The sequence below is a fragment of the Puia sp. genome (genome assembly GCF_035546395.1).
In the GTDB taxonomy this organism is placed as follows: Bacteria; Bacteroidota; Bacteroidia; order Chitinophagales; family Chitinophagaceae; genus Puia.
Genome location: NZ_DASZXR010000019.1, coordinates 573,300 through 630,970, shown reverse-complemented (window position 1 = coordinate 630,970; position 57,671 = coordinate 573,300). Strand labels below are relative to the sequence as shown.

Below are 57,671 nucleotides of genomic sequence, written 5' to 3'. Positions count from 1 at the left end.
GACATGCAACAAACTCTTCAATTGAAATTACTTCCGGCGGAAGCGGCCGACGACAGCGTGCTCCGGGAGTATATCGCCCGGGTTACTGCAAGACGGGTGGAAGAGATCAACGGATATCAATTGATCAAGCGATCGATCGATGCGAGAGGCCGCCAGCCGCATATTCTCCTAGCGGTGAAGGTATTCATCAATGAACCGTTCCACGAGGAGCCGTTGGAGACCATCGCTTTTCCCGACGTGTCGAAGGCGGACCGGCAGGTGGTGATCGTCGGCGCGGGTCCGGCGGGGCTTTTTGCGGCGCTGCGCCTCATCGGGAAAGGCATCCGGCCCGTGTTGCTCGAGAGAGGAAAGGACGTCCGGGCACGGCGCCGGGATCTCGCCGCGCTGAACAAGGAGGGAGTGATCAACCCGGAAAGCAATTATTGTTTTGGCGAAGGCGGAGCGGGAACATACAGCGACGGCAAGCTGTACACCCGAAGCAACAAGCGAGGCGATATCCGGCGTATCCTCCAGCTGCTGGTCCAGTTTGGCGCCGACGCGTCGATCCTGGTGGATGCGCATCCACATATCGGCACCAACAAGCTGCCGCATATCATCCAGGCCATGCGTCAACAGATCATCGATGCCGGCGGTGTTTTTCTCTTTGGAAAAAAGGTTGTAGACTTTCTTCTACATGACGGGCATATCCGTGCGGTACGGACCGCAGACGGCGAAACCTTCGACGGCGAAGCCGTTGTGCTGGCGACGGGTCACTCCGCAAGAGATATCTTCACGCTCCTCCATGATAAGCATATCCTGATCGAGGCGAAGCCTTTTGCGCTTGGTGTACGCATCGAGCATCCACAGGAGCTGATCGATCGCATTCAATACCGGACGCTCTCGCCTCTTCTTCCACCGGCCGCATACAGCCTCGTGGAACAAGTCGACCACAGGGGTGTTTTCTCCTTTTGTATGTGTCCCGGCGGTATTATTGCACCGGCGGCGACGGCCGATGGGGAAGTCGTCGTCAACGGTTGGTCTCCGTCCCGCCGGAACAATCCTTACGCCAACTCCGGCATCGTCGTGAGCGTCGGCGAAAAGGACATGGCGCCGTGGAACAATAAGGGACCGCTGGCGGGACTTGCGTTTCAGCAGAGCGTGGAACAAAAAGCATTCAGGGCAGGGGGTGGTCAATTCGTAGCCCCTGCGCAACGAATGGCCGATTTTGTTACGCGCCGGGTCTCGGCCGATCTGCCTTCCTGTTCGTATCTGCCGGGAATCCACTCCGTGTCATTGGAAAACGTGCTGCCAGGGACTATCTTTGAGGATCTGCGCAGGGGTTTTAAAGCATTTGGAGACAAAATGCGAGGATATCTTACGAATGAAGCCGTTATAGTGGCCACCGAGTCGCGGACCTCTTCCCCCGTGCGCATCCCGAGAGATCCCGTGACCCTGCGTCATCCGCAGATCGGCAATCTTTTCCCATGCGGAGAAGGGGCCGGATATGCGGGGGGAATCGTCAGTGCCGCGATGGATGGGGAACGGGTCGCGGATCAGATAGCAGATATGTAATATTTAATAAGACCCTGCGACAAACTTTCCGACAAGACTAAATGACATCTATGAATATCCTGGAAGTAAAGGACCTCCAAAAGACCTTTGCGACGCAGATCGCGGTCGACAAGATCAGTTTCCAGTTGGAGAAGGGCTCCATCTTCGGTCTGTTGGGACCGAACGGCGCGGGCAAGACGACGCTGATCCGGATGATCACGGGCATTTTCTACCCTGATGCGGGGGAGATACTCTTCGAGGGCAAACCCTTCGACCCGATGAACGACATTCTCCGGATCGGCTACATGCCGGAGGAACGAGGGCTCTATAAAAAGATGAAGATCGGCGAGCAGGCGCTCTATCTTGCCCAGCTGAAAGGCCTGAGCCGGAGCGAGGCCCTGCAAAGAGCAAAGGAATGGTTCGTCAAGTTCGAGATGCAGAGCTGGTGGAACAAAAAGGTGGAAGACCTGAGCAAGGGCATGGGGCAGAAGTTGCAATTCGTCACCACGGTGATGCATGAGCCCCGGCTGATCATCCTCGACGAACCTTTCAGCGGACTCGATCCCGTCAACTCGAATCTTATCAAGGACGAGATCTACTCCCTCGCGCGGAAGGGCGCGACCATTGTCTTCAGCACGCACCGGATGGAGCAGGTAGAGGAGATCTGCGATCATATCATCCTGGTGAACCGCGGACAGAAGATACTCGATGGAACGGTCGGCGGCGTGAAACAACAATTCAAGGAGAACCTTTTCCGGATCGGGCTGGAGCGCCCCCTGACCGGAGAAGACCTTAAGACTGCCGACGCATCGGACGCATTTACCGTAGTGGGCCGGGCAGACGGCCAGCTGGTGGTGAAGATCGCCGAGGGACACCGGCCGAATGACGTGCTTAGCTGGTTCATCCGGAAAGGCGAGGGAATCACCTCCTTTGTCGAGATACTACCATCCCTGAACGATATTTTTATCCGGCTGGTCGAGGGTACCCCCCTTGCCAGGCAATTCCAACGCTTATGAGCAATAACAAGATCTGGCTGATCACGCGGCGGGAATACCTGACCCGCGTTCGTAACAGGACTTTCCTGCTTTCCACTTTCCTTTTCCCGCTGGTGATCATTCTTTTTATCGCGGGCTCGGTCATGATCGCCACGCAGACCCATACCCATCATAAGATCGCGGTCGTGGATGCGAATGGGTATTTTAAGGACTATCTGCGGAGCGACAGCTCCCTGAGCTTCGATTTCTCCCCGGGGATCGACACGCTGAACTATGCCGATCGGGGCAATACGGCGGTGCTGATCATTCCCCCGCTGCCGGAGGACAACGTTACGATCTACCGGCTGAAATTCAAAAAGCAATTGGGGCCGGCGGCGAAAGACGATCTCGAGAACCGTGTCAACAACGCCATCACCGATCATCTGATCTATGAGAAGACCTCGGTCAGCCGCATCCAGCTGGACACGCTGCGAAGCCGGTCGAAGATCGCCGCGTTGAGAACCTTTGACGACAATGACAAGAAGGCAAGGGCTTCGAACCAGAATGCGGCCGGCGCTATCGGCTATGTCTGCGCCATCCTGATCTATATGCTCACCTTTATATATGGAGCGATGGTGATGCGAGGTGTAATGGAAGAAAAGACCAACCGGATCGCGGAGGTGGTGGTCAGCTCGGTGAAGCCTTTTCAGCTGATGATGGGGAAGATCACGGGTATCGGCGCCGTGGGTCTGACGCAGTTCCTTTTATGGATCGTGCTGCTGGTTGGTCTGTCCTTCCTGGCCCAGGCCTTTATCCCGCCCTCCGTCGGAAAGGAGATCATGCAACTGCAGCAGGCCAACGCCATGGGGAACGCCGGCAACGCTATCAAGGTGAGCGAGGGCGCCAACAGGATCTATGAGTTTCAGAGTGCGATGAGTGCCGCTAACCTGGGACTGACGATATTCTGTTTCCTCTTCTATTTTATCGGCGGCTATCTTTTCTACTCTGCCTTGTTCGCCGCCATCGGCAGCGCCGTCAATGAAGACCCCCAGGAGGCGCAGTCGCTGATGATGCCCGTTACCCTGCCGATCGTTTTTTCTTTCTTTGTCGCGACGGTCGCCTTGCAGGATCCGACTGGCCCACTTGCGGTGTGGGCCAGCATCATCCCGTTCAGCAGTCCGATCGTGATGACGGGGCGTATCCCCTTCGGTGTGCCCGGAACCGTTCCCTGGTGGCAGCTGGGACTCTCGATGGTCTCGCTGGTGGCGGGGTTCCTGGTGACGGTATGGCTGGCGGGGAAGATCTATCGCACAGGCATCCTCATGTATGGTAAGAAGCCTACGTGGAAGACGATGTGGAAATGGGCATTCCATAAGTAGATCCAGGTCCCCGGGACGACCGATGGATGAATGGTAAAAAAAGCCGGGAGTTCGGTGCAACATTCCGGTCCCTGCTGCGTACTTTTATACGAAGGATGTCGTAAAGGCATCCGGCAGGCATTATAATCAGATAGATTTTAAGCCTCATGTGTAGTAGAAAAACGGGGTTGTTCTCAACCCCGTTTCCAATTAATGGGCGTCAAGCATTCGTAAGAGGGGAAATTCACCGTTGGCAGAATCGTCATCGGTCGCTTCGGGAGTAAATTCGACATTGACCCTTACCGGGGTCTTTTCGCGGATGGAAATATTCCTCTTTTTGTAAGACTGATATCCTTTCTTATTGAATTCGACGGTGACCTGCAAACCCGGAAGCTCGGGGAAGCGGAAATAGCCGTCGGAATCGGTCAGGACTTCTTTGAGATTGTTGGTGCCGGGAATGAATGCGGAAACGGTGACGCCGGGGAGCGGCTTTTTCGTGACGGCATCGGTAACGTAGCCGTTCAGCACGCCTTCCAGCTTACCGGTGCCTGTACCGGCTCTCGCCATCAAGGCCAGGGGAGCCATCAGCAGTAGGAGTAATATTTTCCTGAAGGTGCCCATAAGTCAGTTTTCCCGATACTAATTTAGCTCAATTTTTGCAGCCGGGCAAATTGGGCTATCGGGGTAAATGGGGATTTTCGGGAGCGCGCGGATCAGGATTCGCCCAGGTCGATCTCGGTGTTGTCCCCGATATTGAGGCTGCGGGATTCGCCTTTTACCTCGGTGTCGCTGCCGATCAGGGAGTGGGTAAGGACGATATCATAGAGGTCGGCGAAGCTGCCGATGATGGAATCTTTCAGGATGGAATAATTGACCCGGGTCTTTTCCCCGATGGCGACATTGGGACCTACGATGGAGTTGCGGATATCGCAGCCGGGGGCGATACTGACGGGCTGGATGATGATGGTGTTCTCGAACTGGTGCTCCGGCGCGATGGTCCCGCCGAACTTCTTTAGCAGCTTGGCATTGGACTCGAGCAGCGTCTCCTTCTTACCGCAGTCGAACCAGTTCTGCACTTTGAAGGCCCGGAACTTTACGTTATTGCGGATCATGCATTCGATGGCGTCGGTGAGATTGTATTCGCCATAGCTGGTGACCTGGTTGCGTATGTTGGTTTCCAGGCAATTGAACAGCACGTCGGTCTCGCGGATGCGATAGATGCCAACCAGGGCCATATTCGACTTGGGGATCTGGGGCTTCTCCACTACCCTTTCGATCTGGCCGTCATCGGCCAGTTCGGCTACCCCGAAATTGCGGGGATCGTCGACCCTTTTTACGCCTAATAACGAATGGGGTTGGTTGAGTATGTCCTTTACATCATATTCGCAAATAGTATCGCCGAGCACGATGAACACTTCGTCGTCGCCGACGATACTGCGGGTGAGTAATACGGCATGGCCGATGCCCTGGCGTTCGTTCTGGTATACGAAATGAGCCGTGAGCTGGGGATATTTTTGCCGGACGAAGTCCTGGATCTTCTCGCCGAGATAGCCTACGATGAAGATGAACTCGGTGATGCCGGCTTCCATCAGCTGGTCGACGATGATGGAGAGGATGGTCTTGCCGGCTAAAGGGATCAAAGCCTTGGGTTGCGTGTACGTATGGGGACGTAATTTTGTTCCAGCGCCTGCTACGGGAATGATCGCTTTCATGTCGTATGATAGAACAGGGCTCCGCCCGGTTCAGAGCGTAAAATAGTGAAAATTATTCTTTTTGACCTATTTTTGCGCCATGCAAAACGATACCTTGGTCTTTGATCTCATCCGGAAAGAATTGGAACGTCAGCGTCATGGAATTGAATTGATCGCTTCCGAGAACTTTACCTCATCGGCCGTTATGCAGGCGATGGGGACCGTGCTTACCAATAAATATGCGGAGGGCTATCCCGGACGCAGATATTATGGTGGGTGTGAGATCGTCGACCAGGTAGAGCAGCTGGCAATCGACCGGCTCAGGCAGATCTTCGGCTGTGAATATGCGAACGTTCAACCGCATAGCGGCGCCCAGGCCAATGCGGCGCTTCTGTTGGCCCTTATTCAGCCCGGCGACACGATCCTGGGTCTGGACCTGAGCATGGGCGGTCACCTTACCCATGGTTCCCCGGTGAACTTTTCCGGGAAGCTCTATCGTCCCGTGTTCTATGGTGTAAAGAAAGAGGACCGCCGGGTAGATTACGACATGATGGAGACCGTGGCCAGGAAGGAAAAACCGAAGGTGATCATCTGCGGGGCCAGTGCCTATAGCCGGGACTGGGACTATGCCCGCATCCGGGCGATCGCGGACAGCGTCGGGGCTTTTGTGATGTGCGATATGGCGCATCCGGCGGGGCTTATCGCCAAGGGCCTGCTCAACTCGCCCTTCGACCATTGTCATTTTGTGACCTCCACGACGCATAAGACGCTTCGCGGTCCGCGCGGCGGCATCATCCTGATGAAGAAGGATTTCGACAACCCGTTCGGGCTGAAAGACGTCAAAGGCAATATCCGCCCGATGAGCAATCTCATCGATATGGCGGTATTCCCGGGAACCCAGGGTGGTCCGCTGGAGCATGTGATCGCAGCCAAGGCCGTTGCATTTGGGGAGATCCTCTCTGACGATTTCACGGTGTATGCGAAACAGGTGATCTCCAATGCCCAGGCGATGGCGAAGGCGTTTCTTTCGAAGGGGTATAATATCGTTTCCGGAGGCACGGACAATCACCTGTTGCTGATCGATCTGCGGAATAAGGATATCAGCGGAAAGAAGGCGGAGATCGCGCTGGGTAAGGCGAAGATCACGGTGAATAAGAATATGGTCCCCTTTGATGATAAGAGTGCTTTTATCACTTCGGGCATTCGCGTCGGCGTGCCGGCGATCACGACCCGGGGGATGAAGGAGGCGCATATGGCGACCGTGGTGGAGATGATCGATGCCGCGCTTGTGAATGCGGAGAAGGACGATGTGCTGGCGTCGATGCGGGGGGATGTGAATGCGTTTATGAAACAGTTCCCATTGTATCCAGAACTTTAAGTGTATGCTACAGCGAAAACAAACTCTTTGGATGTTGCTGGCGGTTATTTGCGCCGTGTTGACTTTTCAATTTGGTTTTTATATCGGCAATGTGCAAGTGGGCACGGCAGGGCACGTACAAATGCAATTGAGAGCCGCGCCGGTACTGGGATTTGGCAAAGACAGCGGTAGTTCGGGCAGTGTTCTCATTTTGATCGTCACTGTGATCATCATTGCAGGCACGCTTTTCAATATTTTCAATTTTAAGGCCAGAAAAAAGCAACTTTGGATGACCATTGGGCTTCTTTTGTTGTCTTTGGTTAATATCTTTCTGTATTGGCACGAAAGTGGGACTCCCAGGTTTGTGGAGGGAGGTTATACACTTGGTGCGCTGCTTACGCTTGTTATTCCTATCTTCTTATTCATGGCCGCGCGCGGCATCCGCAAAGACGAAAAGCTGGTCAAGAGCGCAGACCGGCTGAGGTAATACCGGACAACCGCTGTATCAAATCCGAACAGTCCCTGTGATCATAGCGGCCATAGGATTGATTTCCAATGGCAGGGAATGGGGCACTTTCTTTGTGACCGGAAAGGTCTATGATCAAAAATTATCTCCGGGTCGCTTTCCGCAACCTGTGGCGGCATAAGGGATTTTCCCTCCTCAATATCATCGGGCTAACGGTGGGCATGGCCGCCTTTTTCCTGATCTTCCTGTATGTTTGTTTCGAGCTGAGCTATGACTCTTTTCATTCAAAAGCGGACCGGATCTACCGGATCGTAGCTGATGTGCCCTCCCCGACGGGATTGCAGCACGCCAATAATCCGCCGCTGCCGACGACGGTCGGAATGAAGGAGCAGCTGCCCGAGGTGGAATTGACGACGCGGGTCAGTCTGGGAGATAACTGGATGGTCATCCGGGGCGACCAGGTATTCGAAACGGATGATGTCATGTTGTCCGATACGGGCTTCTTCCGGGTATTCGATTTCCCTTTGGTCAAGGGCGATCCCAGGAAGGCGCTGGCAGGGCCGCAGAGCGTTGTGCTTTCCCAGACCGTCGCGAAGAGATTCTTTGGCAACGTCGATCCGATAGGAAAAGTGCTGACGATGACGCGGGATAAATTCCCCTGCACCGTCACGGGAGTCATGAAAGATCTCCCGGGGAATTCGCATTTGAAAGCCTCGATGATCATCTCGGTGGCTACTTTCGAGCGAATGGATTCCACCCTTAACCGGTCGTGGGACAGTTATGGCTGGAGCGCTTATGTACTGTTGAAACCCGGAGCCGGCGCCGATCGTTTGCAAGCCAAGTTGCCGGGCTACCTGGAGAAGAAGGGCGGTGCGGCGCTATTCCGGAACAAACAGGTTCCTACCCTGCTGCTGGAACCGCTTCGGGATATCTACCTTTATTCGACGCGTGACGAGTCCCGGACGGGGCATATCACGAACGTCTATATCTTTTCGATCATCGGCGCCTTTATCGTGCTGATCGCCGGGATCAATTTCGTCAATCTCACCACGGCAAGGTCGGTCGAGCGGGCGAAGGAAGTGGGCATCCGCAAGGTAGTCGGCGCCGGCAAATGGATGCTCGCCGGACAATTCATCGGGGAGAGCATTATCCTCTGCCTGATGGCGTATGTCCTTGCAATCGGGCTGTCGGTGGTGATGCTGCCCTTGTTCAACCAACTGGCCGGCAAGGAAGTCAGCATGGGTATTTTCACGCAGCCGCGTTACCTGGCAGTCTTGTTCGGGATTGCGCTGCTGATCGGCATTTTTGCGGGTCTGTACCCTGCCCTGGTGTTGTCCTCTTTCCGGCCGGTGGCCGTGCTGAAGGGGAAGTTCAGTACCGGGACGCGGGGTATCCTGCTTCGCAAAGGGCTCGTCATCCTTCAGTTCACGATCGCTATCGGATTGATGATCGCTACGCTGGTAGTGTACTTCCAGTTGAACTATATGCGAAGCCAGGACCTGGGATTCAGTAAGGACCAGAAGTTGATCATGGATACGCGGAACGATTCGGCGAAGCTGGCCTTCCGGCAGGCCCTTGCCTCCATCCCCGGCGTGCTGTCCAACTCACTTGCCGGCAATGTGCCGGGTCTGGGGACTTTTCCAAATGAGTGCCGGATCGAGAACGGACGGGGTGTGATGCAGTCAACCAATGCGGTTGTCTATTTTGTGGACTACGACTACCTGCGCCAGCTCGACATGAAAGTGATCGCGGGCAGGGACTTTTCGCGGGCATACGGGACCGACAGCTCCAGAGCGATGATACTCAATGAAACGGCAGTCAGTCAACTGGGTTATCCTTCGCCGAAGGAGGCGATAGGTAAGCGGTTCGAGCAGTTCGGCACCACGGGCACGATCATCGGGGTAGTGAAAGATTTTCATCTCCGGGCCCTGCAGGATCCCATCCAGGCCATGACGATGCGTGTGGAACCGGGTAATTGCGACCTCATCTGCGCCACGATCGACGGGCGGCGGCTGAAGGAGACGATGAGTGCGGTGGAGGCCAAATGGAAGCTGCTGCTGAAAGACCGGCCTTTCAGCTATTTCTTCCTGGATGAGTTCTTCAACCGGCAATATCGCGGCGAGGAGCATTTCGGCCGGTTATTCCTCAACTTTGCGATCCTCGCCATCTCCATCAGCTGTCTCGGATTGATGGGCCTTGCTGCGTACAGCACTCTCCAGCGGACAAAGGAGATCGGGGTGCGGAAAGTGGTCGGGGCGTCTGTGGGAAACATCGTCTACCTGCTGTCGAAGGATTTTCTAAAGCTGGTCGGCTGGGCCTTCCTGGTGGCGGCGCCGTTGTCCTGGTTCTTTGTCAACGGCTGGTTGCGGGGATTTGCCTACCGGATCGGGTCCTACTGGTGGATATTTTTCATTGCAGGTTTCGGCGCCCTTGCGATTGCGCTTTTAACTGTTAGTTTTCAAGCAATTAAAGCGGCATTGGCAAATCCGGTCAACAGTCTTCGGACGGAATAATCAAAAAAATATTTGGAATTGACCGGGATTTCGTACTAATTTTACAGTGTTAAATAATTTACGCCAGTAAAACCCATCGGGAGGTGGGGAGCCGAAAGGCGGGAAGAAACCACATGGGGAGCAAGGAGAGAATTCATCGACTAAAGGAGCAGACCCGGGTCAACATCCTGGATGCAGCTCACGACATCGTAAAGGACGAGGGATGGCAGGCGCTGAGTATGCGTAAGATCGCGGACAAAATAGAATACACGGCCCCGATCATCTATGAATATTACGCCAATAAAGAAGCCATCCTGCTGGAGCTGACGAAGAAGGGATTCCTGTTGCTTGCCTGCCGGATGAACGAAGCGAAGAGCAAGCACGAGAAGCTGGAGGATCAGATCGAAGCCATGTGGCTGGCCTACTGGAATTTTGCTTTTGAAGAGAAGGAATATTACCAGCTGATGTTTGGCGTAGAAGTGAACTGTTGCATCATGGATGAACTTCTTCCACCGGGATCCACACCCTATGATATTGCCGCCGAGCCGATCGCCAGGCTGATGGGGATCGAAGACATCGAGGATGACCGGGTTTGTACGAAATATTATACGTACTGGTCGATCATTCACGGACTTGTCTCCATCAATATCGTCCGGAAGGGAACTTCCGACGAGATCAACCGGCAGATACTAAAAGATGCCATCACGGGCATCACCCGTAGCCTGAAGAACTAACTAACCCTCCACCGGCCATTGCGCCGCCGTGCCATAAAAAAATATCTCTACGATTGTCCAAAAAGGACCCGGTCGCCTGTCTAGAAGGTAGTCCGCCTGTCTTTGCTGCTGTATGAACGGCTAATTTTTTTTCTTTTTTATTTAACACTGATAGATAAAATGAACAAAAGTCCTTTCCTAGCGTTTGATTTAACACCATTAAACAATTTAATAAGGTTATGAGAAAGTATGTAGTCGTTTCCGTCATTTTAATAGCTGCCGCCGTTTATTTCAGCAGCTGTAACGAGGCTCAGGGTACCCAGACGGCGCCCTCTCCACAGGCATTACCGGTCCTTCCGATCAATAGTTCGCCCGCCACGACCTACCTGACCTATTCGGCTTCGGTAGAAGGCAAGACCAATGTCGAGATCAGGCCGCAGGTCAGCGGTTACCTGGAAAAGATCTATGTGGAAGAAGGTGCGTATGTTACGGCAGGTCAGCCGCTGTTCAAGATCAACGATCGTCCTTACGACGCCCAGCTGCACAACAGCGAGGCGAACATCGAAGCCGCCAAGGCCAATATGGAGAAGGCAGCCATCGAAGTCAACCGCCTGCAGCCCCTGGTGCAGAACAAGGTGATCTCGGATGTTCAACTGAAAGCCGCACAGGCGGCTTATGACGCCGCCAAGGCGCAGGTCAGCCAGGCCGAAGCCGAAAGCAATAATGCCGGTATCAACCTGGGCTATACCCTGGTAAAGGCGCCGGTAAGCGGGTATATCGGCCGTATTCCCTTCAAGGTCGGCGCGCTCGTCGGCAAGGGTGAGGCGCAACCGCTGACGGTAGTCTCCGATGTGAAGGAGGTGTATGCTTATTTTGGAATGAGCGAAAGCGACTTTCTGAAGTTCACCAGCCAGGTCCCGGGCAAATCGATCAACGAAAAGATCAAGGCATTGCCGCCGGTAGAATTGCAACTCGCAGACCGGAGCATATATGCCAGCAAGGGCAGGATCGAACTCATGGAAGGTCAATTCGACCGTAACATCGGGGCGATCACTTTCCGCGCCACGTTCCCGAATACCGAAGGGCTGTTACGCTCCGGCATCACCGGCCAGGTGCGTATCCCGCAGGTGAATTCCGGTCTTTTGTCCGTTCCGCAGACCTCGACGTACGAGATACAGGACAGGATCTTTGTTTTCGCGCTTGGGGATAGCAACAAGGTGACCAGCAAGCAGCTGCATATCGTTGGGAAAACCACCAATTACTATCTCGTCGATAAGGGTGTACAGGCCGGAGACAAGATTGTGTTTGCCGGGATGGACCGGCTGCAGGACGGCGCGGTGATCACTCCGCAGGTGTTGTCCGCAGACAGTGTCCTCAAGGCCATGCCCCAGTAACATCAGAAATTAAAATTTTATGCTAAAGAGATTTATTGAAAGGCCGGTGTTATCAACGGTCGTGTCTATCATTTTGCTTATACTGGGTGGTCTATCCATCTTTACACTTCCCATTTCGCTCTTCCCGGACATCGCACCGCCCAGTGTGCAGGTGCAGGCCACCTATCCCGGTGCGAACTCCGAAGTCGTTGCGCGTAGTGTCGCGACTCCGCTGGAAGAAGCCATCAATGGCGTGGAAGGTATGACCTATATGACCTCCAACTCCAGCAATGACGGGAGTATGCTGCTGACGGTGTTCTTCAAACAAGGAACCAACCCCGATATCGCGGCGGTGAATGTGCAGAACCGGGTGTCCAAGGCCACGAGCCAGATCCCCGCGGAGGTTATCCAGGCGGGTATCTCGACGCAAAAGCAGCAGAACAGCATCATCATGTTCCTCGGGCTTTATTCGACCGACAGCAGCTATGATGAGACTTTCCTGCAAAACTATGCGAAGATCAACCTGATCCCGAGGATCCAGCGTATCCCCGGCGTAGCGGATGCCCAGCCGTTCGGCACTAAAGATTATTCCATGCGTATCTGGCTGAAACCGGACCGGCTGGTTGCCAATAACCTTTCCCCGGTCGAGGTGACCAACGCCATCAAGGATCAGAGCCTGGAAGCGGCTCCCGGCCGGCTGGGTCAGAGCAGCAAGGAAGTGTATGAATACGTGTTAAAATACAAGGGGAAACTGAACAAGAATGAAGATTACGAAAATATCATCGTCAAGTCCAACAGTGATGGATCCGTGGTCCGCCTGGGCGATGTGGCTAGAGTGGAATTCGGGTCTTACACCTACTCCTCGAACAGCACGCTTAACGGGCATCCCACGACGGGTATTGCGATCCAGCAGTTGTCCGGCTCCAATGCCAACGATATCCTGACGAGCGCCCAGCAACTGGTGGACAAGTTCTCCAAGCAGCTGCCGAAAGGTTTGCATGTTACGGTCATGTACAACTCCAAGGAATTCCTGGATGCGTCGATCGAGCAGGTAAAACATACGCTGGTCGAGGCGTTCATCCTCGTATTCATTGTGGTATTCATTTTCTTGCAGGATTTCCGGTCCACGCTGATCCCGGCCATTGCCGTGCCGGTAGCCATCGTGGGTACCTTCTTCTTCCTGCAGGTGTTTGGGTTTACCATCAACCTGCTGACGTTGTTCGCGCTGGTACTGGCGATCGGTATCGTGGTGGATGATGCCATCGTGGTTGTGGAAGCCGTGCATGCGAAGATGGAAAACACGGGATTACCGGTGAAGCAGGCTACGCTGAAAGCCATGAGTGAGATCTCGGGCGCCATCGTGTCCATCACGCTGGTCATGGCGGCGGTGTTCATCCCGGTAGGCTTTATGAAAGGCCCCACGGGCGTATTCTACCGCCAGTTCGGATATACGCTGGCTATCGCCATCTTTATATCGGCCGTCAACGCCCTTACGCTGAGCCCTGCGCTGTGTGCGATCTTCCTGAAAGATCTGCATGCTACCGATGAGCATGGGAAGAGGAAAGGCTTTGGGGCCAGGTTCTTTGCAGGCTTCAACACCGGTTTTAAAACCATGACTAACCGCTATGCGGGCAGCCTGAAGTTCCTGTTCCGCCATAAATGGATCACGATCGCCGCGTTGGTCGTCCTTGCCGGCAGCGCCTACTTTATGATGCAACGGACTCCCAGCGGCTTTATCCCGACGGAAGACCAGGGCTTTATCCTGTATGCGGTGAATACGCCTCCCGGCAGCAGCCTGGACAAGACGCATAAGGCTATTGCGGAGATCGACAGCATCATCAAGGCCTCCCCTGTTACAGACAGAAGGTACAATGTGGAAGGGCTGAACTTCATCACGAACGCCAATGCGTCGCCTTATGGCGCGGGTTTCGTCCGGATGAAGCCGGTAGACGAGCGGGGACCGGTGAAAGACATCAACACCCTCAGCGGGATGTTTACGATGCAGGTCGCGCAGCAGGTGAAGGACGCCCATGCCTTTTTCTTCACCTTCCCGACCATCCAGGGTTTTGGTAACGTGGCCGGGTTCGAGTTCGCGCTGCAGGATCAGACCAATGGATCGATGGACCGCCTTAGCGCTATGTCCGGTCAATTCATCGGTGCGCTGATGCAACGCAAGGAAATAGCCTATGCCCTGACCACGTTCTCCTCGGGCAATCCTCAATATATGATGGATGTCGATAACAACAAGGCCAAACAGATGGGAGTGTCCGTGGCCGACCTGATGCAGACGATGCAGATCTACTATGGCAGCAGCTTCGTCAGTGACTTCAACCGGTTTGGCAAATATTACCGGGTGATGGCGCAGGCCGATGTCCCCTACCGGAATAATGAGGCTTCGCTCACCGGCATCTATGTCAAGAACAACCTGGGCCAGATGGTCCCGGTCAACCAGCTGATCACCCTGAGAAAGGTGTATGGGCCGGAAACCGTGAGCCATAACAACCTGTACAACTCGGCCACCATCAACGGGGTTCCCAAACCGGGGTACAGCACCGGGGATGCGATCAAGGCCGTGGAAGAGACAGCGGCACAGATATTGCCGAAAGGATGGGGGTATGAATTCACCGGAATTACCCGGGAAGAAAAACTGGCGGGATCGCAGATCGTGTTTATCTTTATCCTGAGCCTGGTGTTCATCTACTTCCTGCTGGCGGCACAGTATGAAAGCTATATCCTGCCCTTCGCCATAGTCCTATCCATTCCGGCCGGGGTATTCGGAGTGTTTGCTTTTCTTCAGATCTTTGGAATAGACAATAACATCTATGTCCAGGTGAGCCTCATCATGCTGGTGGGTTTGTTGGCCAAGAATGCGATCCTGATCACGGAATATGCGGTGCAGAGACGACATGCGGGTATGGATCTGTGGGCAGCAGCGACGGAAGCGGCCAAGCTCCGGCTTCGTCCCATCCTGATGACATCGTTCGCCTTTATCGTTGGCCTGATGCCGCTGATGCGCGCCAAAGGGGCTGCGGCACTCGGCAACCGGAGCATCGGCACCGGTGCGGTCGGTGGGATGCTGACGGGGGTGATCCTGGGTGTCTTTATCGTTCCGGTGCTGTTCATCATTTTCCAGTACCTGCAGGAAAAGTTCTTTGGTAAAAAGTATGTGAAATCGCCTGCGCTGGCAGAATAAATCCGAACAGCCAAAATAATCATATCATGACATCATCAATTAATAGATCGAAATCTTTGGTCCTTGCCCTTCTACTGGGGCTGGGGGCTTGCAAAGTATCAAAAGATGTAGCTACCCCGGCGGCTGATGTTCCAGGCCAATTCAGGAATTCGGCGACGACGGATACCTCCAGTATTGCCAGTGTGCCCTGGAAGAGCTTCTTCGGGGACCCTGTCCTGCAACAGCTGATCGACAGCGCCATTGCCCGCAACTACGATATGCAGGTGGCGTTGAAGAATATCCAGTCGGCCAGGCTGGTGCTGGGACAAAGCAAGCTGGGTTACTGGCCGGACCTCAACTTCAATTCGACCTATAGCCGCAACCGGCCGGCGGACAACAGCCTCAATGGTCAGTTCGCCCCGGCGATCGTAGGCCATAAGTACCTGGAAGACTACAATGTCAATGTCGGGCTCAGCTGGGAGTTGCCCATCTGGGGCAAGATCCAGAACCAGCAGTCCAAGGCCCTGGCGCAGTACCTGCAGTCGGCCGAGGCTCAAAAGGCCCTTCAGACCAATATCGTCGAAGGTGTGGCCGATGGCTATTACAACCTGTTGATGCTGGATGCTCAGCTGAAAATCGCCAAGGCCAACCTGGCGTTGAACGACTCGACGCTGGCCATTATCCGGCTGCAATACAATTCCGGGGATGTCACGGCGCTGGGTGTCCAGCAGGCTGAGGCCCAGGAGCAATCGGCAGCCGAGCTGATCCCGCAGTTGGAACAGGGTATTCTCCTGCAGGAAAATGCGCTTAGTATCCTGACGGGCACGCTACCCCGCAGCATTGCGCGGAGTACAACGCTGGAAGAGGTGCCGGTGCGGGACACGTTGTCGGCGGGTGTGCCGGCCGAGCTGGTGAGCCGCCGGCCCGATGTGCGGAGTTCGGAACTGGCGCTGACCGTTGCCAATGCCAATGTCGGCATCACGAAGGCCAGCCTTTATCCTTCGCTGACGATCACCGCACAGGGCGGTCTGAACAGCTTCAGGGCGAGTAACTGGTTCAATATCCCGGGTTCGTTGTTCGGAGTTGTCGGTGGTGGGCTTACCCAGCCGATCTTCCAACGCAAGCAGCTGAAGACGCAATATGATCTGGCCGTGGTGGACCGGGAGAAGACGGTGATCCAGTTCCGTCAGTCGGTGTTGATCGCTGTTGGGGAAGTATCCGATGCGCTGGCGAAGATCCAGAAGCTGAAAGAGCAGCAGGTGGTTGCCGCGCGGCGGGTAGCGACCTTGCGGCAGGCGATCACCAATGCGAATATGCTGTTCCGGAACGGACTGGCGAATTATCTCGAGGTGATCACGGCGCAGAGCAATGTGTTACAAAGTGAATTGGAGTTAGCATCTATAAAGAAAGGACAATTGACAGCAGAAGTGGAGTTATACCGATCGCTAGGCGGTGGATGGAATTAGTATTTAGATTGGCAGTTGTTTTAGATTGGAGTTAGGTTAACAGAAAGCCGGGCGTTGCCCGGCTTTCTGGCTTATGGGAGGCTTATAGGAATTTCCCGGTATTGGTGGTCTTTGGCATTTTTGACGGCACTCCGGCATAGACGAGGTTGCCGCCGGCGTCGCCGGCTTCGGGGCCGAGGTCGATGACCCAGTCGGCGGACTTTATCACGTCGGTGTTGTGTTCGATGACCAGGATCGTGTGTCCTTGCTCGATCAGGGCGTTGAAGGAGGCCAGGAGCTTGCGGATATCATGGAAGTGCAGGCCGGTTGTCGGCTCGTCGAAGATGAACAGAATGTGGCCCTGGGCCCGGCCCTTACCGAGGAAGGAGGCCAGCTTGACACGCTGGGCTTCGCCGCCGGAGAGGGTGTCGGAGGACTGGCCGAGCTTTACATAGCCGAGGCCGACATCGCTAAGGGGTTTTATTTTCGAGTAGATGTCGGACTCGTCCTTAAAGAATTCCAGCGCTTCGTCGACGCTCATCTCGAGCACATCAAAGATGCTTTTCCCGCGATAGCGGACCTCGAGGATCTCTTCCTTGAAGCGACGGCCATGGCAGACCTCGCAGGTGAGATGGACGTCGGCGAGGAATTGCATTTCCACTACCTGTTCGCCTTCGCCTTTGCAGGTGTCGCAGCGGCCACCGTCGACATTAAAAGAGAAATGTTTGGGCTGGAAACCGCGCATCTTGCTCAACGGCTGCTTAGCATAGAGATCGCGGATCTCGTCATAGGCCTTTATATAGGTGACGGGATTGCTGCGGGAGGACTTGCCGATCGGGTTCTGATCGATGAGCTCCACCTGGGAGACAGCGTCGATGTCGCCCTTGAGGGCTTTATGCAGTCCGACCTTTTCGCCGGGTTCGCCTTTTATCTTTTGCAGGGCGGGATAGAGGATCTGCTTGACCAGGGTGGTCTTGCCGCTACCGCTGACGCCACTCACGACGGTGAAGATGCCGAGGGGGAATTCGACGGTAAGATCCTGCAGATTGTTCTGACGAGCGCCTTCGAGGATCAGGGAGCGGGTGAATTTTCGGGTGATCGCCGGGGGAGTGATGGTGAGCTCGCCTTTGAGGTATTTGCCGGTGAGGCTGTCTTCGTCGTTTATCAGCGCCTGGTAGTCACCGGCGGCCACGACTTCACCGCCGAGATGGGAGGCCAGGGGACCCATATCGATGATATAGTCGGCTTCGCGCATCATCATCTCGTCGTGCTCGACGACGACGACGGTATTGCCGAGATCGCGGAGTTCCTTCAGGACCCGGATGAGCTTTTGGGTATCGCGGGAGTGCAGGCCGATGGACGGTTCATCAAGGATATACAGGGAATTGGTCAGGTTGCTGCCCAGGCTGCGCGTCAGCTGGATGCGTTGGCTTTCACCGCCGCTGAGGGTGTTGGCGAGGCGGGCCATGGTGAGATAGCCGAGGCCTACGTCCATCAGGGTCCGCAGCCGGTGGCGGATCTCGATGAGAATGCGTTTCGCGATGGTCTGTTCGTGCGGGGTCAACTGTAGTTGGTCGAACCATTCCACGAGGTATTTGACGGGCATTTCGCAGAGCTCGCCGATGTGCTTGTCGCCGACCTTTACGTACAGTGCTTCCTTGCGCAGCCGGTAGCCTTTGCAGTCGGGGCATTCGGTGCGGCCGCGATAGCGGGACAGGAGAACCCGGTATTGAACCTTATAAAGATTGCGTTCGACCTCGGCGAAGAAGTCGTTAATGCCCTGTACGTGCTCGTTGCCCTCCCAAAGCGCTTTATATTGCTGTTTGTTGAGATCGATCACCGGCTTATGGATGGGAAAATCGAATTTTTTTGCTCCTTTTATAAACTGGTCCTTCCACCCAACCAGCTTTTCCCCTTTCCAGGGCGCCACGGCGCCCTCGTAGATACTGAGCCGTTTGTCAGGGATGACGAGATCGGCATCGATCCCGAGCACCTGGCTGAAGCCTTCGCAGGTCGGGCAGGCGCCAAAGGGATTATTAAAGGAGAAGAGATTGGGGACGGGTTCTTCGAAGCTGATGCCATCCAGCTCGAACCGGTTGGAGAAGCTTAGCGTTTTTGTCCCATTGACCTCGAGCTGCATCTCTCCTTCTCCTTCATAAAAGGCGGTACCGACGGAGTCGGCTATCCGGTGGAGATCGTCTTCGTCGAAGTCCTTGACCACGAGCCGGTCGACGAGGATATGGGTCTTGCCGACGGGCAGCCTGGTTTTGAGCGCTTTATCGGGGGCTTCCAGCAACTCTTCGATACGCAGGGTTTCGCCTGCGGCGCCGGATGCGGGAATATAGAGGCGGGCGAAGCCCTTTTGGAGTAATATGTTCAGCTCTTCTTTTGCGTCGCGGTTCCTGTGTTGGCGAAAGGGTGTCAGAAGCATCACTTTATCGCCGGCGTTCAGGCCTGAGATGGCGGAAACCACATCGGAGACGTCGTCCTTTTTTACGATCCGCCCCGAAACGGGTGAGTACGTCTTCCCGATGCGGGCGAAAAAGAGGCGGAGGTAGTCGTATATTTCGGTCATACTGCCCACCGTGGAACGGGGAGTACGGGTGATGACCTTTTGTTCGATGGCGATGGCGGGGCAGAGTCCTTTTATATAGTCGACATCGGGTTTATCCATCCTGGCCATGAACTGCCGGGCGTAGGCGCTAAGGCTTTCGGCATAGCGGCGCTGGCCTTCGGCGAAGAGGGTGTCGATGGTCAGTGAGGATTTACCCGATCCGGAGACCCCTGTAACGACGACCAGCTTGTTGCGGGGGATGGATACGTCGATATTTTTGAGGTTGTGGACCCTTGCTCCTTTAATATATATAGCATCAGCTTGTTGGACGGCCTTTGCGGAGGGGATCAATTTTTCTTTTTTTGATGACTTTACTTTACCCGATGTGCTTCCCATATTGAGACGCAATTTACCAAAAAAATTAGGAAGAAAGAGTAGGTAGCTGTTTTATAAAAACGAACTACGTAAGAAGACAAATTAGGTGATTACTTTATTGGTTTTATGGGGATTGGTAGAATTAAAAAACAAAAAATTTCCCAAAATGTTGTTTATTCCAAAAATTGTATATCTTTAAACCCTATTAGTGCAAGCATTATTTGTGCACATTTGAATTGGGAGTGTGAATATCATTTTAACGAAATAACAGCTGCCTATTGACTTAGTACTTCTACACAGAAAAACCGAACCATCTTTAAAATCCAAAATATATCCTATCACCTTTAAAACCCGTAGAAGTTTATGACATTGCTACGCAAAAAAACTGATCACGAACTTATTCACCAATTCAGGGACGGCGATCTTTACGCGCTAGAAGCATTGATCGTCCGTCATAAGGATAAGTTGTACACTTCCATCCTTTTCCTCGTTAAGGACAAATATCTTGCCGAGGACATTTTCCAGGACGTTTTGATCAAAATTATCGACACCATCCGCGGTGGCCGTTACACGGAAGAAGGTAAATTCCTTCCCTGGGCTATGCGTATTGCGCACAACCTCTGTGTTGACCATTTCCGGAAGGTAAAGCGTACCCCTGCCATCAAGACCAGCGATGACCGCGACATTTTCGAAGTGATCCACTTCACCGAAGAAGGCGCCGACACGAAGATGATGAAGCGTCAAAGCCATGATCGGGTACGGCAGATGCTCGACCTGTTACCCGAGGATCAGCGCGAAGTGATCATTCTGCGTCACTACGCCGACCTCAGCTTCAAGGAGATTGCGGCCCTGACCAATTGCAGCATCAACACGGCACTTGGCCGGATGCGTTATGGTCTGATCAATCTTCGTAAGATGATGTCTGAAAAAAAGATTGCCTTGTAGTGATTTTTACTCTGAGGAAGGATTTGAAAGATGGTATGTCCCTCGCAGGTACGAAGCAATACGAAGGACGAGTTTTTTAATAATCTTTAACTACCTTTGGGTACGGGGAACGGAAACAACCGCTAACTTCATTGTGTGAAAAGATCCATTAAAAAAATATTGAAGGGTTCCTGTTTGAAAGAACAGGAACCTTTTCATTGTAAGAGCTTGTCATTCTGGCCCCCCATCTGGTGTTAAGCACTTGCCCTTAGTCTTGCCGGAAGGTCGGGACAGAATGACGCCTAATTATGCGAAAAACCCCTCGTTCGAGGGGTTTTTCTATTGTGCTTTTGCGGTGGATTGAAGTTGTTTAAAGGCGTCGAGGCCGCATTGGAGCCATTGTGCGTAAGCTTTGGCGTCCGGTGTATAGCCCACAGGCCGTGTCAACAGTTTTTGGTCAGGGCTAATCAGAACATACAAGGGCTGAGACACACTCTTGAAGTTTTCGGATTGAAGTGTGGCAAACTTGTCGCCGATGGTTCGGATCTCTTTCTTACTGCCATCAGCAGTCGTTACCAACCCCTGCTGGTCATCCGGCAGCAATTTGCGGTCGTCCACATACAGCGACACCAGGATATAATCGTTTGTGATCAGTTCCTGCACACCTGGCTTGGGCCACACGTGTTCCTCCATATTCCGACAGTTAGTACAGGCCCATCCGGTGAAATCAATAAGGACGGGCTTGTGCTGTTCTTTCGCAAGCTGGATCGCCCGTTCGTAATTGTTAATCAGATGTTCATCCCGGTTGCCGTACCAGCTGTAATTCCATGGCGGAACGATCCCGCTGAATAAGGGAAGTTTGGCGCTTTCGGAGTTGGTCAACCCGGGGATCATATAAAGGCCAAAAACAAGGAATACCGCAGCGAGGGCTTTTCTGCCATTTGTTATTTTGGACGGGCCGTCCTTGTGAAATTTGATGAATCCGAACAAATACGCGACACAGGCGAAATCTATAGCAATCCAGATAACAAAGAACGTTTCCCTTTTCAAAAGACCCCAATGCTCGACGAGGTCGGCATTCGAAAGATATTTCAACGCGAGCGCAAGTTCCACAAAGCCAAAGACCACTTTGACGGTGTTCATCCAGTTTCCTGAACGGGGTAGGGAGTGCAGCCAGTTGGGAAAGAGGGCGAACAGGGCAAAGGGCAATCCCAATGCGACACCGAATCCGGCCATGGCAACAGTCAGTTGAAGCGCTCCCCCATTCTGATCCAATGCTCCGACAAGAAGACTTCCCAGGATTGGACCGGTACAGGAAAAAGATACGATGACGAGAGTCAGCGCCATAAAGAAGATACCACCGACACTACTGATATTCGATTTGGCGTCCACAGAATTGGAAATGCTGCTTGGCAAAGTGATCTCAAAGAGTCCGAAGAATGATAGCGCGAATACGATGAATATCGCGGCAAAAGCCATGTTGATCCAGATATTCGTCGAGATAGTATTGAGGATATTCGCATTGTTTCCTTTCAGAAAATAGAAAGGGAGGCTGATGAGAACATAGACCAGGAAAATAAAAAATCCGTATAGGAAAGCGTTGGCGATGCCTTTTGACCTGGAAGCCGATCTTTTCGTAAAAAAAGAAACCGTTAGCGGGATCATCGGGAAGGTACAAGGCATGACCAAGCCGACCAGGCCGCCCAACAGACCTAAAACAAAGATCCCGAGCAGACCGGATGTTCCTTCCGTGCCGGTGCCGCCACAATTGTTGACGGGCTTAGCGAGGTCGATCGTCATCAATTTAAGACTGCTGGCCGACTCCTGCAGACCGGCGGCCTTTGCCACGAGTGCGCCGCCGGCGGTGTGGCCATAGCGAAAGGGCACTTCCAGCGGCCCGATCACCGAGTCTTTATATATAGCCATGAACGTTACGGTCCCTTTCAGATCGTTCGTATCGGCGGCCGAAGACTGGAGGTGGACGAGCCAGCGGGCGTCACCCGTAAATGATCTTGTCGTCGCGTTGTTGAACAGCGGTTCCTGCTGATTTCGCGACTGGCCCTGCTCATCGATGCCGGAGATGGTGGTTTTTGCCGAGCTGTCCAACGCCACGCGGGAGTTGGGCAGGCTGTCCGGCATGGTCGTCGAGTAAAGGCGCCAGCCGTCGAGGATATGGGCGTGGAGCACGAGGACGGGCTTTCCGTCGGCGCCGGGCTGGGCGGTGAAGTCCCAGGTGACGGCTTGCTTTGTCGTATCCGTCTGGGCGGCTGCCTGCTGAAGACCGGCGAGGAGGCAAAAGGCGAGTATGCGGGTTATGCGGTTCATGTGATAAAAAAACAAACGAGTCCTGCAAAGAACCCGTTTTTGAAAGAATTTATTCGTCAGGCAAATGACAGACGGAGACAGGCCCGCGGCCGAAGGCGCAGTATCATCCGCCAATATTAACTTTTATATCCACGGTCGAAGGAGGGAGGCATTGGTGGTCATCGCAAACCATGAATTCCACCTTGCCGGCGAGGCTGGTCTTGACATTGCTCTTCAACTTGACCACCTGGACGAAATCAACCGTTTTTTCATAATAGTTGACGTCGTGCTTCCAGGCTTCCTCGAATTTCTTGATCATCCTGCCTTGTTCCTTTGGAGCACCCTGAAGGTCGAGAAGCGGGCTTTTGGTGAAGGTGAAGCTGGTCGGGATCGGTCCGTCGGCGACGCCTACATTCTGAGCGTACATGTGGTAGTCGCCGCCGATGGCAGCATTCATGTGGACTTCATAGGTCTTGTCGCCAATCTTCTTTGCCGAGAACGTCCAGTTGACCTGCTTTGCGGACTGGGCCATCGCCAGGGTGCCGGTAAGAACGGCGAGCGTGAAGAGTATTGTTTGTTTCATATATGGCTATAAAATTCGGTATCCAAACGTTAAAAATAATCAAATGTTGACCATCCCGGTCTTGCGCGTTATGGAAGGCTTTGCCGCATCGATGAACAGTGTCCGGAGGATGGTCTGGCCGTCGATATTGCCGAGGGCGTCCGAGCAGGCCCGTTCGGGGTGGGGCATCATTCCAAAGACGTTGCGGGTGGCGTTACAGATGCCCGCGATGTCGCGGAGGGAGCCGTTGGGGTTGGCCGTGCCGCCGATGATCCCGTTCTCGTCGCTGTAGCGATAGATCACCTGGCCATTGGTTTCCAGCTCATCCAGGGTTTTCTCGTCGGCATAGTAGCGACCTTCGCCATGGGCGATAGGGATCTTCAGCGCCCGGCCCTTGTCGCCGGCGCCGCGCAGGAAGACGTTCTTCGAAATAAACTGTTGGTTGGCGTTGCGCAGGAGGGCTCCCGGGAGGAGATGGGATTCGCAGAGGACCTGGAAGCCGTTGCAGACCCCCAGCACTTTACCGCCTTCACCCGCGAAGCGCGTGACGCTTTGCATGATCGGGCTAAATCGGGCGATAGCTCCGCAGCGGAGATAGTCGCCGTAGGAGAACCCGCCGGGCAGGACGATACAGTCATCGGTGGTGAACTTCGAGAGGTCGGTGTCTTTGTGCCAAAGCATAACTACTTCTTGGCCAAGGTCTTGTTGAAGGGCATCCTGCATATCACGATCACAGTTGGACCCCGGGAAAACGACTACTCCAAATTTCATGTTTACTCCGCTTTTTGGGCCGTAAAGGTACGAAATTTTGAGGGTAGCCTTATGAAATAAAATAGTTCATCGCCAGGATATAGGCGACTATCATCCAGTGCAGGATATTGGGACCCAGGGTCTTCGAGGGGAAATAATAGGCGGCGGCATGGAAGCAGGCGAGGGGTACGGCCATAATGACCCAATTCTCATAGGAGGTGACCTGGCTGATGAGGATGATCACGATCGCCACCATGAGGAAGAGGAGCAGGAGGCTCCAGCTTTTGCGGATCTGGATGAGGAACTTGCTGAGGTTCTTCTGGACGAAATAGCCGCCGACGATAAAGGGCAGGACCAGCCAGACGATACCCAGGGTGAGCCAGATGGTGGCGGGGAAGGCCGGGACGGCAAACTTGATGGAAGGAACTATATCGGCCCATTTCCAGCTGCCGGTGAGATAGAGCAGCAGGAAAAGGAAATAATAGGGGAAGGTAAAGCCCAGGAGGCCGACGAACCATTCGCGGATGCGGAAGGGGCGCATGGTCAGCAGGGAGGTGAGCATCAGCAGCAGGAAGGCGACGGCGGGGATATAGAGCAGCGAGACGATACCGGTCCAGACGCCGATGTTGAAGATCGCGGTGCCGGGCCGGTGGCTATTGTAGAGCTCCATCATCCGGTACCATACCCAGACCATGACCATGTTGATCAGCAAGGGGGCGGAGAAATGCCCGAAGTCGGGCAGGAGGGAGGTGATCAGGATATAGGACATGCCGGGGAGGAAATTCGGTTTTGGCAGGACCTTGTGATGGTTGGAGATGCGGTTGAGGAGGATCGCCTGAAAGTACAACAGCAGGAAGGTGAGCAGTGAATAGAGGATCGGGACGTTGTGGATCGCCGAGTCGAGTCCGCGCAGGATCACGCGATACAGGTAGTTGTCTTCCGGGTGCAGGACGGGGATGACAGGGTGAATGAAGAGGGGGAACTTCAATACCAGGGCATAGAATAGCAGAATAAGGGCGTTTGCGGAGTTCTTTTGTCTGAAGATGCCGATCACTAGAATTCAACTTTTGCGAAGCAAAGATAGTTCCTATAGAGACAAGGTATGATGGTTTCCCAGCTGCTGACCTGTTTGCCATAACGGGGCATGAACTCGTATCCGCGATCGAGGTTCTTGAGGGTCGGATAACGGGTGACCCGGCCTTCGGGCGAGATGCTTTCGTCGTTGAGCAGCTCGTTGCGGCGTTCGTAGATGTTGAACAGGAAGTGCAGCTCTCCGCCGGTATTGACCAGCTCGTGGGAGATGCTGTTCTCGGTCTCGTCGTTGAACTGGCTCTTGGGGATGACGGCGCTCCATTGCAGATCGCCCACCGCGTCGAAGGAAAGGACGAGGATGTTCTCGGCGTGATAGCGGGTGGCAAAATTGCCGTAGTTGCGGGACCAGGGGTTGTAATAGGGACTGTAATAATAGGGCGAATAGAATCCACCTGGGCCGAAGGCGGGATTGTACATATAGTCCCAGCGATTGAACATATTACCCCGGGAGGTGGTGTACAGGGATTCAGACACCAGCAGGAAGCCGCCGTCGCGTTTGGTGATGACGTGCTTTATGAAGAAATCGTTGAAGGCCATCCGGAGGTTGGCGTCGGTGCTTTTGGCCTGGGCGCGGAGTTCGTCGTTGAAGATGGTGATCTTCTCCCCTACCCGGCTGTCGGTGTTCTTGTCCCAGATGACGGAATAGAGCCCTTCGATATTCCCCCGGCGCTGTTTGTAATAGAAGCCGGAGAGGATATACCGCTTGTTGTTGTTATCCACCTTTATCTTGATCTCATCGAGGATGCGGTCGCCCGAGCCGATGTCCTTTACGGAGAAGCTGTCGGCGAGGGGCCCTTTTGTGACGATGGCGACCCGGGTGATATAGTCGTTGCTACCGCTTCGCTGGTAGCGGCCGAAGACCAGCTGTCCATCGTTGTCAAGCTGGAAGTCCGTGAACAGGTCGTTGCGCTCTTCCATCGGCAAATAGAGCCGGTGCCGGTCGAGCCGGTGAAGATCGGCGTCGAAAAGATAGGTGGTGAAGAGGAAGTTGCGGGGGTTCTTGCTATTGATCTTAAAGATCATGATCCGCTGCTTGTCCTCGCTGAAGACGGTCGTGTAGATCTTATTGTTGGCGGCGAAGCTGATCTGGGTGGTATCGAGGTCCACCGGGTCCCCCATCTTCTGCCCCTGGGCGTTCAGCTTGACGGCGGTGCAGTGAACGATCCCCTTTCGTTGATATTCATAGATCATGTAACAGAAGTCGGCGTAGGGGACGAAATCGATGTTGATATACCGGTCGGGCATGAAGGTCAGGGGTACGCGCTGCTGCAGGCGCATGACGCTGTCGTAGATGCTGACCGCGCAATTAGAATTATTATTCTTGAATACCAGATAGTTATCATTCATCTTCCCGATGATCTCAAAATTGGTACGGCGGCCATCTTCCCGTTCGGGTTCGGAATAGGTGATCTGCTGGACCTGGGCTTTTGTTCCTGCCCCGGCCAGGAGGGTCAGTGTGAGAAGCAGCGATGACAGGGTTCCGCTCATTGTTTTCACTAAGTTTTTACGAAGTCCTAAGATAGGTAAAAGTTTGACTGTTATTACCTACGGTTTACTTAAATGTTAGGTTGCCGCGATGTACGGCGGGGGCAAAATAAGGTTGTCCGATTCATCGTTTTCGCTATAACTTTGCTGCCTGTGAGTAAACAGATCAATAAAGTCTCCTTTGCTAACCTTGTAATAGCATTGGGCATCATTTACGGCGACATCGGGACCTCCCCCCTCTACGTTTTAAACGCCATCATCCACGGAAGAATAATCGACGAAAAGCTGATCCTGGGCTCCTTGTCCTGTATCATCTGGACGCTTACGCTCCAGACTACCGTAAAATACATCTGGCTCACCTTAAAGGCTGATAATAAGGGGGAAGGGGGCATTTTCTCCCTCTATGCCCTTGTCCGGCGCCAAAAGCGCTGGCTGGTGATCCCGGCGATGCTGGGGGGCGCCGCCCTGCTCGCAGACGGCATGATCACGCCGCCGATCTCGGTAACGTCGGCCATCGAGGGTCTGAGACAGATGCCGGCCTTCCGGTATGTGGATCAGTCCACCATCGTTTATATCGTGATCGGCATCCTGGCGATCCTGTTCTTTCTCCAGCAGTTCGGGACCGAGTCTATCGGCAAACTCTTTGGCCCGATCATGTTCATCTGGTTCAGCATGCTGGCGGTGTTGGGCAGCAATCACCTGCTCGACGACCTGGGTATCTTCGCGGCGCTGAGTCCCCATTATGCCATACAGCTGCTGACCACCTATCCCAAGGGATTCTGGATCCTGGGGGCGGTGTTCCTCTGCACCACCGGGGCCGAAGCCCTTTATTCCGACCTGGGGCATTGCGGCCGGGGGAATATCCGGTTCAGCTGGATCTATGTCAAGACCTGCCTGGTGCTCAACTACCTCGGGCAGGGCGCCTGGTTGCTGGCGCATTACCGCGGACGGGTGTTCGATACCAATCTCGGCAACCCTTTTTACAATATCATGCCCGACTGGTTCGTGATCCCGGGCATCATCATCGCTACCGCCGCGGCCATCATTGCCAGCCAGGCCCTGATCACCGGATCGTTTACGTTGATCAGCGAGAGCATGCGGTTGAATCTCTGGCCCAAGCTGCGGATCAGCTATCCTACGGAGGAACGCGGGCAGTCCTATATCCCGGCGATCAATTTCCTGCTGTTCCTCGGCTGTACGGGGGTCACGTTGTATTTCCGCAGCAGCAGCCATATGGATGCGGCGTATGGCCTGGCGATCACTCTTTGTATGCTGGCCACCTCGATCCTGTTCGCCAATTACCTGATCTCGCGACGGACGAATTCGGCGCTAATCTACCTTTACCTGGCCGTGTACCTGAGCATCGAGCTGAGCTTTCTCTTCGCCAACCTCGAAAAGTTCCCCCATGGAGGCTTTGTCGCCATCATCGTCGGCGGGGGGTTGTTCGCGGTGATGTTCGTCTGGTTCCGGGCGAGGAAGATCAAGAACCGGTATGTCGAATTCGTTCGGATGGAGCACTATATCCCGCAGATCCAGGAGCTGAGCAATGACCGGACGGTACCCAAGGCCGCGACCCACCTGGTATACATGACCAGCGCCAACAACCCCAAGGAGATCGAGCATAAGATCATCTACTCCATCCTCAACAAGAAGCCGAAGCGGGCGGATATCTATTGGTTCGTTCATGTGGATACGCTGGACGAACCTTATACGGCCGAATATTCGGTCGAGCATATCATTCCCAACGATATCATCCGGGTGGAGTTCCGGCTTGGGTTCCGGATCGAGCCCAAAATCAACCTGATGTTCCGGAAGGTGGTGGAAGACCTGGTCAACAACCGGGAAGTGAATATCACCAGCCGGTACGAGTCGCTGGAGCGGAACAATGTCGTCGGCGATTTCCAGTTCATCGTGATGGAGAAATACCTGAGCCAGGACAACGAGCTGCCCTTCTTCGAACGGGTGGTCATGAAGCTGTATTTCTGGCTGAAGGAGCTGAGTCTTTCCGAAGAACGCGGTTTTGGCCTCGATCCTTCAAACGTCACGATCGAAAAATTCCCGCTCATCGTGTCGCCTATTCCGAATTTTAACCTGAAACGGATCAGTGTTGAATAAGAAACTGCTTTTTCGCTGGACCAAGGTTGCTGTGCTATTGTATTGCCTGGTTGGGATCGCCTTGTATTACGGCCAGGAGCGGTTGATCTTTGCGCCCATAAAGGCCGAGCGCAACAGCTGGTATCATTTTCCCCTTCCTTCGACGGAATTAAATCTCAATTACGATCAAAACACCAATCTGAACATCGTGGAGTTCAGGGCGACGGACCGGCCGGCGGACAGTGTGGCGAAGGGGGTGGTGCTCTTCTTTCATGGGAAAGGGGGAAACATTTCCAGCTATACGCCCGACGTTCCCAATTTTACGGCTAACGGTTATGAGGTGTGGATGATGGATTATCCTACTTATGGGAAAAGTACCGGATCGCGTGACGAAGCTTCCCTTTATAAATATTCGCTTGTGTTCTACAAGCTGGCCCGAAGCCGTTGGAAGCCCGATCAGATCATCCTTTGCGGTAAGAGTCTTGGGACGGGTATTGCGGCGCAGCTTGCGGCGGTCAGGGATTGCCGCCGGCTGATCCTCGAGAGCCCGTATTATAGCCTTCGGTCCATTGGTCAGCGACGCTTTCCGATCTATCCGATCGGGCTGATGATGCATTGGCATTTTCCCACCTATGCCTTCCTGCCCGGGGTTACGGCGCCTGTTTCGATCTTTCAAGGAGATAGGGATCGCACCATTCCCTATTCCAATGCGGCCCGGCTTCGACCGCTGCTGAAGGCGGGTGATGAGTTTGTCACTATCGAGGGGGCGGGCCATAATGATCTTTATACGTTTCCCCTTTTTCATCAGAAGCTGGATTCCCTGCTTAAATAGGAACGACGTTGAGGTTCTTGTTCTGCCGGACCTTCTCAGGGACCGATCGCATGATCTCCTGTTGAAGGGCCTGGACGAGCCGTTGTTTGACGAAGTCGCGATGGACGACGAGGCTGACCTCCCGCATCGGCGCCGGGCGTTTGAAGTGCCGGATCAGCTGTTGTTGTTTGCCTGTCAGGTCGAGGGCAGCCAGTTCGGGCAGGATGGTGATGCCATCGTTGAGCTCGACCATCCGGCGGAGGGTCTCGAGGCTGCCGGCCTCATAGTCGAAGTGGCTGCCTTCTTTGCTGGCCTTGCGCAATTCACAAAGCCGGACGATCTGGCTGCGAAAGCAGTGGCCTTCTTCGAGCAGCCATAGCTTGGAGGGATCGATGTCCTGGGCGAGCATATACTGTTTTTTATAGGCTGCATTTTTCCGTGAGACATACACCAGCAGCTCTTCATAGAACAGCACTTGCTCGCGGATCCCGTTCTCCTGCAGCGGGGTGACGAGGATGCCTACGTCGATCCGGCCTTCGCGGAGCCGGGTGACCACCATTTCGGTCGTGAGCTCGTTGACGACCAGTTTGATCTGCGGATATTTCGCGGAGAAGTTCTGGACGAAAAGGGGCAGCAGGTAGGGTGCGAGGGTCGGGATGATGCCGATGCGCAGTTCCCCGGTAAGGATGCCTTTTTTCTCCTGTACGATCTCGGTGATCACCTGTTTCTCGCCGAGTATCCGGCGGGCCTGCTCGATGATCGCGCGGCCGGCCTCGGTAGGGATAACGGGTTGTTTGCTGCGATCGAATATTTTCAGGCCCAGCTCTTCTTCCAGCTTCTGCACCTGCATGCTCAGGGTGGGCTGGGTGACGAAGCAATGGCCTGCGGCGGTGGCGAAGTGCCGGTACGTGTCGACTGCCACGATGTATTCCAGTTGGACGAATGTCATATAGATCAGTTCTATGCAAAGATAAAACTAATCAGTTTGATTTATTCGCTTCGCAGGCTGCCCGAAGGATTGGCTTTTGCCGCGGCTGCGGCGCGAAGGCCTACGGTAAGAAAGGACACGAGTGTTGTTGCGGCTCCGACGATGAGAAGCAGGAAGATCGAGACATGAATCCGGTAGGCGAAGTCTTCGAGCCATTTGTTCCCGAAATACCAGGCCATCGGGGCTGCAATGACAAAGGCGAGCAGAACGAGGCGGACGAAATCCTTTGACAGCAGCCGGGTGATGCTCAGGATGTCGGCGCCGAGTACCCGGCGGATGCCGATCTCTTTTAAGCGTTGTTCGATGGACAATGTTGCGAGGCCAAAGAGTCCGAGGCAGGAGAGCGCGATCGCCAGCGCCGCGGCAATAGTGACGATGGTCATCCAGCGTTTATCGCCGTCGTAGCCTTCGGCCAGTATATCCTGCAGGAACCCGGAATCGAAGTAAGAGAGCGGGTAGATGCTTTTAAAGCCGGCCCGGACCGCTTCCACGGCCTCCGCTTTGCGGGTGTTGTCGATCAGTACCGTCATGTTGCCATAGGTCCAGTGAGGGTTCTGGTTGATCATGCAGGGACCGATCTTCCCATGCATGGATTCCATGTGGAAATCGCGTACGATGCCGATGACGGTGAATTCCTGGTTGTCCCATTTGACGCGCCGGCCGATGGGGTCCTTGAGGCCCGAGGCCAGTGCCATCGATTCGTTGATGAGGCAGTTGGCGGAGTCGGCGGGCGTACCGGAGAAGCCACGGCCCGCGACCAGGGGGATCTGCAGCAGCGAAAGGCTTTGTGCATCCATTTTATAGAAGGAGACGCCGGGGATATCGCGGCGATCGATCTCCATGTCGGCGGAGTTGTAATTGTTGAACCCGATGCTTTGGACGGCGGACTGCCGGATCGCCGGGTATTTTGCCAGTTCGGCCTGGAAGGCGTGGATCTTTGTCTCGTCGCCGTCGGGGAGCGAGAGGTTGAGGATACCGGCGACGCGAAAACCGGGATCTTTTCCGAGCATGAACCGGAACTGTTGTTGCATTACCAGGGTGGCCACGATGAGGAAGATAGCGATGGTGAATTGCAGGACGATCAGGCCTTTGCCGAGGCGGTTCTTTCCCGTGAGCCGGAACTTCCCGTACAGGGTTTTAACGGGGTTGAAGCCGGAGAGGACGAGAGCGGGATAGAATCCCGAGAGAAAGCTGTTGATCAGCAGGAGTATGATGAAGAGGGTCAGGGTGCTGCCTGTGAAGAGATAGGAAACGGAGAGTTCTTTGGCGGCCAGCTGACTGAACAGGGGCAGGCAAAGGCGTACGAGGGTAAGGGCGATGAGGAAGGAAAGACCGTTGAGAAAGAGCGATTCGCCGAGGAACTGCGCGATCAGCTGGCGGCGTGTTCCGCCTGCAACCTTCCGGATGCCGATCTCTTTGCCCCGGCGGAGGCTGCGGGCCAGTGTCAGGTTGACGAAGTTGATACAGGCGATGAGGAGGATGAAAAACGCGATGCCGCCGAGGATATAGGAATAGCGGGCGTTGCTCCATTTGTTCAACCCCATGGTGGCGTTGTACCGGTTGTCGAGATGCATTTTTTCGAAGGGCTGGATATTATACCGGAAGTAGACGTTGGGGTGCTTTTTCGCATATTCCTGGAATTGACCCGGGATATGCTCCGCGAAGATACCGTTCATCTTTTTGGCTACCGCGGCCGGGTCGGCGCCGGGTTTGAGCAGGAAAAACGTATTCAGGAAGAAGGTCATCCATCCCTGGGTCCATTGCGGGTGCATGATCCTTTTCATGGGAAGGAGCATATTGAACCGGATGCTGGAGTTGAGTGGCGTGTTGGCGGCAACGGCGGAGACGGTAAAGGTCTCGAACTTCCCATGGTCGTTGATCTCGAGGGTGCGGCCGACTACGTCCGTGCTGTTGAAATATTTTCGGGCATAGTCTTCGGAGAGAACGACGTCGTTCTCCCGGTTCAGCGCCAGGTGGGGGTTACCCGAAACCAGTGGGAAGGAGAACATCGAAAAGAAGCTGGTGTCCGCATAGGTTGCATATTCCGGGAGGATCTCGCTGCCTTTTCTCACCAGCTGCATATCCGTGCCTTTGATCCGGCAGGCGGCGCTGATCTCCGGGATGGATTGCAGGAAGGCGGTGGCCATGGGGCCGCCGGTGGTACCGCCACCCCCTTCCTTACCCGTTTCGTCGCGGGAGTCATGTACCAGCCGGTAGAGATGGGGACCGTTGGCCTGGAAGCGGTCGAAGCTGATCTCGTCGGACACATAGAGCATGATCAGCATGACGGCTGCGAGGCCGATGCTCAGCCCGGTGACGTTTGTGAAGGCCCATATTCTGTTGCGGGTGAGGTTGCGCCAGGCGACGCGGATATAGTTTTGGAGCATTTACCGGTGGTTTCTTTTTGGGGACAATTTGGATGCCATAATTCAACTGTTTGATCATCAGCATTTTTTGGAGGCTGACAGGAACCATGCTGTTCTTTTTCGATACAGGGTCTGTCCGCTTGCGAGGCAGTGAATCCTTAACTCATTCCTGCAATATGGTTCCTTCGGAGTCCACGTGCAGCCGGTATGTGGCGCCTATCTTAAGCGCCACATTTTCTTTTCCATGACTGATGGGAAAGTCGAAGGCTACCGGGTAAGGGGCGGCGCCGATGGCGTCCCGGATGATCGCTTCGACGGATGCGCCGAAGGGACGGGTGGTGTCTTTGAGCTCGGTGAACCCGCCGATGAGGAGACCGGCAAGGTCTTTCAGTTTACCGGCGCGTTTCAATTGGCGCATCATGCGATCGATGTTATAGAGATATTCCCCGACGTCTTCGAGGAAGAGGATGCTCCCCCGGGTGTCGGGTTCGGAGGCGCTGCCGATGCTGTGTGCCAACAGGGCGAGGTTGCCGCCGACGATCGGGCCCGTGGCGTTCCCATTCCCGTTGAACGGATGTACGGGGGCTCGATAGCTTTGTGGTTCGCCTGCCAGTGCGCGGCGCAGGGACTCAATGCCGGGGCCGGCAGCGCCGTCATCGTTGAAAGCGCCTGCCATCGGGGCGTGCAGGGTCGCGACGTTGCAGCGGGTAAGGATATGCGTATGAAGAAGGGTGATATCGCTGAAGCCGACGATCCATTTCGGGCACTGCAGGAAGCCGGTGAAGTCGAGGCGGTCGATGATGCGAGTGATCCCGTAACCGCCGCGTCCGCAGAGGATGGTCTTTATTTCAGGATCGTCAAGCATCTGCTGGAGCTCGGCCAGGCGTTGATCGTCGGTGCCGCTGAAATAATTGTCCGAGGTGCTGCCGAGCATTGCGCCGACTTTGACATTATAGCCCCAGGCGGGAAGTGTGTCGATACAGGTCTGGGCTTTTTCGAGGGGCATATAGCCGGCAGGACAGGTGATGCCGATAGTGTCGCCGGGCTGAAGACAGGGGGGAATGATGATGGGCATGGTGTCGTATTATGCGCCGGGAATAGTGGTAGCTGCCGGGACGGAACTATCCGTCAGGGTCACTTCGGCCTCGCGGACGTCGAGCAAGTGGGAGATACCGTATTTGAGCGCGTAGTTTTCTTTTTGATGACCGACAGGGAAGTCGAAGCAGAGCGGGTAGTTGTAGGCTTTGACCCGTTCGGTGACGATGTCATAGAGGGTGCGTTCGAACTCTTCGCCGGGATCGTCGGGTTTTATCTTGAAGCCACCGACGACGAGACCTGCGAGGCGGTCCAGCTTTCCGGTCCGCTGCAGGTGCCAGAACATACGATCGATGCTATAGAGATATTCGCCGGTGTCTTCGACGAAGAGGATCTTTCCCGCGGTGTCGATGTCCGAGCGGGTGCCGGCCAGGCTTTCGATGGTTTTGAGGTTTCCGCCGACGAGCGGTCCTTCGGCGCGGCCGTAGCGATTGCGCGTGTTGGGCAAGGCCTTATACTGCATTCTTTCCCCGCTGAGGGCTTTGCGGATGGACAGGATCGAGTCCGCTTGTGCCGGTTCGGCTTTTGACCAGTCGTCGGGAAAGCTGTTGCACATCTTCGAGTGGATGGAGGCGAAGTTCCCGTTTGTATGGAGGTGGCAGAGGATGACGGTGATGTCGCTGAAGCCGATGATCCATTTGGGATGGCTGGCAAGGGGGGAGAAGTCCAGCTGGTCGATGATGTGGACTGCACCATAGCCGCCGCGGGCACAAAGGATGGCTTGTATTCCCGGGTCGTTGATCATCTGCTGGAGGTCGGCTGCCCGTTCGGCGTCGGTGCCGCCGAAGATGGAGTCTTTCTTGCCGACGGTGTCGCCGACCTTGATGCGGAAGCCCCAGTCTTCGATCTGCTGGACGGCGGGAAGGATCTCCTTCGCGGTGATGTTGCCTGCGGGGCAGGTGATGCCGATGGTATCGCCGGGGCGAAGGTAAGTAGGCATGTTCAGCGGGGTGCCTGTTTTGGCTTTTGCGGGCGCGGATGCAGCAAGCACGGGGCCTGCGGCCCCTATTGTCAACATCGATGAGAGAAAGTTTTTTCGGTTCATCTTAACAATTGAATTAATATTGCCGCTGGGCTTTGCCCAGTCGCTTCGCCTTAAAATTACTACTTTAAAAATATGCGTTCATATTGGGTTATCCTGTTGGTGATATCGGGATGGGGGATCGAGGGGAGAGCGCAGGATCTAACCGGACAGTGGACGGGTACCGCGACGGGGCTGGCGCCGGAGAGCAAGCAAAAGCTGGTATTGTCCATTTTGGAGGGCGATTCGGCCTTTGGGGGCGTTCTGCACTGGTACTCGCCTGAAACGCAAACCATCCGGCATATTATCGTGAGCGGACGCTTTTATGGTAAGGACTCCATCCTGACCATCCGGGAGGACAGCACCATCAATGTTGAGGAAGGCCGGGCCGGTGGACCGCCGGGCGGTTTTTATATCCTTTTCTATCGCCGTACCGCCGGCCGGCGCGATGAGCTGGAAGGCCATTGGCGGGGAACGGGCGGATGGATGGGCACTTCGGAGGACCTGACCATCCGGTTGGAGAAAAAGGCGCCGCCCTTTATCCCGGTGCTGATGACCAAGCCCAAAAAAAAGGATTCGACGGAGAGCAAAAAAGTGCAGACCTTGCTGGGTAGGGAATCCGTTGTTGCGGCGACGATCCCGGTCCCGGCGCAGGGTACGGATACGATCAGGATCGAGCTGTACGACAACGGCGAGATCGATGGGGATTCGGTAAGCCTCTTTCTCAATAATCACCTCATCGTGCAGCATCTGATGCTGAAAGCGGAGGCAAAGGTGTTGCTGGTGCCCGTGGACAAGAGCGTTCCCGTCAACCGCCTGGTGCTTTTTGCCGAGAATCTGGGCCGGCTGCCGCCCAATACCGCGTTGATGGAAGTGACGGTGCATGGAAAGACCTATACCCTCTTCCTTTCCACTGATTTCAAGAAAAATGCTTCGGTAGAATTCGAGCTGCAGGAGTGACATAATAGGCGTAAATTTGCAGGCTATTATGACGAAGCAACCAAAGAGATACCTGATCACGGCGGCCCTGCCTTACGCCAATGGGCAGAAGCATGTCGGCCATATGGCCGGGTGCTATTTGCCTGCGGACATCTATGTCCGTTACTTAAGGGCACAGAAGCGCGATGTGGCGTTTATTTGCGGCAGCGATGAGCATGGGACGGCCATTCCGATCCAGGCAATGAAGGAGGGAACCACCCCGAGAGCGATCATCGACAAATATCACGAGTTGATCAAGGAGAATTTTGCCGACCTGGGGATCTCTTTCGATATCTACCATCGCACCAGCGATCCGCTGCATCACGAGACGTCGCAGGCATTCTTCGCCTTTTTGAACGAACGTGAAGAGCTGATCGTGAAGGAAAGTGAGCAATATTATGATGAGGAGGCCAAGACGTTTTTGGCGGACAGGTTCATTGTAGGGACCTGTCCGGTATGTGGAAATCCGAAAGCATATGGTGACCAGTGCGAAGTCTGCGGCACCTCATTGAGCCCGGAAATGCTGATCAATCCACATAGTACGCTTAGCGGTGCGGCGCCTGTGAAGAAGACCACGAGCCATTGGTATCTACCGCTTGACAAGCACGAGGAGTGGCTGCGTGAGTGGATCCTAAATCAGCATAAGGACGACTGGCGGTCCACGGTGGTGGGACAGTGCAAGAGCTGGATCGACGGCGGGTTGCAGCCGAGGGCCGTTACACGGGACCTGGATTGGGGCGTTCGCGTGCCGTTGCCGGAGGCGGAAGGAAAGGTTTTATATGTGTGGTTCGATGCCCCGATCGGGTATATCAGCGCCACGCGGCAATGGGCCATCAATACCGGCAAGGACTGGAAGCCTTACTGGTACGATCCGGAGACGAAGCTGGTCCATTTTATCGGCAAGGACAATATCGTTTTCCATTGTATCATTTTCCCGGTGATGCTGAAGCTGCATGGGAATATCCTGCCTGACAATGTTCCCGCCAACGAGTTCATGAACCTCGAAGGGGACAAGATGAGCACCAGCCGGAACTGGAAGCTGGACATGCAGGATTATATCGATGATTTCATCCGGAAGGAGAACGGCGGCACCCAGCTGGCGGACACCCTCCGGTTCTACCTGACCTATATTGCGCCGGAGACCAAGGACAGCGAGTTCACCTGGAAAGGATTCCAGTTCGCCAACAACAGCGAGCTGGTGAACAAGTTCGGCAATTTCGTCAACCGGACCTTTGTGCTGATGCACAAGCTGTGTCATGGCAAGGTGCCGCCGCTGCACAAGGCAAAGATGGATGCGACCGACCAGGAGATGATCGACGCGATCGGCAGCACGAAGTTGAAAGTGGAGGAGCTGCTGGAAGCCTATCGTTTCCGGGATGCGCAGTTCGAGGTGATCATGCTGGCCGACCTTGCCAACAAGTACATGCAAAAGAAGGAGCCGTGGATCGTGGCCCGGACCCTGGAGGCGAATCCGGCCAACCAGGAGCTGATCGACAATTGTCTGCATCTCTGTCTGCAGGTGACGGCCAATCTCGCCATCCTGATCAACCCTTTTTTGCCGTTCACGGCCAAAAAGATGATCCATATGATGAAGGTGGTGGAAAAGATGCTGGACTGGGAGAATGCGGGCAAGCTAAACCTGCTCAGCGTCGGTTACAGTCTACGGCCGCCGGAGCTATTGTTCCGGAAGATAGAAGATGAAGAGGTGAATGTGCAGATCGAAAAACTTAAAGCTGCGTCGGCCGCCAAGGCGGCCACGGAGCCGGCGCCGGCGGCGCCTGTGGAAGCGGCTCCGGCAGTTGCGCCGGAGGCCAAGTCTACCATTGTATATGATGACTTTGCCAAGCTCGATCTGCGGGTAGGGACCGTTCTGCGGGCGGAGAAAGTGGAGAAGGCCGATAAGCTGCTCAAGCTGACGGTCGATCTGGGTACCGAGCAGCGGACTATCGTGTCCGGTATAGCTGCTCATTTTCAACCCGGTGAGATCATCGGCCGGCAGGTCGTGGTCGTGGCGAACCTTGCGCCGAGGAAGATGCGGGGGATCGAGAGCAATGGGATGATCCTGATGGCGGAGGACGGCGGCCGGCTTTTTTTTATCAACCCTGAGGACAAGATCGCTCCCGGGTCGGGGGTAAGCTAAATCTTTTTGCCTCGTTCTTTCGTATGTAAGCGGGTACCGCTTACATGGAACGACGCAGCAAATACGGCTTCTTTCTTCTTGTCTTCCTGATCGCGGGTCTGGCTCTTTATGGCATTCTCCACGGGATCCATGGAGGAGGCAAGACCCTTGTCCCTGCGGAGCTTTTAACGACCGCCCCGCGACTTGCCGCTTCCTTCGAGGGAAACGAGGGCCTGGCCGACAGTCTCTATCTGTACAAGGTGGTGTCTGTAAGCGGGGTCTTTCAACAATTGATCGAAAACGGTCCGGGTCAATACATCGTGCGGCTCTCCGGCGACCCGGGCGGAAAGGCGATGGTGGATTGTCATATGGACAGCCTTTATACGCGGGAAGATCTGCTGTTACGGACAGGCGACAGCGTTACCATCCGGGGAACCTGTGCCGGCCGGTGGGTAAATATCCTTCTTCTTCAATGTATTATAGAAAAGTAATATTTGTAGTTATTGTACTACATCCGTTCTAAGTGCTAGTGACTATATTTTTGATTCCGAATACTTAGCGAATACTAATCTCGTTACTTTAGTGCTAACTTTCGTGTCCAATTCCTGTTTTTTTTTGAAAGCCGATCGCTCCCCTATGGAACTATGCGCCGCTAAGATTCAATATCAATTGTAACACACAATGCACTTGTGCTATGAAACAAACCCTTCAATACAGGATTCTGCCGTATAACCGCTACAGTTCCTTCTACCAGGAGAGAGAAAGTTTCTATCGTAGTTTTATCAATCAGTACTATCTCGATTTTGCCCACCAGGTATTGTCGCAGGAGCATCATGAACCGTTCCTGACCAAGTCCCTGATCGCGCCGCATGATATCCAGTTCGGGTCGACCCCGCGCCGGGTGATCTGGAAGATCGGGATGCCTTCTTTCCAGGTGAAGGACATCAACGATTTCAAGGATCATAAGATCCTATTCTACCGTACGAAGCTGCTGCGTCAGAAAGTACTGATCCAGTTCCATTTCATTAACAACTTCTTCTACTATTCCCAGCTGTCGTTCCTTTCCTTTACGGAAAAGACGAACGATATCCTGTTCAACTCCATCAAGGGCAAGTATGAGTGCCCGAATGCGATGCAGCAGAACCGGGACCGGCTGGTGATGACCGATATCTGCAACAACAAGCTGATCATCGAAAAAGGCGTTTACCTGACCGTGAGTTATATTACCGGTGATAGTTATCCGCGAACGCTAATGGAAGCGCAGCTGAAGACGAAGCACGAGCTGGTGCATCGCGCGGATAATTACGAGATCGACCGACTTTCTAAAATTCTTTAGACAGTTTTCCATAGCAAATTGTTGATTTTCAGCCTCGCGGTGCGAGGCCGCCTGCAAGCGCTTATGATTGACCTTCGGTCACGCCGCTTCCAGCGGCTTTTGCCTTCGCAGCCTATTCTTTTTTTTGGTATCTTCGGCTAATAGTTGTTTAACTAACTAATTCTTCCCTCATATGAACCGTATCATCAAAAAAGTGGCTGTATTGGGCAGCGGGGTCATGGGTTCGCGCATTGCCTGTCATTTTGCCGGCATCGGGGTACCGGTGCTTCTGCTGGATATCGCGCCGAAGGAGCTGACTGCGGCCGAGGCGGCGAAAAAGCTGGCCCTGGAACATCCGGCGGTCCGCAACCGGATCGTGAACGACGCCCTTGCTGCTGCGCTCAAATCCAATCCCTCTCCGGTGTATACCAAAGATGTTGCGGCACGGATCAGGACCGGCAATTTTACGGACAATATGAAGGATATCGCGGGCTGCGACTGGGTGATCGAAGTGGTGGTCGAGCGGTTGGATGTCAAACAGCAGGTGTTTGCGGAGGTGGAGAAATACCGGAGGCCTGGGACGCTGATGACTTCGAATACGTCGGGTATCCCGATCCACCTGATGGCGGAGGGCCGGAGCGAAGATTTCAAAAAACATTTTTGCGGGACGCATTTCTTCAACCCGCCGCGCTATCTGCGGCTGCTGGAGATCATCCCGACGCCATATACCGATCCGGCGATCGTCGATTTCCTCCTGCATTACGGGGATCTATACCTGGGCAAGACGACCGTCCTGTGTAAAGACACCCCGGCCTTTATCGCTAACCGGGTGGGGGTGTACAGCGTGATGTCCGTCTTTCACCTCCTCGATGGGCTGGGGTTGACCATCGATGAAGTGGAGGCCCTGACCGGGCCGTTGATCGGGCGGCCAAAGTCCGCTACCTTCCGGACCTCGGATGTGGTCGGCATCGATACGCTGGTAAAAGTGGCGAAGGGCATTGCCGACAACTGCCCAACTGACGAACAGCGCGGTGTATTCGCGATCCCCTCCTGGCTGGACAAGGTGGTTGCGAACAACTGGCTGGGGGATAAGACCGGTCAGGGGTTCTTCAAGAAAACGAAGGGAGCGGGGGGCGAGAAGGAAATTCTTACGCTGAGTTTGCAGACGATGGAATATGGTCCGCGGCAAAAGCCGAGGTTTGCTTCTGTGGAAGCGGCCAAAGCCGTCGACGACCTGGCGACCCGGCTGAAGATGCTGATGCAGGGAACCGACAAGGCCGGGGAATTCTTCCGCCAATTCCACTATGGGTTATTCTCCTATGTCAGTCATCGAATCCCGGAGATCTCGGATGAGCTGTACCGGGTGGATGACGCGATGAAGGCCGGGTTTGGCTGGGAGATCGGCGCCTTCGAGAGCTGGGATGTGCTGGGGGTGGAAGCTACTGTGAAGGAAATGAAGGAGGCCGGTTATCCTGTTGCAGGCTGGGTAGACGAGATGCTGGCATCCGGGGCGGAGACCTTTTACAAGGTCGGAAACGGGAAACGCCTGTATTATGATATCGCCAAACGGCAGTATACCGCGCTTCCCGGTGGAGACGCCTTCCTGGTGATGAAGAATTTTGCGGGGCAGACGGTTTGGAAGAACAGCGCCTGTCATGTCTATCACCTGGGAGACGAGGTGCTGGGGCTGGAATGGAACACCAAACTGGGCACGATTGGCGGCGAGGTGCTGGAGGGTATGCAGCGGGGTATCGGGCTCGCGGAAGAAAAATACAAGGGGCTTGTCATCGCCGGTGATGGCGCCAATTTCAGCGCCGGGGCCAATGTCGGGTTGATCTTCATGCTGGCCATCGAGCAGGATTTTGACGAGTTGGATATGGCGGTGCGACAGTTCCAGCAGACGATGATGCGGGTGCGGTATTCGGCGGTGCCGGTGGTGGTCGCCCCGCATGGGCTGACGTTGGGCGGCGCCTGTGAGATGAGCCTGCACGCCGACCGGGTCGTACCGGCGGCGGAGTCCTATATCGGCCTGGTGGAGCTGGGTGTCGGGCTGATCCCCGGCGGCGGCGGATCGAAGGAATTTGCGTTGCGGGCTGCCGACGAGATGCACGACGGAGAACCGGAGACCGTCACGATGAAAAACAGGTTTTTTACGATTGCCACCGCCAAGGTTTCCACGTCCGCCTATGAGGCCTTCGACCTGGGCTACCTCCGAAAGGACCGGGATATGGTCAGCGTCAACCAGGGCCGGAGGATCGCCGAGGCCAAGACTGCGGTGATCGAGCTGTATGACGATGGATATACGATGCCTGTAGCGAGAAAGGACGTAAAGGTGCTGGGGCGTTCGGCCCTGGGCGCCTTGTATTCCGGCATCCATGCGATGTGGCGGGGGCAGTATGCCACCGACCATGACGTGGTCGTCGCCAAAAAACTGGCGTATGTCCTTTGCGGGGGCGATCTCAGCGAGCCGGCGGCGGTCAGCGAGCAGTACCTGCTGGATCTCGAACGGGAGGCATTCCTGAGCCTTTGCGGCGAAAAGAAGACGCTGGAGCGGATCCAGAGCGTGCTAAAAGGCGGCAAGCCGATTCGGAATTAAAGTGCTATTTTAGGAGCATGAATCTTCTCGCTTTTGTCGCGTTGGCGTTGTTTGCCCTTCCCGACAGTACCTATACAATCAATGGGACCATCGAGGGTCTTGACCAGGGTTGGGTCTTCCTGATGCATCACGGCGCCACGCCGAAGACAGATTCCGTGCGGGCTCGAAACGGACAATTTTCGTTTTCAGGAACCGTTTCGGAGCCGGAGCTTTGCACACTTGCGTTGAAGGGGAATGACGGCCAGAAGCACAATGGCCCCTATTTTTTCCTGGGCGGCGGCAAATTAACCCTTGCCGGCAAAATGAATGCTTTTTCTTCGGCCTTCATCGGCGGGACTCCTATACAGGAGGAATACCGCCAGCTGGATAGCAGCGAGGCAAAACTCGCCGACGACGAGCGACAAAAACAAGCGGCAAAGGCGTTTGTCCAGACGCATCCTGCTTCTTATGTGTCTGCTTTCGCCCTTCTCAATTATTTCTCCTACAATCCCAATGAACGGGAGCTCGATAGCCTGGTATCCGGGTTGGATCCCCGGGTCCGGACCTCCTACCTGGGTCAGCTGGTGAACGAGGTGCTGCGGGGTGCGAAGTTGACGGCCATCGGCAACGCGGCTCCGGCCTTTACACAGAATGATGTTGACGGGAAGGCGGTAGCGCTTTCTTCTTTCCGGGGCAAATATGTGCTGGTGGATTTCTGGGCCTCCTGGTGCGGGCCGTGCCGGCAGGAGAACCCGAATGTGGTCAAAGCATACCGGCAGTATCATGCCAAAGGATTTACTATCGTCGGCGTCAGTCTCGATGACCAAAAGGATCGGTGGGTAGCGGCGATCAAGAAGGACGGGCTTGCCTGGACGCAGGTGTCGGATCTGAAGGGGTGGGATAACCAGGTCGCCAGTTTGTACGGCATAAAAGGGATACCGATGAATTTTTTATTGGATAAGAACGGGAGCATCATCGCCAAGGGTCTTACGGGGGAAGCGTTGGAGAAGAAGCTGGCGGAATTATTACCTTGAAAATGGGCATCGCGGAACTAAATACCTCTGCACATGAATTGATAATCCGGTCGGTCCTCTACTTTTACGGCGGGGCGGCCGACCCGGCTCTTGCCATCCAGATCGCGGATGACATCGCTGCCGCCTGGAATGCGCCGAATGGGACGGTGAAGATCAGGGGGGAATGGTATTCGGTCCGGTTTGTTATCGAGGGGCGTTACCAGCCTGATCTGAAGCCTGCGGCGGTGTGGCATAATACGGATCCTCAGTTGAACTTTTTCCGGGTGGAGGAATTCTCCCTGCATGATATCTCTTCCGTTGACGGGCTGGGCTGTAACACCGGCTACTTCAAGCTTGGCAACCTCCTCGATCATTCCACCACGGCCGCTCACGAGTACGGGCATACGCTTGGTTTGGACCACCCCAAGAACCTCGATATCCGGGGAAAGGGTCAGCCGGGCATCATGTATCCCCGGGGAACGCTTTGCGATCCGGAATTCCAGTATGATCCCGCAGCGGCTGCGGGTGGTCCGGGCGGCACGCTGAACCCATTCAAGCGGAAGGTACTGGAAGGAGATATTGCCGGGCTACGTTTGTCGCGGCTCTCGTTCGACGATCCCCGGCATTCGATCCTTGGTGACTTCTCTTCTTTTTATCATCAGAAGCACGAGGAGGTTAACCGCACAGGTTAGCCAATGCAGCATCTATCGACGGATAGATGAACTGAAAGCCCTCGGTGCGGATCTTTTTCACGCTGACCGTGGTGCTCTTCAACACTTCCACGCTCATCTCACCGAGCAGCCATTTCAACAGGAACGACGGCACATACACGGGCACGAAGTAGCGGCCCTTGAATTGTTTTGCCAGTGCGAGGATCAGGGTGCGTTCGTCGACGGGATGGGGTGCCGCAGCATTATAGACGCCGTTTATCCCATCCCGGTCGATCGCTTCCGCATAGAGGCGGCAGAGATCGTCAATATGGATCCAGCTAAAAACCTGTTTCCCGCTGCCGAGGATCGGAGCTACGCCCATCCGGACGGGTTTGCGAAATTCCGCGAGCATGCCGCCCTTTGTGCTGAGAACCGGACCTACGCGGAAGATGACCAGTCTTTTCCCAAGACCGGTGACGGGAGTGATGGAGGCTTCCCACAGGCGGCAGGTGTCGCCTAGAAAATCGGCGTCGGCGGGGTCGGTTTCTTCGAAAGGCCGCGGGTTGGGGATCGAGGCATCGGGTCCATACCAGCCGACGCCGGAGGTGCTGATCACGCTACGGACCTTGTTGGGAATTTCCCTGAGGGCTTTTACCAGCAAGGCCGCGGTTTTTGTCCGGCTGTCCACGATCTCCTGTTTTCTTTTGGCGCTCCACCGTTTGTCGGCCACGCCGGCGCCGGCGAGGTGGATGATGTGGTCTGCCTGCCGGATCGCTTCGGGGTCGATGGTCTCCTTGCGATAATCCCATTGAAAGACATCCGGATTGCCGGGAAGGGTATGGCGGGAGAGGAGGATGACGCGGTGGCCTTTTTCGCGCAGCAGGGAGGCGAGGGCCGTTCCGACGAGGCCGGTGCCCCCGGTAATGAGAATGGTCGGCATGTCAGTGAACGATTTGATCCAGCAATAATACCATCAATAATCCAACCACGGAAACCATGGTCTCCATGACCGTCCAGGTTGCGAAGGTTTGCCGGATGGTGAGGTTAAAATATTCTTTGAACAGCCAGAAGCCGCCGTCGTTGACATGGGAAAAGGTCATACTCCCCGCGCCGACTACGAGCACCATCAGTTCGGGCTGTACGGCACTTTGTTGCAATAACGGCAGCAGGGTGCCGACGGTCGTCAGCGCCGCCACGGTAGAGGAACCGGTGCAGATGCGGATCAGGGCGGCGATGGTCCAGCCGAGGAGGAGGGGGGAGATGGCGGTATGCTCCAGGCTTTTTGCGATGAATCCGTTGAGGCCGCCTTCGCTCATCACCTGCATGAAGGCGCCGGCGCCGGCGATGATCAGCATAAAGGGGGCAACGCTTTTGAAGGCGTCTTCGAGCGAGCGCATGACCTCTTTTGTCGGTCTCCGGCGGCGTATTCCGAGGAAGTAGATGGCTGCCAGGACGGAGAGGAGCATGGCGATATTGGGATCGCCGATGAAGGCGATGACCTTTTGTGCGGGGGCCGGGATGGGGATGAATTTGAACACCGTCGTCGCCGTGAGGAGGATCAGGGGCATCAGGGCCGTGACCAGGCTGGTGGCGAGGGAGGGCAGCCGGGCGGGTTCGAGGAATTTTACTGTTGGCAGGTCCTGGTTGGGCGCCGGCCGGTATTTTCGCAAGGTCTTTCCAAAGACGATGCCTGCCAGGACGATCGTCGGACCGGCGACGATGATCCCATAGAACAGGGTCTTGCCGATGTTAGCGTGGAGTTGGCCGGCAATGGCCGTGGGTGACGGATGGGGTGGCAGGAAGCCATGGGCGACGGACAGGGCCGCCAGCATCGGGACGCCGAGATACAGGATCGGCAGGCCTGTGGCTGCGGCAACGGAGAAGACGAGAGGCAGGAGGACCATGAAGCCCGCGGAATAGAACATAGGAATGCCGACCAGGAAGCCCGAGAGGGCCATTGCCCATTGGATGCGGCGAATCCCGGATATCCTTACGAGTGACCCTGTGATCTGTTGAGCCGCGCCGCTATCGGCGATGAGCCGGCCCAGCATGGCACCGAACCCAAGGATGATCACCAGGGGCCCCATGATGCTGCCGATGCCGCGCTGGATGGCGTCGGTGATGCGGTGGATGTCGAGGCCGGAGGTGAGGCCGATGGCGACGCTGACGATGACAAAGGAGATGAAGGTATCGAGCCTGCACCAGGTGATGAGGAGGATGAGTGCGATGATGCCGAGGAAAGAGAGCAGGAGGGGCATGTCCCTAAAGATAGGGCAAAGCTCCGAGGTGCAAAAAAATCCCGCCGGAGAGCCGGCGGGAATAAAACAACTAAAAACAAACTATCATTTTACAGATCAGTCGGGTCTTTTTCCGTCGAGGAAAGTATTGATGGTACTGATCTCCGTGTTGTTGTTCTCGTCGGTCTTTACTTCATAGTTGCTGTAAAAGTTCTCGACGTTGGAGATCGTGTTGTAAAGCTCCAAATTACGGCGGATGTAGGCCGGCACTGTTTCGAACTCATTATTCGGATCGGCAGCATTTACATTGAACGACAAGTTGCGCAACTTGTTGATCCTTTCCGCTGCTCTGCGCTTAAGATCATCCGCATCGTCCTGCGCGGCAGGCTCCTCTACGGGTGAGTTCGGCACCGAAATCGAGTGAGTTTGATGGGCCCGAGGCTCATCCGCCGCCGGCTCCGTATCCCTGAATACCAATTGCATGTCGGGTGAAGCGTCATCTTCCTTTGACGGATCTGCGACAGAGGTGTTCAGGGTCGGCTCCTTCAGGGGTGTGCTGTTGTGTTCAGGGCTGGATTGTTTGTCGTTCCAGGGGTCTTCCGCATAGATATTGGATGGCCTTGCAAGGTATCCTCCCGACGCTGCAGACGCAGGAGAACTTTTTGAGGCGGTGGTCGCCTGGATCTTTGGTTGTGTGGCGGGTTCCGGCTCGGTGTTGAGGACCCACTCGATCCGGGTGGATGGTTCATCGACAGGGGTCGTGGGTCTTGGCGGGACAACGGCTACGGAAGAAGCTACCGGTTTTTCTTCCCTGAGAAACGGCGTGGGGTCGGGTTGGCTGGCCGACAAAGGAACAGGAGATGCCTCCTGTTCTTTTATCGGTGGGATAGGTTCATTGACGTTCAGGGTTTCCCTTGCAGATTCAACAGAGGGCAGAACAGGCCGTCGTTCGGCAGGTGTCTCTTCAACAGGTGGATTGAGCGGCATGAGTATCTTCTCCTCTTTCTTGGGGGAGGCGACCTCTGCCTGCCGGATCGGGAACGGATCTTTATGTTCGAAGCCGGTTGCAATAAGGGTGATGCCCAGGCTAGAGCCCAGGGAGTTGTCGTAGCCGAGGCCGAGGATGACGTCGGTATGTTCGCCTGCGCGGCCGAGCAGGTAATTCTGGATGATATCCACTTCGTCCATGGTGAACTCGTGTTCGCCTTCGCTGGAATTGATATTGATCAGGATCCATTTGGCGCCGCTGATATCGTTGTCATTGAGGAGCGGGGAGTTAAGCGCTTCTTCGATCGCTTTCTGCGCCCGGCTGTCGCCCTTGGCCGTTGCGCTGCCGAGGATCGCTACGCCGCCGTTGCGCATGACGGTGCAGACGTCGGCAAAGTCTACGTTGATCTGACCGGTGCTGTTGATAACGTCCGTAATACATTTCGCTGCCGTGGCCAGGACATTGTCCGCCTTAGCGAATGCTTCCTTCATTTTCAGGTTGCCGAACTGATGGCGAAGCTTGTCGTTGCTGATGACCAGCAATGTATCGACATACTGTTTCATCACCCGGATGCCTTCTTCGGCCTGAAGCTGTCTTTTCTTGCCTTCGTAGGAGAAGGGCGTGGTGATGATCCCCACGGTAAGAATGCCGAGATCCTTACATATCTTGGAGATGATCGGCGCGCCGCCGGTTCCGGTGCCGCCGCCCATGCCGGCCGTGATGAAGGCCATTTTTGTATTTACTTCGAGGATGCCTTTGATCTCCTCCAGACTCTCCTCCGTCGCTTGTCTGCCGATGTCCGGATTCGCGCCGGCTCCCAGTCCCTGTGTCAGGTGGGGCCCCAGCTGCACCTTATTCGGCACGCGACTCTGGGCGATGGCCTGGGCATCGGTATTACAAATGATGAAATTCACTCCCTCTATGTTCTGGCTGAACATATGATTTACTGCATTGCTTCCACCGCCACCCACACCAATGACCTTGATGATCGATGACTTCTCCTTCGGTAGATCAAAATGGATCATAACAAAAAATTTATAAGTGATGATCTTCTTCTTCTTTGAAGAGATCAATAATCCCGTCTTTAAACTTGCCCCAGAAATCCTTTACGCCTTTACGGTTGCGAACCCGCTCGCTTTGCAGCTGTTCTTCGGTGGGTAATGCGGACTGGGCGGCCGACTGGGCTTCGGCCTTTTTGAGATTGTCGGGTACGTCCACCTTGCGGTATTCCTTCTCGAACGCTTTACGGTTGTGCTCATAGTCGCTGTATCCTTTCAGGATAAGGCCGATACAGGTGGAGTACGTGGGCCGCGCCAGCTCTTCGATGTGCCCGGCGGCCAGGTGTTCCGTTGGAAACCCGATGCGGGCGTTGAGGCCGGTGATGTATTCCGTCAGCTGGATCAGGTGGCGCAGCTGGGAGCCCCCGCCGGTGAGAACGATGCCGCCGTTGAGCATCCGGCTGTCGAGCCCTACCTGCTTGAGGTGGTAGGTGACAAAATCCATGATCTCGCTCATCCGGGCCTGGATGATATTGGCCAGGTTCTTTACGCTGATCTCCTTGGCCGGCATGCCGCGCAGTCCGGGGATGGTGATATAGGCGTTGGCCTTTGCCTCGTTCGACAAAGCCGAGCCGAACTGCACCTTCATTTGTTCAGCCTGGGTCTTGAGAACGCCGAGGCCGGTCTTTATATCGTTGGTGATATTCTCACCGCCGAAGGGGATCACGGCCGTATGTTTAAGAATGCCCTCATAGAACACGGCCAGGTCGGTGGTGCCGCCGCCGATGTCGACGATGGCTACGCCGGCCTCCAGGTCTTCCTGGCCCATGACGGCCGCGGCCGAGGCCAGCGGCTGCAGGACGAGGTCCTTTGTGAGGAGATTGCTCTTCTCGACGGCGCGGTTGATGTTGCGGATGGCGTTCTTGTCGCCCGTAATGATATGGAAGTTAGCGCCGACCTTGACACCGCCGTAGCCGATCGGGTTGGGGATGTTCTGGAAATTGTCAACGGTAAACTCCTGCGGGATCACGTCAATGATCTGATCGCCTGCGGGAATATAGGTCTTGTACTGGTCGGCGACGAGCTGATCGATCTCTCTGCGGGTGATCTCTTCGTCGGTATTCTGCCGGACGATGTCGCCGCGGGTTTGAAGGCTCTTTATATGATGACCGGCGATGCCGACGTAGACTTCACTGATCTCGAGGTTCGGATTGGAGGCGTAGCAATTCTCCAGCGCCATCTGGATGGCCTTTATCGTCTCGTCGATATTGAGGACCTGGCCGTGCTTCACCCCATTGGAGTTGGCGCGACCGAAGCCCAGTATCTCGAGCTTGCCGTACTCGTTCTTGCGACCTGCTATGGCAGCGATCTTGGTTGTCCCGATATCGAGTCCGACAATGATCGGTTGTTCCTGGTTCATAGTTTAGTTTATTTATTATTAGTTGTTTTCTTACGGTTTTTGGGGGATGTCGTTGTTTTTGGTTTCGGCGGACCTGCGGCCGGGTGATCGGGTCTTGCGACCGGGCTGTCTGTTGCGCCCGGCAGGAGATCGAGTGTGTTCAGGTTTTGATCTGTCCCGTTGTTGATCCCTTCCAGGGGGCGGATATTCTGCTGACGAATGGTATCGGGTTGCAATTGCTGTGCCGATCGGATCATCTGCCGGATATTATTCATGCCCTGCACGGAATCGTAGCGGGTCTTCGCACTTCCTCTCTTTGTCGCGATGACCTGTCCTGAATAGGCCACGTCGATATGTTCGTACTTGCCGGGGTCCGTTCTGCTCAGGACCTGCCGGTAGAAGATATCGAGCCGGTGGAATTTCGTTGCGATATCCCTGCCGTCGCCGAAATGAATGCGCTGACTACCCTGTTCGGGTTCCAGCTCGAATTCGTTGCCGGGCAGAATGACGATTTGCGCGATCCGCGCCGCCCAGAAGCTGTCCCTGCGGATAAAGCCGGTGAGCCGGAGGATGTCCCTTGTCAGTGTGCTGTCTCCGCCCCGCAGCATGATCTTCGAGGCCGGATATCCGGTGAACACCGGCAGCAGGGCCGGGAGCTTGTCCGGAAGCGGCAGCTGTATCCCGCTGCTATCGATATAACAGCTATTCCCTTCGCGGGTGAAGATCCGGGCAACGGGTTCGCGTTCGGTCACTTTCACCTGCAGGATGCCGTTGTTGTCAAAGAACAGCTGGGCCTCTTTTATCCAGATGTTCTTTCCGAGTATTCCTTCGAGCTTTCTCAGGTCGAAGGCATGGATGGGTTTGTTCTGGCCTTTTGCTGCGCCGGCATTTGTGAGAATTTCTGCGATGTCCTTTTTGTCGATGAATCTGGATGATATTGGGCCGGCGATGTCTATTTTGAAACCTTTGCAGACGTTGCTGTTGCGATAGCGAATGGCCGCGACGAGCAATACCAGCACGCCGGAGCCGGCGGCCATCCAGAAGACGGCTGATACTACTTTTTTGATATTTATTCTTGCGGCCATTGTTGTTTTCGTCCTTTTTTGTTCCCTTCGTTTGTGATACCGGTTGCTCCGCCTCGGTATGAGCAGGCTCATACCGGAACGGGGCCAATGATGGGCCTTCTGCCGGCCGACCTGTGGTCGTCCTTGGACCCGCCCGACGGCCCAGCGGACCGTCAGACGGGTACAACGAGTGACCGGGAAATCGTCCCGTCCACAGTGGGCTACACTTCCAGCAGTTGCCGGATGGGTTCGATCAACAAATCGATGTCACCTGCGCCGGCGGTGATCAGCAGTTGCGCCTGATCCCGGTTCCCGGCACGGTCCTTTATAATATCCAACACCTCTTTTTTATCGGCGAGGGTCAGTTTTGCCTTTTTCATCTTGCCGGCGATGAGCTCGCTTGTTACTCCTTCGATTGGCAGCTCGCGGGCCGGATAGATCGGCAACAGGAGCACTTCATCGGCCATATCGAGGCTCTTTGCAAATCCATCCGCGAAGTCCCTTGTCCGCGTGAACAGATGCGGCTGGAAGATGATCGTGGCCTTCATCTCCGGGTATAGTTCTTTTGCCCCGCTGATCACCGCCCGCAGCTCTTCGGGGTGATGCGCATAATCGTCGATGTAGACCCGGTCGGGTTGTTTGACGATGTACTCGAAGCGTCTTTTCACTCCGCGGAATGCGGCCACGGCTTCGACGATCTTATCGCCCGGGATGCCGAGCCGGTGAGCGACGGCGATCGCCGCTACGGCGTTCTCCACGTTGTGTCTTCCGCCCATGGGCAGAACGACTTTGTCGATGCTCCAGTCGCTGCTCATCATCCGGAAAAGGTAGTCGCCCTGGTCGATGCGAATCTCCGTGGCATAAAAATCGGCTGTCGTTTCCAGACCATAGGTCAGGTGATGATCTCCTTTCAGGTCCGCTCCTTTTTCGAGGCCTTCCTTACTTAGGAGGAGCCCGCCCGGCTTCAGACAACCCGAGAAGTCGATAAAGGCCTGCTGTACTTCCGCCGCGGTTCCATAGATATCGAGATGATCGGCATCCATGGCCGTGATGACGGCGATGTCGGGGCTCAGGCGCAGGAAGCTGCGGTCGTACTCGTCGGCTTCTACTATGCAGACGTTTCGTTGGTCCGACCAGTAGTTGCTGTTGTAATTAACCGCGATCCCGCCCAAAAAGGCATTACAGCCATACCCGGTATGCCGGAGGATGTGGGCGATCATCGTCGTGATGGTCGTCTTGCCGTGGGTCCCGGCGACACAAATATTAAAAGAGCTACGGGTGATGAGTCCCAGCACTTCGCTGCGCTTCATCAGGGGGTGACCGTGTTGCCGGTAATACACCAGCTCTTTATGTCCGGAAGGCACCGCCGGGGTATAGACCACCAGATCGGCATCGGTCATTATCCGGTTAAGATCTTCTTCATAGTGTACTGCGATGCCTTCGTTCTCCAGCTGCCGGGTCAGGGGTGTTGCCGTCTTGTCATACCCCCTGACCTCCTTTCCATGGAATTTAAAATACCTTGCCAACGCGCTCATGCCTATTCCGCCGATACCTATAAAATAAACCTTCTTTATCGTTGTGAATTCCATCATGCTTTTATCGCTTTCAAGATCTCTGCCGCGATGCGGTCACCTGCATCGGTGATCGCCAGGCGGCCAATATTCGAACTCAGCTCCGACTGTCTTGCCTTGTCCTTCGCCAGGGCGAGCACCGTATCCACCAGTTTCTCTTTCGCCTCACTGTCTTTTACCATCAGGCCCGCGTGCTTATCAACAAGATGTTGGGCGTTGACGGTCTGGTGGTCTTCCGCCGCAAAGGGGAAGGGAACGAAAACGACGGGCTTTCGGGCGACGCACAGTTCAGCGATCGACATAGCTCCGGAACGGGAAACCACGATATCTGCGGCCGCGAAGGCGTACTCCATCTGCGGGATGAAATCCCGGGTCCACACCTTGTTCCTCCCTGCGCCGAGTACGGCAGCCTGTTCGGCAAAGGGTTTGCCAGTCTGCCAGATCAGCTGCAAGTCATTCTTCCCGAAGTCGTCGAGACGGGCGGCGATGGCTTCGTTGATCCCCTTTGCTCCAAGAGATCCCCCGGTGGACAGGACCGTCGGCAGTGCGGGATCCAGACCGAAGAACCGGATGCCTTCTTCGCGGGTGAGCCGGCTTTGCACGATGACGCTGCGCACCGGGTTACCGACGACGCTGATGCGGCCGGCGGGGAAGAACTTTTCCATGCCGTCGCTGGCGACGAAGATGCGGGTGGCCTTCTTTCCCAATAATATATTGCTCTTCCCTGCGAAGGAATTGCTTTCATGGATGAATGTCGGGATCCCTTTGGCCTGTGCCGACCTCAGCACCGGGAAACTGGAATACCCCCCTACTCCTATGACGGCATCGGGCATAAACCGACGGAGTATATCGTTCACCTGGAAAAAGCTTCTGATCAACTTGAACGGCAGACCGATATTCTTTATCAAAGAGCTTCTGTTGAACCCGGCGATGTCTATTCCTTCGATCCGATAGCCTGCCTGCGGGATCTTTTCCATTTCCATCTTCCCTTTAGCGCCCACGAAGAGCAGTTCGATGGAAGGATCTTGTTGTTTCAGGGCGCCTGCGATCGCAACAGCGGGAAAGATATGGCCGCCGGTGCCCCCTCCCGCTATGATTATCTTCCTATTCATGCGCTACCTCCTCTTTGTTGGCGGACGCCATTGCATTCCCTTCAGCAGTTTCCGCGTTTCGCGCCACGCTCAGGATGATGCCGATCGCCAGGCAGGTGAACAGGAAGGAGCTGCCGCCCATGCTTACGAGCGGCAGGGTCACCCCCGTGACCGGGAACAGGTTCACGTTCACCGCCATGTTGGCCAGCGCCTGGATGACCAGCGTAAAGCTGAGCCCCAGGGCGAGAAAGGCTCCGAAGGCAAATGGACAGCGGCGGAAGATGCGGATGCTCCGCAGCAGGAACACCAGGTAGATGAATACGATGAACAGTCCGCCCACCAGGCCGTATTCTTCGATGATGATCGCGTAGATGAAATCGGAGTACGGATGCGGCAGAAAGTTCCGTTGCTGGCTATTGCCGGGTCCCAGTCCGAGGATGCCGCCTTTTGCGATGGCGATCTTGGCCTGGTTAGTTTGGTAATTGTTATCGCTGTTGTCCTCCTTGCTTCCATAGACAAATGTCTCTACGCGGCTGATCCAGGTCTCCATCCGGATGGTGAGACGGCTGTGGCCTTCCGTCCTGGGCTTTTCCGTGGTTCCGCCGTTGGCCTTGTGGCGGACCATGGCGGCGCCTATAAGCAGCGCTATTGGGATCGCGGCTACCGCCACGGTGAGCAACAGGTGTTTGGCGCTGACCCTACCGATGAACAGCAGCATCAGGCTGGTGGCGCCGATGAGCAGGGCAGTGGACAGATTAGCAGGAGCGATCAACAAACAAATGATCGCTACCGGGGTGATCACGGGCAGGAAACCGGTACGGAAATCCTTGATGACATCCTGCTTTTTACTCAGCAGGCGGCTGAGGTACATGAACAGCGCAAGCTTCGCGAGGTCAGAGGTCTGGAAGGTCATGTTGATGATCGGCAGGCGGATCCAGCGGCTACCCTCGTTGAGCTTTACGCCAAAGAAGAGCGTATAGAACAGCAAGGGGATGGATAGAATAAAAAGGATCCGGGCCACCTGGGAATAGACCGTATAGTTCACCTGGTGGGCGAAATAAATGATCATTACGCCGACCATGATAAAGGCGAATTGCTTGAACAAATAGATCTCCGTATTCCCCTTGTACATTTTGTAGGCGAGAAGGCCGGTCGAGCTATAGACGACAAGCAGGGACACGACGGCGAGCAGGACCACGGCGGCCCATATCACCTTGTCCCCTTTTGTCCGCGAGCCGATCCCGCCAAAAGCCGGTCTTTCTATCGTCGTGGAATTGCTCATAGATCGCGGACAGCCTCCTTGAACTGTCTCCCTCTATCTTCATAATTTTTAAACAGATCGAAGCTGGCGCAAGCCGGGCTCAGCAGCACGACATCCCCTTTTGTCGCAAAGTGAAAGGCTGCTTTTACGGCCTCTTCCGCGCTTGCGGTATTGACCATGAGCGGAACATCGTGCTGGAAGGCGTCGTGTATCTTTCGGTTGTCCACGCCCATACATACGATGGCCTTTACTTTTTCCTTTACCAGGTCGCGGATGAGTGAATAGTCGTTGCCTTTGTCCACGCCGCCGAGGATGAGGATCGTCGGCTTTTCCATGCTCTCGAGAGCATACCAGGTGGAATTGACATTGGTCGCCTTGGAGTCGTTGATGAACTCCACTCCTCTTACGGTGCTGACATACTCCATGCGGTGTTCCAGCGCCTCAAAACTCTGTATCGCTTCGCGGATCTTCTCCTTTCGGATGCCGACGGTAGCGGATGCGATGCCTGCTGCCATGGTGTTGTATTGATTGTGAATGCCTTTGAGGGCAAAATCGTAGATACTCATTTGTAGCTTCTCACTACCGGCGTTGACGTTCATTTGTCCGTTGCGTATAAATCCTCCTTTGTTGGTTTCCTGTTGCATACTGAATGGTAGTGGGTTAGAGTGAATTTTGAAATGTGCTAAGTTTTTTTTTATCACAGGGTCGTCTTCATTGTATATAAAGCTGTCTTTTTCCGACTGGTTCAACGTGATCCGGAACTTGCTTGCGATGTAATTCTCGAATTTGTAGTCATAGCGGTCGAGGTGGTCTTCCGTGATATTGGTCAGGACGGCCACTTCGGGCCGGAACTCGTGGATATCATCCAGCTGGAAGCTGCTGATCTCGCAGACATACCAGGGTTTCGGGTTTTCGGCCAGCTGCCGTGCAAAGGAATAGCCGATGTTGCCGACGAGGGCGCAGTCCAGGCCGCCGTGGCGGCAGATATGGTACGTCAGCGCCGTGGTTGTGCTTTTTCCGTTGCTGCCGGTGATGCCGATGATCCCGCTGCCGCCCTTGTACCGGTATGCCAGCTCGATCTCGCTGATAACGGGGATGCCTTTTTTGCGGATCGCCTTGACCATCGGTGTTTTGTCGGGGATGCCCGGGCTTTTCATGACCTCGTCGGCGGCGAGCACCTTTTCTTCGGTGTGACCGCCTTCTTCGAAGGAGATATTGTGCTTTTGAAGATCGTTCCGGTAGACGTCCTTTAAGGGACCGGCGTCTGTGACGAAGACCTCGTATCCCTGCTGTTTTGCAAGGATGGCCGCGCCGACGCCGCTTTCGCCACCACCTAATATGACCATCTTCTTTGACATAATTTTCCTGCCTGATCCGGTTCACCGGATTATGGGGTTCTTCAAAAGCATAGGATCTAACTGCACCACAATTTCTTGTCTTCGAGGTCGCGGGTTTGGTTTTTCAATGCCTTATCTAATCTTCAATGTTGCGATGGCAAATGCCACACAGAGTATCGTCACGATCCAGAATCTTGTCACGATCTTACTCTCATGATAGCCTAGCTTTTGATAATGATGATGCAGGGGGCTCATAAGAAATACTCGTCTACCTTCGCCGTATTTTTTCTTTGTATATCGGAAATAAGTCACTTGTATCGTCACACTTAATACTTCCACCAGGAAAACGCCGCAGAAGATGGGGATCAGCCATTCCTTGCGGACGATGATCGCCAGTGCGGCGATGATGCCGCCAAGGGTAAGGCTTCCGGTGTCACCCATGAAGACCTGAGCCGGATAGGCGTTGTACCAGAGGAAGCCGACGCAGGCTCCGATGAGCGCCCCGATGAAAATGGAGAGTTCGCCCAGGTTGGGGATGTACATGATATTGAGATACTCTGCGAAGCGGATATTACCGCTGGCATAGGCGAAAATGCCCAGGCAGGCGCCCACGACCGCACTGACACCCGTTGCGAGACCATCCAGGCCATCCGTCAGGTTGGCCCCATTGGATACCGCCGTGATGATGAAGATCACGATGATGATATAGAGTATCCAGGTGAGGCCTCTCACCGCCTGCGGGAGTAGCTTGGAGTAGTTGAACTCATGGTTCTTGACAAAGGGGATGGTTGTGATCGGTTCCTTCGCTTCGATAAAATATTTCTTTTCCTTGTCCAGCGTCACGACCTTGATCCCTGTTGTGTCGGCCGGGAGCCTTGCGCCCACGTATTCGCGCCATACCTTGGTGTTGGCGTTAAAATACAGTGTATACCCGACGACGATGCCCAGTACGACCTGGCCTAGGACCTTGAACCAGCCTGCCAGTCCGTCCTTATCGCCTTTTTTGTACGGAACACCGGTCTCCCTGGCGATGCGTTTGGCGCGAAGCTTCAGGTAGTCGTCGATAAACCCGATGAGGCCGAGCCAGACGGTGCTGAACAGCATCAGGCGGATATACGCTTTGTGCAGATCGGCCAGCAGCAGGGTTGGGATCAGGATCGCGAGGATGATGATAAAGCCGCCCATGGTCGGAGTACCCTTCTTCTGCTGTTCGCCTGCAAGGCCCAGGTCGCGAACCGTCTCGCCGATCTGTTTCTTTACGAGGTAGCGGATCAGTCTTTTGCCGAAGAGCATGCTGACGATCAGCGAGAACACGATGGCCAGCAACACCCGTGAGGTGATGAACTGGAACAGTGCGCTTCCCGGCACCTTTATCCCGTGTTGTCTGAACCATTCAAAAAGAGAGTACAGCATGATTACTTGTCTAACAATTCAAAAAATTCCAATAAGATCTGTTTATCGTCGAAGGGATGTTTCACCCCCTTTATTTCCTGGTATTTCTCGTGGCCTTTTCCCGCTATGAGCAGGATGTCCCCGGGGCCGGCGAGGTTAAGGGCGGTCCGGATAGCTTCCTTCCGGTCGGTGATCGAGATGTATTTTCTTTTTGCCGCGGTGTTCAGGCCGGCTTCGATATCGCGGATGATGGCTTCGGGATCTTCGCTTCGGGGATTGTCGGAGGTGATGATCACCTTGTCGCTGTATTCCGCGGCGGCGGCGCCCATCAGCGGGCGTTTTGTCTTGTCCCGGTCCCCACCGGCGCCCATGACCGTGATGATCTTCTCGTCTCCCTTCCGTAACTTTTGGATGGTAGCCAGCACATTGATCAGCGCGTCCGGGGTATGGGCGTAGTCTACGATGCCGATGATATTTTGCTTTGGCGAGACGATATAGTCGAAGCGGCCTTCGGCGCCGCTGAGCGTGCTCAGGACCCTTAATATCTCGTTCTTGTCTTCGCCGAGACAGATGGCGGCGCCGTAAACGGCCAGCAGATTGTATGCATTGAATTCGCCGATCAGCCGGAAATGCACTTCCTGGTCGTTGATCGTCATGACCAGGCCGGTGAGATTGTTCTCCAGGATGCGGC

43 protein-coding genes (1 of these 43 only partly in view) are annotated in these 57,671 nt (G+C 54.9%); 20 read left to right on the top strand and 23 right to left on the bottom strand.

What is annotated here, in order from left to right; translation table 11 throughout:
• The first annotated feature begins 3 nt into the window (after positions 1 to 3).
• Genes VHE34_RS29015 through VHE34_RS29005 form a run of 3 tightly spaced genes read left to right on the top strand, consistent with a single transcriptional unit; the run spans position 4 to position 3,883 of the window.
• Entirely contained in the window at positions 4 to 1,551 is a 1,548-nt protein-coding gene (locus VHE34_RS29015; RefSeq protein WP_325594669.1) for an NAD(P)/FAD-dependent oxidoreductase, read from the top strand.
• Positions 1,552 to 1,601: 50 nt separating this feature from the next.
• Entirely contained in the window at positions 1,602 to 2,546 is a 945-nt protein-coding gene (locus tag VHE34_RS29010) for an ATP-binding cassette domain-containing protein (RefSeq protein ID WP_325594667.1), read from the top strand.
• Positions 2,543 to 3,883, top strand: a complete 1,341-nt coding sequence (locus VHE34_RS29005; RefSeq protein ID WP_325594665.1) for an ABC transporter permease — start codon at positions 2,543 to 2,545, stop codon at positions 3,881 to 3,883. The genes VHE34_RS29010 and VHE34_RS29005 overlap by 4 nt, the downstream gene beginning before the upstream one ends.
• A 189-nt stretch (positions 3,884 to 4,072) precedes the next feature.
• On the opposite strand, the gene VHE34_RS29000 is transcribed toward VHE34_RS29005, so the two are convergent.
• Together VHE34_RS29000 and VHE34_RS28995 are read right to left on the bottom strand one after the other, a co-directional pair.
• A complete protein-coding gene (locus VHE34_RS29000) occupies positions 4,073 to 4,483 on the bottom strand; it encodes a carboxypeptidase-like regulatory domain-containing protein (protein ID WP_325594663.1) in 411 nt (136 codons plus the stop codon).
• A gap of 92 nt (positions 4,484 to 4,575) precedes the next feature.
• Positions 4,576 to 5,574, bottom strand: coding sequence for a sugar phosphate nucleotidyltransferase (locus VHE34_RS28995; protein WP_325594661.1), 999 nt, complete (start codon positions 5,572 to 5,574; stop codon positions 4,576 to 4,578).
• A 79-nt stretch (positions 5,575 to 5,653) separates the two neighbouring features.
• Between VHE34_RS28995 and glyA the strand changes: the two genes are divergently transcribed.
• From glyA to VHE34_RS28960, 7 genes are all read left to right on the top strand, one after another.
• On the top strand, positions 5,654 to 6,931 hold the full coding sequence (gene glyA / locus VHE34_RS28990) for a serine hydroxymethyltransferase (RefSeq protein ID WP_325594659.1): 1,278 nt from the start codon (positions 5,654 to 5,656) through the stop codon (positions 6,929 to 6,931).
• A gap of 4 nt (positions 6,932 to 6,935) precedes the next feature.
• The gene (locus VHE34_RS28985) at positions 6,936 to 7,397 is read left to right on the top strand and encodes a DUF4293 domain-containing protein (protein ID WP_325594657.1); all 462 of its coding nucleotides are present in this window, start codon (positions 6,936 to 6,938) and stop codon (positions 7,395 to 7,397) included.
• A gap of 110 nt (positions 7,398 to 7,507) precedes the next feature.
• Positions 7,508 to 9,889, top strand: coding sequence for an ABC transporter permease (locus VHE34_RS28980; protein ID WP_325594655.1), 2,382 nt, complete (start codon positions 7,508 to 7,510; stop codon positions 9,887 to 9,889).
• An 83-nt stretch (positions 9,890 to 9,972) separates the two neighbouring features.
• On the top strand, positions 9,973 to 10,602 hold the full coding sequence (locus VHE34_RS28975; protein WP_325594653.1) for a TetR/AcrR family transcriptional regulator: 630 nt from the start codon (positions 9,973 to 9,975) through the stop codon (positions 10,600 to 10,602).
• A 218-nt stretch (positions 10,603 to 10,820) separates the two neighbouring features.
• Positions 10,821 to 11,975 (top strand): efflux RND transporter periplasmic adaptor subunit, encoded by a 1,155-nt coding sequence (locus tag VHE34_RS28970; protein WP_325594651.1) that lies wholly within the window; start codon positions 10,821 to 10,823, stop codon positions 11,973 to 11,975.
• A gap of 19 nt (positions 11,976 to 11,994) precedes the next feature.
• Positions 11,995 to 15,147, top strand: a complete 3,153-nt coding sequence (locus VHE34_RS28965; RefSeq protein ID WP_325594649.1) for an efflux RND transporter permease subunit — start codon at positions 11,995 to 11,997, stop codon at positions 15,145 to 15,147.
• 26 nt (positions 15,148 to 15,173) lie between these two features.
• Positions 15,174 to 16,592 carry an efflux transporter outer membrane subunit gene (locus VHE34_RS28960; RefSeq protein ID WP_325594647.1) on the top strand — a complete coding sequence of 473 codons (1,419 nt, stop codon included), beginning with the start codon at positions 15,174 to 15,176 and terminating at the stop codon, positions 16,590 to 16,592.
• An 82-nt stretch (positions 16,593 to 16,674) separates the two neighbouring features.
• Here the strand turns inward: VHE34_RS28960 and uvrA are convergent, their stop codons facing one another.
• A complete protein-coding gene (uvrA, locus tag VHE34_RS28955) occupies positions 16,675 to 19,521 on the bottom strand; it encodes an excinuclease ABC subunit UvrA (protein WP_325594643.1) in 2,847 nt (948 codons plus the stop codon).
• Between the two features lie 342 nt (positions 19,522 to 19,863).
• Here uvrA and VHE34_RS28950 point away from each other — a divergent pair, with 342 nt between their 5' ends.
• Positions 19,864 to 20,445 carry an RNA polymerase sigma factor gene (locus VHE34_RS28950; protein WP_325594641.1) on the top strand — a complete coding sequence of 194 codons (582 nt, stop codon included), beginning with the start codon at positions 19,864 to 19,866 and terminating at the stop codon, positions 20,443 to 20,445.
• A 318-nt stretch (positions 20,446 to 20,763) separates the two neighbouring features.
• Here VHE34_RS28950 and VHE34_RS28945 read toward each other — a convergent pair whose 3' ends face one another.
• The 5 genes from VHE34_RS28945 to VHE34_RS28925 all read right to left on the bottom strand — a co-directional run bounded on the left by VHE34_RS28945 (position 20,764) and on the right by VHE34_RS28925 (position 26,620).
• Positions 20,764 to 22,749: a protein-disulfide reductase DsbD family protein gene (locus VHE34_RS28945; protein WP_325594638.1), complete on the bottom strand. Its 1,986-nt coding sequence runs from the start codon at positions 22,747 to 22,749 to the stop codon at positions 20,764 to 20,766.
• Positions 22,750 to 22,852: 103 nt separating this feature from the next.
• Entirely contained in the window at positions 22,853 to 23,311 is a 459-nt protein-coding gene (locus VHE34_RS28940; RefSeq protein ID WP_325594636.1) for a protein-disulfide reductase DsbD domain-containing protein, read from the bottom strand.
• Between the two features lie 39 nt (positions 23,312 to 23,350).
• Positions 23,351 to 24,061 carry a phosphoribosylformylglycinamidine synthase subunit PurQ gene (gene purQ / locus VHE34_RS28935; RefSeq protein WP_325594634.1) on the bottom strand — a complete coding sequence of 237 codons (711 nt, stop codon included), beginning with the start codon at positions 24,059 to 24,061 and terminating at the stop codon, positions 23,351 to 23,353.
• A gap of 49 nt (positions 24,062 to 24,110) precedes the next feature.
• Positions 24,111 to 25,094, bottom strand: coding sequence for a DUF6427 family protein (locus tag VHE34_RS28930; protein ID WP_325594632.1), 984 nt, complete (start codon positions 25,092 to 25,094; stop codon positions 24,111 to 24,113).
• Positions 25,094 to 26,620, bottom strand: a complete 1,527-nt coding sequence (locus tag VHE34_RS28925; RefSeq protein WP_325594630.1) for a hypothetical protein — start codon at positions 26,618 to 26,620, stop codon at positions 25,094 to 25,096. Before VHE34_RS28925 ends, VHE34_RS28930 begins: the two co-directional genes overlap by 1 nt.
• Before the next feature lie 150 nt (positions 26,621 to 26,770).
• Between VHE34_RS28925 and VHE34_RS28920 the strand changes: the two genes are divergently transcribed.
• Together VHE34_RS28920 and VHE34_RS28915 are read left to right on the top strand one after the other, a co-directional pair.
• On the top strand, positions 26,771 to 28,732 hold the full coding sequence (locus VHE34_RS28920; RefSeq protein WP_325594628.1) for a KUP/HAK/KT family potassium transporter: 1,962 nt from the start codon (positions 26,771 to 26,773) through the stop codon (positions 28,730 to 28,732).
• The gene (locus VHE34_RS28915; protein WP_325594626.1) at positions 28,725 to 29,543 is read left to right on the top strand and encodes an alpha/beta hydrolase; all 819 of its coding nucleotides are present in this window, start codon (positions 28,725 to 28,727) and stop codon (positions 29,541 to 29,543) included. The genes VHE34_RS28920 and VHE34_RS28915 overlap by 8 nt, the downstream gene beginning before the upstream one ends.
• Here VHE34_RS28915 and VHE34_RS28910 read toward each other — a convergent pair.
• The 4 genes from VHE34_RS28910 to VHE34_RS28895 form a co-directional block, all read right to left on the bottom strand.
• A complete protein-coding gene (locus tag VHE34_RS28910) occupies positions 29,536 to 30,471 on the bottom strand; it encodes a hydrogen peroxide-inducible genes activator (RefSeq protein ID WP_325594624.1) in 936 nt (311 codons plus the stop codon). The genes VHE34_RS28915 and VHE34_RS28910 overlap by 8 nt on opposite strands.
• A 41-nt stretch (positions 30,472 to 30,512) precedes the next feature.
• On the bottom strand, positions 30,513 to 32,897 hold the full coding sequence (locus tag VHE34_RS28905) for an ABC transporter permease (RefSeq protein WP_325594622.1): 2,385 nt from the start codon (positions 32,895 to 32,897) through the stop codon (positions 30,513 to 30,515).
• A gap of 142 nt (positions 32,898 to 33,039) precedes the next feature.
• Positions 33,040 to 33,951, bottom strand: coding sequence for an LD-carboxypeptidase (locus VHE34_RS28900; RefSeq protein WP_325594620.1), 912 nt, complete (start codon positions 33,949 to 33,951; stop codon positions 33,040 to 33,042).
• A 9-nt stretch (positions 33,952 to 33,960) separates the two neighbouring features.
• Positions 33,961 to 35,016: an LD-carboxypeptidase gene (locus VHE34_RS28895; RefSeq protein WP_325594618.1), complete on the bottom strand. Its 1,056-nt coding sequence runs from the start codon at positions 35,014 to 35,016 to the stop codon at positions 33,961 to 33,963.
• 72 nt (positions 35,017 to 35,088) lie between these two features.
• On the opposite strand from VHE34_RS28895, the gene VHE34_RS28890 reads away from it, so the two are divergent.
• The 7 genes from VHE34_RS28890 (at position 35,089) to VHE34_RS28860 (ending at position 43,684) form a co-directional block, all read left to right on the top strand.
• Positions 35,089 to 35,952 carry a hypothetical protein gene (locus VHE34_RS28890; RefSeq protein WP_325594616.1) on the top strand — a complete coding sequence of 288 codons (864 nt, stop codon included), beginning with the start codon at positions 35,089 to 35,091 and terminating at the stop codon, positions 35,950 to 35,952.
• A 28-nt stretch (positions 35,953 to 35,980) separates the two neighbouring features.
• Positions 35,981 to 38,110: a methionine--tRNA ligase gene (metG, locus tag VHE34_RS28885; RefSeq protein ID WP_325594613.1), complete on the top strand. Its 2,130-nt coding sequence runs from the start codon at positions 35,981 to 35,983 to the stop codon at positions 38,108 to 38,110.
• Between the two features lie 44 nt (positions 38,111 to 38,154).
• Positions 38,155 to 38,580, top strand: a complete 426-nt coding sequence (locus tag VHE34_RS28880; protein WP_325594611.1) for an OB-fold protein — start codon at positions 38,155 to 38,157, stop codon at positions 38,578 to 38,580.
• Between the two features lie 203 nt (positions 38,581 to 38,783).
• Entirely contained in the window at positions 38,784 to 39,425 is a 642-nt protein-coding gene (locus tag VHE34_RS28875) for a hypothetical protein (RefSeq protein WP_325594608.1), read from the top strand.
• A 172-nt stretch (positions 39,426 to 39,597) separates the two neighbouring features.
• On the top strand, positions 39,598 to 42,000 hold the full coding sequence (locus tag VHE34_RS28870; protein ID WP_325594606.1) for a 3-hydroxyacyl-CoA dehydrogenase/enoyl-CoA hydratase family protein: 2,403 nt from the start codon (positions 39,598 to 39,600) through the stop codon (positions 41,998 to 42,000).
• A gap of 17 nt (positions 42,001 to 42,017) precedes the next feature.
• Entirely contained in the window at positions 42,018 to 43,013 is a 996-nt protein-coding gene (locus tag VHE34_RS28865) for a TlpA disulfide reductase family protein (RefSeq protein ID WP_325594604.1), read from the top strand.
• A 38-nt stretch (positions 43,014 to 43,051) separates the two neighbouring features.
• On the top strand, positions 43,052 to 43,684 hold the full coding sequence (locus tag VHE34_RS28860; protein ID WP_325594602.1) for a peptidase M10: 633 nt from the start codon (positions 43,052 to 43,054) through the stop codon (positions 43,682 to 43,684).
• Here VHE34_RS28860 and VHE34_RS28855 read toward each other — a convergent pair.
• The 11 genes from VHE34_RS28855 to VHE34_RS28805 form a co-directional block, all read right to left on the bottom strand.
• Positions 43,668 to 44,582, bottom strand: coding sequence for a TIGR01777 family oxidoreductase (locus tag VHE34_RS28855; protein WP_325594600.1), 915 nt, complete (start codon positions 44,580 to 44,582; stop codon positions 43,668 to 43,670). The two genes, VHE34_RS28860 and VHE34_RS28855, sit on opposite strands and share 17 nt — an antisense overlap.
• 1 nt (position 44,583) lies before the next feature.
• Positions 44,584 to 45,900 (bottom strand): gluconate:H+ symporter, encoded by a 1,317-nt coding sequence (locus VHE34_RS28850; RefSeq protein ID WP_325594598.1) that lies wholly within the window; start codon positions 45,898 to 45,900, stop codon positions 44,584 to 44,586.
• Positions 45,901 to 45,996: 96 nt separating this feature from the next.
• Positions 45,997 to 47,892 carry a cell division protein FtsZ gene (gene ftsZ / locus VHE34_RS28845; protein WP_325594596.1) on the bottom strand — a complete coding sequence of 632 codons (1,896 nt, stop codon included), beginning with the start codon at positions 47,890 to 47,892 and terminating at the stop codon, positions 45,997 to 45,999.
• Between the two features lie 10 nt (positions 47,893 to 47,902).
• A complete protein-coding gene (gene ftsA / locus VHE34_RS28840) occupies positions 47,903 to 49,285 on the bottom strand; it encodes a cell division protein FtsA (protein ID WP_325594594.1) in 1,383 nt (460 codons plus the stop codon).
• Positions 49,286 to 49,293: 8 nt separating this feature from the next.
• Entirely contained in the window at positions 49,294 to 50,349 is a 1,056-nt protein-coding gene (locus VHE34_RS28835) for a hypothetical protein (protein WP_325594592.1), read from the bottom strand.
• A 200-nt stretch (positions 50,350 to 50,549) separates the two neighbouring features.
• Positions 50,550 to 51,920, bottom strand: coding sequence for a UDP-N-acetylmuramate--L-alanine ligase (murC, locus tag VHE34_RS28830; RefSeq protein WP_325594590.1), 1,371 nt, complete (start codon positions 51,918 to 51,920; stop codon positions 50,550 to 50,552).
• Positions 51,917 to 53,011 (bottom strand): undecaprenyldiphospho-muramoylpentapeptide beta-N-acetylglucosaminyltransferase, encoded by a 1,095-nt coding sequence (gene murG, locus VHE34_RS28825; RefSeq protein ID WP_325594588.1) that lies wholly within the window; start codon positions 53,009 to 53,011, stop codon positions 51,917 to 51,919. Before murG ends, murC begins: the two co-directional genes overlap by 4 nt.
• Positions 53,004 to 54,272, bottom strand: a complete 1,269-nt coding sequence (locus VHE34_RS28820) for an FtsW/RodA/SpoVE family cell cycle protein (protein ID WP_325594586.1) — start codon at positions 54,270 to 54,272, stop codon at positions 53,004 to 53,006. The genes murG and VHE34_RS28820 overlap by 8 nt, the downstream gene beginning before the upstream one ends.
• The gene (gene murD / locus VHE34_RS28815) at positions 54,269 to 55,609 is read right to left on the bottom strand and encodes a UDP-N-acetylmuramoyl-L-alanine--D-glutamate ligase (protein WP_325594584.1); all 1,341 of its coding nucleotides are present in this window, start codon (positions 55,607 to 55,609) and stop codon (positions 54,269 to 54,271) included. Before murD ends, VHE34_RS28820 begins: the two co-directional genes overlap by 4 nt.
• Before the next feature lie 111 nt (positions 55,610 to 55,720).
• Positions 55,721 to 57,001, bottom strand: a complete 1,281-nt coding sequence (gene mraY, locus VHE34_RS28810) for a phospho-N-acetylmuramoyl-pentapeptide-transferase (RefSeq protein ID WP_325594582.1) — start codon at positions 56,999 to 57,001, stop codon at positions 55,721 to 55,723.
• 2 nt (positions 57,002 to 57,003) lie between these two features.
• Positions 57,004 to 57,671: the final stretch of a UDP-N-acetylmuramoyl-L-alanyl-D-glutamate--2,6-diaminopimelate ligase gene (locus VHE34_RS28805; RefSeq protein ID WP_325594580.1), read on the bottom strand. It continues 799 nt past the right edge of the window; 668 of the gene's 1,467 nt are visible here — the last part of the coding sequence; the start codon falls outside the window, past its right edge — the gene reads right to left on this strand; the stop codon is at positions 57,004 to 57,006.

Coding starts and splice junctions, on each gene's coding strand:
- VHE34_RS28980 (WP_325594655.1), top strand. CDS start 7,508: ATGATCAAAAATTATCTCCGGGTCGCTTTCCGCAACCTGTGGCGGCAT.
- VHE34_RS28895 (WP_325594618.1), bottom strand. CDS start 35,016: ATGAACCGAAAAAACTTTCTCTCATCGATGTTGACAATAGGGGCCGCA.
- uvrA (WP_325594643.1), bottom strand. CDS start 19,521: ATGGGAAGCACATCGGGTAAAGTAAAGTCATCAAAAAAAGAAAAATTG.
- VHE34_RS28950 (WP_325594641.1), top strand. CDS start 19,864: ATGACATTGCTACGCAAAAAAACTGATCACGAACTTATTCACCAATTC.
- VHE34_RS28835 (WP_325594592.1), bottom strand. CDS start 50,349: ATGGCCGCAAGAATAAATATCAAAAAAGTAGTATCAGCCGTCTTCTGG.
- VHE34_RS28875 (WP_325594608.1), top strand. CDS start 38,784: ATGAAACAAACCCTTCAATACAGGATTCTGCCGTATAACCGCTACAGT.
- VHE34_RS28940 (WP_325594636.1), bottom strand. CDS start 23,311: ATGAAACAAACAATACTCTTCACGCTCGCCGTTCTTACCGGCACCCTG.
- VHE34_RS28905 (WP_325594622.1), bottom strand. CDS start 32,897: ATGCTCCAAAACTATATCCGCGTCGCCTGGCGCAACCTCACCCGCAAC.
- VHE34_RS28870 (WP_325594606.1), top strand. CDS start 39,598: ATGAACCGTATCATCAAAAAAGTGGCTGTATTGGGCAGCGGGGTCATG.
- ftsZ (WP_325594596.1), bottom strand. CDS start 47,892: ATGATCCATTTTGATCTACCGAAGGAGAAGTCATCGATCATCAAGGTC.
- VHE34_RS28865 (WP_325594604.1), top strand. CDS start 42,018: ATGAATCTTCTCGCTTTTGTCGCGTTGGCGTTGTTTGCCCTTCCCGAC.
- VHE34_RS28855 (WP_325594600.1), bottom strand. CDS start 44,582: ATGCCGACCATTCTCATTACCGGGGGCACCGGCCTCGTCGGAACGGCC.
- VHE34_RS28970 (WP_325594651.1), top strand. CDS start 10,821: ATGAGAAAGTATGTAGTCGTTTCCGTCATTTTAATAGCTGCCGCCGTT.
- VHE34_RS28850 (WP_325594598.1), bottom strand. CDS start 45,900: ATGCCCCTCCTGCTCTCTTTCCTCGGCATCATCGCACTCATCCTCCTC.
- VHE34_RS28945 (WP_325594638.1), bottom strand. CDS start 22,749: ATGAACCGCATAACCCGCATACTCGCCTTTTGCCTCCTCGCCGGTCTT.
- VHE34_RS29015 (WP_325594669.1), top strand. CDS start 4: ATGCAACAAACTCTTCAATTGAAATTACTTCCGGCGGAAGCGGCCGAC.
- purQ (WP_325594634.1), bottom strand. CDS start 24,061: ATGAAATTTGGAGTAGTCGTTTTCCCGGGGTCCAACTGTGATCGTGAT.
- VHE34_RS29005 (WP_325594665.1), top strand. CDS start 2,543: ATGAGCAATAACAAGATCTGGCTGATCACGCGGCGGGAATACCTGACC.
- VHE34_RS28965 (WP_325594649.1), top strand. CDS start 11,995: ATGCTAAAGAGATTTATTGAAAGGCCGGTGTTATCAACGGTCGTGTCT.
- VHE34_RS28960 (WP_325594647.1), top strand. CDS start 15,174: ATGACATCATCAATTAATAGATCGAAATCTTTGGTCCTTGCCCTTCTA.
- VHE34_RS28880 (WP_325594611.1), top strand. CDS start 38,155: ATGGAACGACGCAGCAAATACGGCTTCTTTCTTCTTGTCTTCCTGATC.
- glyA (WP_325594659.1), top strand. CDS start 5,654: ATGCAAAACGATACCTTGGTCTTTGATCTCATCCGGAAAGAATTGGAA.
- VHE34_RS28820 (WP_325594586.1), bottom strand. CDS start 54,272: ATGAGCAATTCCACGACGATAGAAAGACCGGCTTTTGGCGGGATCGGC.
- VHE34_RS28910 (WP_325594624.1), bottom strand. CDS start 30,471: ATGACATTCGTCCAACTGGAATACATCGTGGCAGTCGACACGTACCGG.
- murC (WP_325594590.1), bottom strand. CDS start 51,920: ATGATGGAATTCACAACGATAAAGAAGGTTTATTTTATAGGTATCGGC.
- ftsA (WP_325594594.1), bottom strand. CDS start 49,285: ATGAACCAGGAACAACCGATCATTGTCGGACTCGATATCGGGACAACC.
- mraY (WP_325594582.1), bottom strand. CDS start 57,001: ATGCTGTACTCTCTTTTTGAATGGTTCAGACAACACGGGATAAAGGTG.
- VHE34_RS29000 (WP_325594663.1), bottom strand. CDS start 4,483: ATGGGCACCTTCAGGAAAATATTACTCCTACTGCTGATGGCTCCCCTG.
- VHE34_RS28995 (WP_325594661.1), bottom strand. CDS start 5,574: ATGAAAGCGATCATTCCCGTAGCAGGCGCTGGAACAAAATTACGTCCC.
- murD (WP_325594584.1), bottom strand. CDS start 55,609: ATGTCAAAGAAGATGGTCATATTAGGTGGTGGCGAAAGCGGCGTCGGC.
- murG (WP_325594588.1), bottom strand. CDS start 53,011: ATGAATAGGAAGATAATCATAGCGGGAGGGGGCACCGGCGGCCATATC.
- VHE34_RS28985 (WP_325594657.1), top strand. CDS start 6,936: ATGCTACAGCGAAAACAAACTCTTTGGATGTTGCTGGCGGTTATTTGC.
- metG (WP_325594613.1), top strand. CDS start 35,981: ATGACGAAGCAACCAAAGAGATACCTGATCACGGCGGCCCTGCCTTAC.
- VHE34_RS28890 (WP_325594616.1), top strand. CDS start 35,089: ATGCGTTCATATTGGGTTATCCTGTTGGTGATATCGGGATGGGGGATC.
- VHE34_RS29010 (WP_325594667.1), top strand. CDS start 1,602: ATGAATATCCTGGAAGTAAAGGACCTCCAAAAGACCTTTGCGACGCAG.
- VHE34_RS28925 (WP_325594630.1), bottom strand. CDS start 26,620: ATGAGCGGAACCCTGTCATCGCTGCTTCTCACACTGACCCTCCTGGCC.
- VHE34_RS28900 (WP_325594620.1), bottom strand. CDS start 33,951: ATGCCCATCATCATTCCCCCCTGTCTTCAGCCCGGCGACACTATCGGC.